This is a genomic window from uncultured Thiohalocapsa sp. (assembly GCF_913063425.1).
Classification (GTDB): Bacteria; Pseudomonadota; Gammaproteobacteria; order Chromatiales; family Chromatiaceae; genus Thiohalocapsa.
Genome location: NZ_CAJXYK010000011.1, coordinates 57,672 through 113,374 on the forward strand (window position 1 = coordinate 57,672; position 55,703 = coordinate 113,374).

The 55,703-nt window shown below is 68.2% G+C and carries 54 protein-coding genes (2 of these 54 cut by a window edge); 28 read left to right on the forward strand and 26 right to left on the reverse strand.

The window, feature by feature from the left end; all coding sequences use genetic code 11:
* Together QZ607_RS08255 and QZ607_RS08260 are read left to right on the forward strand one after the other, a co-directional pair.
* A protein-coding gene (locus QZ607_RS08255; RefSeq protein ID WP_295881754.1) for a transcriptional antiterminator, Rof crosses the window boundary here: on the forward strand, positions 1–171 show its 3' portion. 93 nt of this gene lie to the left of the window's left edge; the window shows 171 of its 264 coding nt (coding positions 94–264); its start codon lies beyond the left edge, outside the window; the stop codon is at positions 169–171.
* 20 nt (positions 172–191) lie between these two features.
* Positions 192–710, forward strand: a complete 519-nt coding sequence (locus QZ607_RS08260; protein WP_295881757.1) for an inorganic diphosphatase — start codon at positions 192–194, stop codon at positions 708–710.
* 19 nt (positions 711–729) lie between these two features.
* Here the strand turns inward: QZ607_RS08260 and QZ607_RS08265 are convergent, their stop codons facing one another.
* The 5 genes from QZ607_RS08265 to QZ607_RS08285 form a co-directional block, all read right to left on the reverse strand.
* Entirely contained in the window at positions 730–948 is a 219-nt protein-coding gene (locus QZ607_RS08265; protein WP_295881760.1) for a hypothetical protein, read from the reverse strand.
* Between the two features lie 93 nt (positions 949–1,041).
* Positions 1,042–1,926 (reverse strand): hypothetical protein, encoded by an 885-nt coding sequence (locus QZ607_RS08270; protein WP_295881763.1) that lies wholly within the window; start codon positions 1,924–1,926, stop codon positions 1,042–1,044.
* Positions 1,927–2,029: 103 nt separating this feature from the next.
* Positions 2,030–3,616: an MBOAT family protein gene (locus QZ607_RS08275; RefSeq protein WP_295881766.1), complete on the reverse strand. Its 1,587-nt coding sequence runs from the start codon at positions 3,614–3,616 to the stop codon at positions 2,030–2,032.
* Between the two features lie 97 nt (positions 3,617–3,713).
* Entirely contained in the window at positions 3,714–4,205 is a 492-nt protein-coding gene (locus QZ607_RS08280; protein ID WP_295881767.1) for a hypothetical protein, read from the reverse strand.
* 179 nt (positions 4,206–4,384) lie between these two features.
* The gene (locus tag QZ607_RS08285) at positions 4,385–5,431 is read right to left on the reverse strand and encodes a cyclopropane-fatty-acyl-phospholipid synthase family protein (RefSeq protein WP_295881768.1); all 1,047 of its coding nucleotides are present in this window, start codon (positions 5,429–5,431) and stop codon (positions 4,385–4,387) included.
* A 304-nt stretch (positions 5,432–5,735) separates the two neighbouring features.
* On the opposite strand from QZ607_RS08285, the gene tsaE reads away from it, so the two are divergent.
* The 4 genes from tsaE (at position 5,736) to tsaD (ending at position 8,619) form a co-directional block, all read left to right on the forward strand.
* Positions 5,736–6,266, forward strand: a complete 531-nt coding sequence (tsaE, locus tag QZ607_RS08290) for a tRNA (adenosine(37)-N6)-threonylcarbamoyltransferase complex ATPase subunit type 1 TsaE (protein WP_295881771.1) — start codon at positions 5,736–5,738, stop codon at positions 6,264–6,266.
* Positions 6,244–6,915 (forward strand): tRNA (adenosine(37)-N6)-threonylcarbamoyltransferase complex dimerization subunit type 1 TsaB, encoded by a 672-nt coding sequence (tsaB, locus tag QZ607_RS08295; RefSeq protein ID WP_295881774.1) that lies wholly within the window; start codon positions 6,244–6,246, stop codon positions 6,913–6,915. Before tsaE ends, tsaB begins: the two co-directional genes overlap by 23 nt.
* Positions 6,916–7,024: 109 nt before the next feature.
* Positions 7,025–7,621, forward strand: a complete 597-nt coding sequence (locus QZ607_RS08300) for an L-threonylcarbamoyladenylate synthase (RefSeq protein WP_295881777.1) — start codon at positions 7,025–7,027, stop codon at positions 7,619–7,621.
* A gap of 5 nt (positions 7,622–7,626) precedes the next feature.
* The gene (gene tsaD / locus QZ607_RS08305) at positions 7,627–8,619 is read left to right on the forward strand and encodes a tRNA (adenosine(37)-N6)-threonylcarbamoyltransferase complex transferase subunit TsaD (RefSeq protein ID WP_295881779.1); all 993 of its coding nucleotides are present in this window, start codon (positions 7,627–7,629) and stop codon (positions 8,617–8,619) included.
* A 93-nt stretch (positions 8,620–8,712) separates the two neighbouring features.
* Here tsaD and topA read toward each other — a convergent pair whose 3' ends face one another.
* From topA to QZ607_RS08325, 4 genes are all read right to left on the reverse strand, one after another.
* Positions 8,713–11,040: a type I DNA topoisomerase gene (topA, locus tag QZ607_RS08310; RefSeq protein ID WP_295881782.1), complete on the reverse strand. Its 2,328-nt coding sequence runs from the start codon at positions 11,038–11,040 to the stop codon at positions 8,713–8,715.
* A 244-nt stretch (positions 11,041–11,284) separates the two neighbouring features.
* On the reverse strand, positions 11,285–11,761 hold the full coding sequence (locus QZ607_RS08315; protein ID WP_295881784.1) for a DUF494 family protein: 477 nt from the start codon (positions 11,759–11,761) through the stop codon (positions 11,285–11,287).
* A gap of 88 nt (positions 11,762–11,849) precedes the next feature.
* A complete protein-coding gene (gene dprA / locus QZ607_RS08320) occupies positions 11,850–13,001 on the reverse strand; it encodes a DNA-processing protein DprA (protein ID WP_295881787.1) in 1,152 nt (383 codons plus the stop codon).
* A 306-nt stretch (positions 13,002–13,307) separates the two neighbouring features.
* A complete protein-coding gene (locus tag QZ607_RS08325; protein WP_295881789.1) occupies positions 13,308–14,555 on the reverse strand; it encodes a LysM peptidoglycan-binding domain-containing protein in 1,248 nt (415 codons plus the stop codon).
* Between the two features lie 430 nt (positions 14,556–14,985).
* Here QZ607_RS08325 and def point away from each other — a divergent pair, with 430 nt between their 5' ends.
* The 10 genes from def (at position 14,986) to QZ607_RS08375 (ending at position 25,750) form a co-directional block, all read left to right on the forward strand.
* A complete protein-coding gene (def, locus tag QZ607_RS08330) occupies positions 14,986–15,522 on the forward strand; it encodes a peptide deformylase (RefSeq protein ID WP_295881792.1) in 537 nt (178 codons plus the stop codon).
* 100 nt (positions 15,523–15,622) lie between these two features.
* Positions 15,623–16,564: a methionyl-tRNA formyltransferase gene (gene fmt, locus QZ607_RS08335; RefSeq protein WP_295881794.1), complete on the forward strand. Its 942-nt coding sequence runs from the start codon at positions 15,623–15,625 to the stop codon at positions 16,562–16,564.
* Positions 16,557–17,939: a 16S rRNA (cytosine(967)-C(5))-methyltransferase RsmB gene (rsmB, locus tag QZ607_RS08340; protein ID WP_295881798.1), complete on the forward strand. Its 1,383-nt coding sequence runs from the start codon at positions 16,557–16,559 to the stop codon at positions 17,937–17,939. Before fmt ends, rsmB begins: the two co-directional genes overlap by 8 nt.
* Positions 17,936–18,502, forward strand: a complete 567-nt coding sequence (locus QZ607_RS08345) for a DUF4390 domain-containing protein (RefSeq protein ID WP_295881799.1) — start codon at positions 17,936–17,938, stop codon at positions 18,500–18,502. Before rsmB ends, QZ607_RS08345 begins: the two co-directional genes overlap by 4 nt.
* Positions 18,484–20,730 carry an ATP-binding protein gene (locus tag QZ607_RS08350; RefSeq protein ID WP_295881802.1) on the forward strand — a complete coding sequence of 749 codons (2,247 nt, stop codon included), beginning with the start codon at positions 18,484–18,486 and terminating at the stop codon, positions 20,728–20,730. The genes QZ607_RS08345 and QZ607_RS08350 overlap by 19 nt, the downstream gene beginning before the upstream one ends.
* Positions 20,727–22,094: a sigma-54 dependent transcriptional regulator gene (locus QZ607_RS08355; protein ID WP_295881804.1), complete on the forward strand. Its 1,368-nt coding sequence runs from the start codon at positions 20,727–20,729 to the stop codon at positions 22,092–22,094. The genes QZ607_RS08350 and QZ607_RS08355 overlap by 4 nt, the downstream gene beginning before the upstream one ends.
* A gap of 119 nt (positions 22,095–22,213) precedes the next feature.
* The gene (gene trkA / locus QZ607_RS08360) at positions 22,214–23,587 is read left to right on the forward strand and encodes a Trk system potassium transporter TrkA (RefSeq protein WP_295881808.1); all 1,374 of its coding nucleotides are present in this window, start codon (positions 22,214–22,216) and stop codon (positions 23,585–23,587) included.
* Positions 23,588–23,708: 121 nt separating this feature from the next.
* Positions 23,709–25,163, forward strand: coding sequence for a TrkH family potassium uptake protein (locus QZ607_RS08365; protein WP_295881810.1), 1,455 nt, complete (start codon positions 23,709–23,711; stop codon positions 25,161–25,163).
* 41 nt (positions 25,164–25,204) lie between these two features.
* On the forward strand, positions 25,205–25,447 hold the full coding sequence (locus QZ607_RS08370; protein ID WP_295881812.1) for a neutral zinc metallopeptidase: 243 nt from the start codon (positions 25,205–25,207) through the stop codon (positions 25,445–25,447).
* Positions 25,448–25,588: 141 nt separating this feature from the next.
* A complete protein-coding gene (locus QZ607_RS08375; protein ID WP_295881815.1) occupies positions 25,589–25,750 on the forward strand; it encodes a hypothetical protein in 162 nt (53 codons plus the stop codon).
* 386 nt (positions 25,751–26,136) lie between these two features.
* On the opposite strand, the gene QZ607_RS08380 is transcribed toward QZ607_RS08375, so the two are convergent.
* From QZ607_RS08380 to QZ607_RS08400, 5 genes are read right to left on the reverse strand one after another with little or no spacing between them, the layout of a single operon-like run.
* A complete protein-coding gene (locus QZ607_RS08380) occupies positions 26,137–26,823 on the reverse strand; it encodes an aspartyl/asparaginyl beta-hydroxylase domain-containing protein (protein ID WP_295881817.1) in 687 nt (228 codons plus the stop codon).
* On the reverse strand, positions 26,790–28,679 hold the full coding sequence (locus QZ607_RS08385) for a 7TM domain-containing protein (RefSeq protein WP_295881819.1): 1,890 nt from the start codon (positions 28,677–28,679) through the stop codon (positions 26,790–26,792). Before QZ607_RS08385 ends, QZ607_RS08380 begins: the two co-directional genes overlap by 34 nt.
* On the reverse strand, positions 28,679–29,860 hold the full coding sequence (locus QZ607_RS08390) for an efflux RND transporter periplasmic adaptor subunit (RefSeq protein WP_295881820.1): 1,182 nt from the start codon (positions 29,858–29,860) through the stop codon (positions 28,679–28,681). The genes QZ607_RS08385 and QZ607_RS08390 overlap by 1 nt, the downstream gene beginning before the upstream one ends.
* A complete protein-coding gene (locus QZ607_RS08395; protein WP_295881821.1) occupies positions 29,850–30,695 on the reverse strand; it encodes a hypothetical protein in 846 nt (281 codons plus the stop codon). The genes QZ607_RS08390 and QZ607_RS08395 overlap by 11 nt, the downstream gene beginning before the upstream one ends.
* A complete protein-coding gene (locus QZ607_RS08400; protein WP_295881823.1) occupies positions 30,692–31,864 on the reverse strand; it encodes a molybdopterin-guanine dinucleotide biosynthesis protein MobB in 1,173 nt (390 codons plus the stop codon). The genes QZ607_RS08395 and QZ607_RS08400 overlap by 4 nt, the downstream gene beginning before the upstream one ends.
* A 946-nt stretch (positions 31,865–32,810) precedes the next feature.
* Between QZ607_RS08400 and QZ607_RS08405 the strand changes: the two genes are divergently transcribed.
* Positions 32,811–33,011, forward strand: a complete 201-nt coding sequence (locus QZ607_RS08405) for a hypothetical protein (protein WP_295881825.1) — start codon at positions 32,811–32,813, stop codon at positions 33,009–33,011.
* Positions 33,012–33,329: 318 nt separating this feature from the next.
* Here the strand turns inward: QZ607_RS08405 and QZ607_RS08410 are convergent, their stop codons facing one another.
* Entirely contained in the window at positions 33,330–33,611 is a 282-nt protein-coding gene (locus tag QZ607_RS08410) for a hypothetical protein (protein WP_295881826.1), read from the reverse strand.
* 770 nt (positions 33,612–34,381) lie between these two features.
* Here QZ607_RS08410 and QZ607_RS08415 point away from each other — a divergent pair.
* Positions 34,382–34,552 (forward strand): hypothetical protein, encoded by a 171-nt coding sequence (locus QZ607_RS08415; protein ID WP_295881827.1) that lies wholly within the window; start codon positions 34,382–34,384, stop codon positions 34,550–34,552.
* A gap of 353 nt (positions 34,553–34,905) precedes the next feature.
* Here the strand turns inward: QZ607_RS08415 and QZ607_RS08420 are convergent, their stop codons facing one another.
* Together QZ607_RS08420 and QZ607_RS08425 are read right to left on the reverse strand one after the other, a co-directional pair.
* Positions 34,906–35,715, reverse strand: a complete 810-nt coding sequence (locus QZ607_RS08420; protein ID WP_295881829.1) for a hypothetical protein — start codon at positions 35,713–35,715, stop codon at positions 34,906–34,908.
* Positions 35,716–37,293: 1,578 nt separating this feature from the next.
* The gene (locus tag QZ607_RS08425) at positions 37,294–38,091 is read right to left on the reverse strand and encodes a TIGR01458 family HAD-type hydrolase (RefSeq protein ID WP_295881830.1); all 798 of its coding nucleotides are present in this window, start codon (positions 38,089–38,091) and stop codon (positions 37,294–37,296) included.
* A 260-nt stretch (positions 38,092–38,351) separates the two neighbouring features.
* Here QZ607_RS08425 and QZ607_RS08430 point away from each other — a divergent pair, with 260 nt between their 5' ends.
* Positions 38,352–38,507, forward strand: coding sequence for a hypothetical protein (locus QZ607_RS08430; RefSeq protein WP_295881832.1), 156 nt, complete (start codon positions 38,352–38,354; stop codon positions 38,505–38,507).
* 92 nt (positions 38,508–38,599) lie between these two features.
* On the opposite strand, the gene QZ607_RS08435 is transcribed toward QZ607_RS08430, so the two are convergent.
* Complete coding sequence (locus tag QZ607_RS08435; RefSeq protein WP_295881834.1) at positions 38,600–38,863, reverse strand: hypothetical protein; 264 nt, start codon at positions 38,861–38,863, stop codon at positions 38,600–38,602.
* The gene (locus QZ607_RS08440; protein ID WP_295881836.1) at positions 38,844–39,095 is read right to left on the reverse strand and encodes a hypothetical protein; all 252 of its coding nucleotides are present in this window, start codon (positions 39,093–39,095) and stop codon (positions 38,844–38,846) included. The genes QZ607_RS08435 and QZ607_RS08440 overlap by 20 nt, the downstream gene beginning before the upstream one ends.
* 112 nt (positions 39,096–39,207) lie before the next feature.
* Here QZ607_RS08440 and QZ607_RS08445 point away from each other — a divergent pair, with 112 nt between their 5' ends.
* Entirely contained in the window at positions 39,208–39,657 is a 450-nt protein-coding gene (locus QZ607_RS08445) for a ligand-binding protein SH3 (protein ID WP_295881837.1), read from the forward strand.
* Between the two features lie 599 nt (positions 39,658–40,256).
* The gene (locus QZ607_RS08450) at positions 40,257–40,586 is read left to right on the forward strand and encodes a tetratricopeptide repeat protein (RefSeq protein WP_295881838.1); all 330 of its coding nucleotides are present in this window, start codon (positions 40,257–40,259) and stop codon (positions 40,584–40,586) included.
* Between the two features lie 340 nt (positions 40,587–40,926).
* Here the strand turns inward: QZ607_RS08450 and QZ607_RS08455 are convergent, their stop codons facing one another.
* Positions 40,927–42,294, reverse strand: a complete 1,368-nt coding sequence (locus tag QZ607_RS08455) for a sigma-54 dependent transcriptional regulator (protein WP_295881839.1) — start codon at positions 42,292–42,294, stop codon at positions 40,927–40,929.
* A gap of 234 nt (positions 42,295–42,528) precedes the next feature.
* Between QZ607_RS08455 and QZ607_RS08460 the strand changes: the two genes are divergently transcribed.
* A complete protein-coding gene (locus tag QZ607_RS08460) occupies positions 42,529–42,708 on the forward strand; it encodes a hypothetical protein (protein ID WP_295881841.1) in 180 nt (59 codons plus the stop codon).
* 129 nt (positions 42,709–42,837) lie between these two features.
* Here QZ607_RS08460 and QZ607_RS08465 read toward each other — a convergent pair whose 3' ends face one another.
* The 3 genes from QZ607_RS08465 to QZ607_RS08475 form a co-directional block, all read right to left on the reverse strand.
* Positions 42,838–43,749: a transglutaminase family protein gene (locus tag QZ607_RS08465; RefSeq protein WP_295881842.1), complete on the reverse strand. Its 912-nt coding sequence runs from the start codon at positions 43,747–43,749 to the stop codon at positions 42,838–42,840.
* A complete protein-coding gene (locus QZ607_RS08470; protein ID WP_295881844.1) occupies positions 43,746–44,762 on the reverse strand; it encodes an alpha-E domain-containing protein in 1,017 nt (338 codons plus the stop codon). Before QZ607_RS08470 ends, QZ607_RS08465 begins: the two co-directional genes overlap by 4 nt.
* Positions 44,763–44,857: 95 nt before the next feature.
* Positions 44,858–46,315 (reverse strand): circularly permuted type 2 ATP-grasp protein, encoded by a 1,458-nt coding sequence (locus tag QZ607_RS08475; RefSeq protein ID WP_295881879.1) that lies wholly within the window; start codon positions 46,313–46,315, stop codon positions 44,858–44,860.
* 741 nt (positions 46,316–47,056) lie between these two features.
* Here QZ607_RS08475 and QZ607_RS08480 point away from each other — a divergent pair.
* Together QZ607_RS08480 and QZ607_RS08485 are read left to right on the forward strand one after the other, a co-directional pair.
* Positions 47,057–48,457 carry an FAD-dependent oxidoreductase gene (locus QZ607_RS08480; RefSeq protein ID WP_295881845.1) on the forward strand — a complete coding sequence of 467 codons (1,401 nt, stop codon included), beginning with the start codon at positions 47,057–47,059 and terminating at the stop codon, positions 48,455–48,457.
* An 848-nt stretch (positions 48,458–49,305) separates the two neighbouring features.
* The gene (locus QZ607_RS08485) at positions 49,306–49,749 is read left to right on the forward strand and encodes a hypothetical protein (RefSeq protein WP_295881847.1); all 444 of its coding nucleotides are present in this window, start codon (positions 49,306–49,308) and stop codon (positions 49,747–49,749) included.
* A gap of 489 nt (positions 49,750–50,238) precedes the next feature.
* On the opposite strand, the gene QZ607_RS08490 is transcribed toward QZ607_RS08485, so the two are convergent.
* A complete protein-coding gene (locus QZ607_RS08490) occupies positions 50,239–50,898 on the reverse strand; it encodes a PEP-CTERM sorting domain-containing protein (protein WP_295881850.1) in 660 nt (219 codons plus the stop codon).
* A 1,046-nt stretch (positions 50,899–51,944) separates the two neighbouring features.
* Here QZ607_RS08490 and QZ607_RS08495 point away from each other — a divergent pair.
* Together QZ607_RS08495 and QZ607_RS08500 are read left to right on the forward strand one after the other, a co-directional pair.
* Positions 51,945–52,748: a transglutaminase family protein gene (locus QZ607_RS08495; protein WP_295881852.1), complete on the forward strand. Its 804-nt coding sequence runs from the start codon at positions 51,945–51,947 to the stop codon at positions 52,746–52,748.
* Entirely contained in the window at positions 52,745–53,587 is an 843-nt protein-coding gene (locus tag QZ607_RS08500) for an N-formylglutamate amidohydrolase (protein WP_295881854.1), read from the forward strand. The genes QZ607_RS08495 and QZ607_RS08500 overlap by 4 nt, the downstream gene beginning before the upstream one ends.
* Before the next feature lie 199 nt (positions 53,588–53,786).
* Here QZ607_RS08500 and QZ607_RS08505 read toward each other — a convergent pair whose 3' ends face one another.
* Entirely contained in the window at positions 53,787–53,966 is a 180-nt protein-coding gene (locus QZ607_RS08505; RefSeq protein ID WP_295881855.1) for a hypothetical protein, read from the reverse strand.
* Positions 53,967–53,981: 15 nt separating this feature from the next.
* Here QZ607_RS08505 and QZ607_RS08510 point away from each other — a divergent pair, with 15 nt between their 5' ends.
* Together QZ607_RS08510 and QZ607_RS08515 are read left to right on the forward strand one after the other, a co-directional pair.
* Entirely contained in the window at positions 53,982–54,284 is a 303-nt protein-coding gene (locus QZ607_RS08510) for a type II toxin-antitoxin system VapB family antitoxin (protein WP_295881857.1), read from the forward strand.
* Positions 54,284–54,682, forward strand: coding sequence for a type II toxin-antitoxin system VapC family toxin (locus QZ607_RS08515; RefSeq protein ID WP_295881858.1), 399 nt, complete (start codon positions 54,284–54,286; stop codon positions 54,680–54,682). Before QZ607_RS08510 ends, QZ607_RS08515 begins: the two co-directional genes overlap by 1 nt.
* 84 nt (positions 54,683–54,766) lie before the next feature.
* Here QZ607_RS08515 and QZ607_RS08520 read toward each other — a convergent pair whose 3' ends face one another.
* Positions 54,767–55,703, reverse strand: the 3' portion of a protein-coding gene (locus QZ607_RS08520; protein WP_295881859.1) for a RuBisCO large subunit C-terminal-like domain-containing protein. 356 nt of this gene lie beyond the right edge of the window; the window shows 937 of its 1,293 coding nt (coding positions 357–1,293); its start codon lies beyond the right edge, outside the window; it ends in the stop codon at positions 54,767–54,769.

A 55,703-nucleotide genomic window follows, 5' to 3' on the forward strand; every position in this document is an offset into this window, starting at 1 on the left:
GCGGGCGGCGGCGGCGTGCTCGTGGCGCTGCCCGTCGACATCCGTATCGCCGATGCCGCGGAGTGGCTGCTGGTGCGTGCGGCCGACGGCGGCGAGCGGCGGCTGCGACTGGACTGGATCCTGAGCGCGGAGCCCGCCGACGGCGTGGGTCCGGCCGGCGGCGGGCCCTGAAGCGGTTGGGAGCCAAGCCCGTGTCGATCCGCTCCCGATCGCTGGACTCGCGCCCGCCCGAGGCGCTGCCGGTGACCGTCACCATCGAGATCCCACGCGGCAGCTTCCGCAAGGTGGGCTCCACCGGGCGGCTCGATTTTCTTTCACCGCTGCCCTGTCCGTTCAACTACGGCAGCATCCGCGAGCGGGTGGGGCTCGAAGGCGACCTGCTCGACGCCGTGCTGCTCGGTCCGCGGCTGCCCGCCGGCAGCGTGGTGGCGGCCTTTGCCTGCGGGGCCGTGCGATTTCAGGATCGCGGGCTCTTCGACGACAAGCTCATCTGCACCAGCATCCCCTTGGATGCGCGCAGCGCCGAGGGTGCGAGATGGGTGGCCCTCGCCTGCTTTCGCGTCTACGGCTTCGCCAAAGGGCTCCTGAATCTGTGGCGCGGGCGACCGGGGCGCACCCGTGTGAGCGCCTGGGTCAGCGCAGAGCGCGCCTGGCGCTGCTCGCGACCCCGGTCATGTCTGGAATGGGACGGACCGCCGGTGCCGTTCTAGCCGATCAATCGGCGTTGCTCTAAAGCCCAAGGCTGCTGCAGATACCGTCCATGGAAGCCCGATCAATAAGGCAGCGAATGCGGGCGAGTGCCGCCCTATCGCGGGCGAGCTGAGCATCCAGGTTACTGCGCAGCGAGCGCAGGTGCGGCGCCACGGCGCCCTCGTCGAGTCTGATGCCCAACCGCTGCGGCGGCGCCAGGCTGGGTTCGCAATTTGCGCCGAGCATTGCCGACAGCATCAGGTCACCATACTCTGGACGATAGTGGGCGGGCTCCCAAAAGGCCTGAACGGTACGGCGGCGGTCACCTGGGTCCGGCGGGGCTTCCGTCGTCTAGGCGTTGATGACGTTGAAGTCCCAGAGGGGCACCCGTTGGCGGCGGGCGATCCGTGAGAGGGTCATCTTCCAGGCGTCCAGTTGCGGCCAGCGGTCCGTTTCCCTGATCGCGGTGAAGTAATCGACGTGATACGGGTTGATGAACAGGGTGACGTCGACGTTCTGCGCACGGGCACGGTCGAGAAACCGCTCAAGGGTGTCGAACACGCTCGACCACTGCACGCCGTCTTGGAAGATGGCATCGTCGCGGCGCCGGAGCCGCGTGACCAGCTCCCTGTTCTTTTGCCGAAACAACACCGCCTGGCCCTCGCGGCGGACGATCGCGACATAGTCACGTCCCGGATTGAAGCCGTCCGCGCGGCGGGTGGTGACATGATCCTCGCCCTGTCTCAGCACCGTCTGCACGGCGTCCGAGAGCGTCGCGAGCGAAGCCAGGGCCTGGAACCATTCGGCCGCACGCCGGCGAGCGTAGCCGGGATTGTCCATGCCGCTCGTGCCCACCCGGAGATTGACGTGGGAGAACTGGTGTGCAGCAGGCGCTTTCGGCGATGCCCTCGGCTCCACCAGGAAGTCCATAAAGTCCAGTCCCAAGAGGACCTGCGTCACTTCCCCAGTCGCCATTGCATGCTCGGCGTAGGCGATCTGCAATGCCAGCCTGGCGCCGGGCACCGCCGCGTTGAAGACAGGCTCCCGTGCCGCCGGCCAGCAGGCGCTCTGCGGATCGAGGCCGGCCTCCGGACGGGAGTTGCCGGCAATGACGGTAGTTGCCCGCAGGCGGTCTGCATAGTAGGGCTTGGCGTAGCGTATCCGTGCGCCGGCGGCGGGCTTGAGCGCGTTGAAGCCGTTGATGCGCGGCGTACCAAACATACCGTACGGGTCCACCAGCCAGTTCCAGACGAAGCTGAGCCCGAGCGTCAGAACAACGCCCAGCCCAGCCGCGACGAGGAATCGCGGGTAAACTGCGTGGGGCCGGTGCGCAGCGCACTCAGAACTGGAAATAGAGGAATTCCGAGACACGGCTCATGGCCAAGATGGCGAGGGCGGCGCAGACACCCGTCGCCATGCCGACAGGCGCTGTGGGGCGCCAGTGCAGAGACTGCATATGCATGGGCAGCAGGCGCAGTTCATGGCGATCGTCGCCGGAATAAAGCTTGAGCACAGGCTTGAAGCGGGCCATGATCTGCATGGAGTTGGGCATCATCAGCGCGATGGGGGCCAGCGCGAGCACCCAGGCCCAGGTGAGCGCGAAGTCCGTGCCGCCGCCCAGGTAGGTTCCCACGCCCCACGCGGACAGTACAGGCCAGAGGGCGCCTAGGCTCACGGCGATGGCGTTGGGTAGGGCCACGCCATGCATGCCGCACATGGCCGCAAGCATGCGCAGCGCTGCATCCATGTCCGCCGCACGAAAGAAGACCCAGCCGACCACCACCGCGAGGAAGGTGATGGACCAGGCCAGCAGCCGTGCGACCGCTCCGGGTACCAGCGGGCGAGGAGCGATGACAGCCCAGAGCCGCTGCCAGGCATGATTGACGACGAGATAGAGCCCATGCAGTGCGCCCCAGATGACGAAGGTCCATCCGGCTCCGTGCCAGAGTCCACCCAGCAGCATGGTAAGGAACAGGTTGCGATAGCGCTTGACTGGTCCATGCCGGTTCCCACCCAGCGGGATGTAAAGATAGTCGCGCAGAAAGCGTGACAGGGTCATGTGCCAGCGGCGCCAGAACTCGACAATGCTGGTGGCCTTGTAGGGGGAGTGGAAGTTCTGCGGCAGGCGGATACCAAACAGTCTTGCCGCACCAATCGCCATGTCGGAATAGCCTGAGAAGTCGAAGTAGAGTTGCCAGGTGTAGGCGAGCGCGCCGCCCCAGGCCTCGAAGAAGGTGAGTGTGTCGCCGGCGGCAGCGCGGTCGAACACGGGCGTTGCATAAACAGCGATGCCATCGGCAAGTACGGTCTTCTTGAAAAGACCCATAACGAAAATGGTGCCGCCGACAGCGATGTTGGCAACATGTGGCTGCAGCGCTTCCCGGCGTGGGAACTGGGGGAGCATCTCCTTATGGTGGACAATAGGACCGGCAATGAGCTGGGGAAAGAAAGTGACGAAAAGCAGATAGTGAGAGAAGCGGTACTCCCGCGTGATACCCTGGTAAGCATCCACCAGGTAAGCAATCTGCTGAAAGGTAAAAAAGGAGATGGCGAGAGGCAACAGCACCTGCTGCAGATGAAGGTCGGTTCCAAGTACGGTGTTCAGGGTGTCGACCCCGAAGTTTGCATACTTATACCAACCGAGCAGACCTAGATTGAAGGTGATGCCGAGCACGAGCAGCGCTCGGGCGCCGGCCCTGCGCGCGTGCTGATGGTCGCGGCCAATGCGCCGGCCGATCCCGAAGTTGACCAGCATCGAGGCGATGATCAGCGGGACATAGACCGGGTTCCACCAGCCATAAAAGAACAGTGAGGCAAGTATCAGCCAGGCAATGGCAGGCTCGTGCCCGAGTCGGCCTATCCAAAAGAAGCCGAGGAGCGTCAGCGGCAGAAAAGCAAACAGGAATGCAAAGGAATTGAACAGCATCGTGGGTGTCCTGCGGCGCGTGTCGCGCCCGTGGCGTCCTTTGGAGTCCTGCAGCTGATCCGGCGGCGACGACGAGGCTGAGGCTCACGACCCTGAGTTACAGGAAGTCGCCGCCGACAGCGCGATGCCCGAAGACGATCTGGGCGCGGCGGCCGTCGTCGAGGTCCAGCCGGCCGACCCCGTTGCGGCCGTCCACGTCCAGGATGATGTTGGCGAGGCCGCGGCTGCCGTCGTCGCAGCGCACATGGAAGTCCGCCCGGGTGTCGCCGGCGAAGGCATCGTAGCGTCCGCGGCAGATGTCGGCGCCGTTGCTCACCGTGAAGGCGGAAATGAAGGGGTTGGAGACATAGGCACCGCGGTACAGGTCATCGGCGAAGACGACGACGAAGGGTCCGCCCGTGACCTCGCTCGGGTCCGGCTCGTCCCAGCGCGTGTCGTGATAGTGCTGGAGCACCGAGGTCATGCAGGTGTGCTGGTCCTGCATCGGAATGCCGCGGCAGAGGATGCGTGCGTACTGGATGGGCTCGACGTTCGTGAACAGCAGGTCGTAGTCCCGCTCGGCCCGGTTGCCGCCGCAGCCGGCGGCCATCGCGACGGCTGCCGCCGACAGGGCTGATAAGGCGGTACGGGCTGCTCGGCCGGCGCGCATGGCTCCCCCAGGTCGTCATTGCTTCAGGCGGCGACGGCCACCGCCACCGCGCTGCAACTATAGCGCAGTCATCGGGGGTCGCTCGTGATACGGTTGGGGGAACGCCGGCGCTGGCCGATTCATGCCGGCCGCTCGAACAGGTAGTGCCCCACGTACCACTCCGAGCCGTCGCGGAAGCCGAAGAACTCCGCACAGCCCATGAAGAAGAGTCGCCAGCGCATCCACCACAGCCCTGCCTGCTCCTCGCCGTAGGTCTGCGCCAGGATCGGCATGATGCGCTCCCGCGCGGCGTCCTGCTTGGCGAGCCAGGCGTTCAGGGTGCGCTCGTAGTGGCGGCCGTTCCAGCGCCAGCGGTCCACGAGCTTGAGATCCTGCTGAAAGTGCAGCGGCAGATCGTCGCTCGGCATGATGCCGCCGGCGAAGAAATAGTGGCTCATCCAGTCCTCGGGCCCGGTGTCTTCGTAAGGATAAGGGTGCTCGCGATGGCAGAACACGTGCATGAAAAAACGCCCGCCGGGCTTGAGCCAGCCGTTGACCCGCCCGAACAGCACGCGCCAGTTGCGCATGTGCTCGAACATCTCCAGCGAGACGATGCGGTCGAAGCGACCATCGGTGTCGAAGGTGTTCATGTCGGCGGTGATCACGGACAGATTCGAGATGCCGCGGCGGGCGGCCTCGGCCTCGATGAATTCGCGCTGGGAGGCAGAGTTGGACACTGCCGTGAAGCGGCTGCCCGGGAAGCGCTCGGCGGCCCAGAGGCTGAAACTGCCCCAGCCGCAGCCGAGCTCCAGCACGTCCTGGCCCGCGGCGATGCCGGCGCGCTCGGCGGTGACCGCGAGCGAGGCCGCTTCGGCGGCGTCGAGGTCATCCACGCCCTCAGGCCAGAAGCAGCAGCTGTACTTGCGCCGCGGGCCGAGCACGATGTCGAAGAATGCCGCCGGGACCTCGTAGTGCTGCTCGTTGGCGCGATCCGGCACCGCCGCGACGGGAGCGGCGTCCATCAGCGCCAGGAAGTCCCGCTTGTGCGCCCAGGCGGCTTCCGGCTCGGCACCGGGCAGCTCGTCGACCATCTTCTTGAGCCGCTGGCGGATGCCGGCACGCACCACCGGGTCCGGCACCCGGCCGCGCTCCACCCAGTCGAGGATTCTGGCTTCGGAAATCGGCATGTCTGCTCCCGTGTCGTCGGTTATTTTGGCTGTTGTCCAAGTGTTGTCCAAGGCGAAAACTTGCAAGCCGTCCGGTCGCCGGTTGCACTCTGACAAGGGCGGTCTGGCGGCCACTGATCCGCGCCCGCAGCGCGCACCCTGTGCGACAGCACCAACGCTTGCACTGGCGCCGGACCGGGCCAATCTTACAAACCTTGGAGCAGCAGCCTGCGGCGGCGCCCAGCCATCAGCCCTCAGCCCCCAGCCCCCAGCCCGGAAACCTGCTGCCCCGAGATCTGCACGCGCGTCCCATTCTGAGTGATCGATGTCTGAGCCATTTTCCGTGCTGTCGCGCGAGGTTGCGGAGACGGAGCGCATCGCCGCCACCGTAGCCGCCCATCTGCGCGCCGGCGACATCCTGCTGCTGACAGGCGATCTCGCCTGCGGCAAAACGGCGTTCGTCAAGGGGCTGGCCGCGGCGCTCGGCTCAACGGACACCGTCACCAGTCCCACCTATGCGCTGGTGCACAACTATCGCACCGACCGGTGCGATGTCATGCACATCGACGCCTACCGCGTGGAGAGCGTCCGCGAGTTCACCGACCTGGGCCTCGACGAGTACTTCCCCGAGTGCATCGTCGCCATCGAGTGGGGCGACAAGGTGGCGGGGCTTTTCGATGACCATCTGCGCATCGCCTTTCACCTGGCGGATGCGCACGAGCAGCATCGTTTGCTCAGCTTCGACTGCTCGGGTGAGCGCTGGGGCGCCGAAATGACGCAACTGGAGGCCGAGCTGGGGGTGCAACGGGGAGCCGACTGCGGAGGTGTTGACGGTGAGTCTCCTGCTGGTCATTGATACATCGGCACGCCCCTTCGAAGTTGCGCTGGGACGGGTCGGTGCGTGCCTGTACAGCGCGCGGGCCGCGGCCATGACCCCCAACAAGCAGGATCTGGCGGCGATGGTGACGGAGGCCTTGCGCGCGTCCGGGCAGTCGCTGCGGGACCTTCAGGGTATTGCAGTGAACATCGGTCCGGGGGCCCTCGGCTCGGTGCGCTCGGGTGTGTCCTTTGCCAATGCCCTGGCCTACAGCCTGGGCGTGCCCGTTCACCCCGTGACCTCCTTCGAGCTCATGGGCTTCGCCGCGGCGGCTGCGCAGGATCGCCCGGTGCTGTGCACGGCGCGGGCGTCCGACGGCCAGGCATATCTGGGGGTGTTCGCGGCGGGCAGGCTGTCGTTCATGACCTTCGGAGCGCTCGATGCGCTCGCCCCGGCGACGGTCGCCGACCTCGACCGTGTTGCGATTGCCGGGGACCACAGGGCGGCGCTGTGTACGCTGCTCCGCAACAGGGAGGTCATCGACAGCGGCGTGGACAGGGGCACGGCGGCCACCTACCTGCAATGGGCAGCCACAGGCGCCGGCGAGGCCAGGGCCTTCCCCGAGGTGGCGACGCCCATCACGGAGGACTCGGCGCTGCTCCGGGATGCGGCGGAGCTGCTGCGCTGAGGGACTGGCGCCAGGGAAAGTCGGCGCCCCGGCTGGGCAGCAGCACGGTCCGCGTTGTGAATGAACAGGTTTTTCTGCCGGGCATGGACCCGGAAGGCAGTGGATTTTCATGAGCGCAGACATCCCAGAGGCCGTCGCCGCACTCCAAGCGGGCGGGCTTATCCTGGTTCCGACGGACACGGTCTATGGCCTGGCGGTGAGTCCGGCGTTCCCGGCGGCGGTCGAGCGGCTGGGGGTGCTGAAGGGGCGCCCGCGGGATCGGTTCTATCCGATCATGGTCGCATCGCCCGATGATCTGCTCGACCTCGGCGCCGAGATCAATCCTTGCGCCGAGCGGCTGCTCGCGTCCAGGTACGTTCCGGGGCCGCTGACGCTCGCCATCGGCTTCCGGGATGCGCCCACTGTGCCCTGGCTCAGCGGGCGGGAGGAGATCGGCATCCGCATCCCGGACGATGCGCGCATGCTGGACATCCTCCGGCAGGCAGGGCCGTTGTTCGTGACCAGTGCCAACAAGCACGGCGAGCCCACCCATGAGACGGTGCCGGAGATCCTGGCACAGCTCGGCGAGCGGCCCGATGTGGTCATCGACGGCGGCGTGCTGCACACGGTGCCCTCGACCCTGGTGAACTGCCGGTGCGAGCCGCCCGCCGTGGAGCGGGTGGGCGTCGTGCCGGAGGCAGACGTGAAACAGCTCCTCGGACTCTAGAGACCATGCGCAACCTCGTCCTCGGCATCGAATCCTCCTGTGACGACACGGCCGCTGCACTCGTCGACGCGGCGGGCGCTGTGGTCGCGTCGGTGAAGGTCGCGCAGACAGAGGTCCACCGCCCTTACGGCGGCGTCTATCCGGAGCTCGCGAGCAGGGCGCATGTGGCGGAGATCGTGCCGGCGCTGCACCAGACGCTGGCGGATGCCGGCGTCGGCGTCGAGCAGATCCGCGCCATCGGCGTCACGCGCGGGCCGGGCCTGATCGGCCCCCTGCTGGTGGGGCTCAACACCGCCGCCGGGCTTGGCCTGGGCTGGGAGCTGCCGGTGATCGGCATCAACCACCTGCGCGGGCACCTGCGCAGCGCCGATCTGGAGGAGGCGCGGGTCAAGTATCCGGCGACCATTCTGCTGGTCTCCGGCGGGCATACCATCCTCGCGTACATGGAAGACCCTGCCTCCATCCGCCTGCTCGGCACCACCCGGGACGACTCCGTGGGCGAGGCCTATGACAAGGTGGGCCGCATGTTGGGGCTCGGTTATCCGGGCGGCCCTGCGGTGGATCGGCTCGCGAAGACCGGTACCCCGAGCATCCGCTTTCCCCGCCCCATGATCCAGCAGGGGCTCGACTTCTCGCTGTCCGGGCTCAAGTCCGCGGTGTCGCGCCATCTGGAGCAGGCACCGGACCCGCGTCACGAGGACGTGGCCGCGTCCTTCGTCGAGGCGATTCTGGAGCTCTTGGTGACCAAGTGCCGGCGTGCCCTGGCGGAGCAGCCCTCGCAGTCCCTGGTCATCGTGGGCGGCGTGGCGGCGAGCCCGCAACTGCGCGCGGCGGCCGCCGAGCTGTGCGCGGAGCTTGACGTGGAGCTGTGCCTGCCGCCGCTGCGCTGGGCCACGGACAACGCGGCCATGATCGCGCTTGCGACCTGGGACTACATCGAGCAGGGCCAGCAGCCCCGCCCGGTGCCGGACGTACGCCTGTCCATCGTCGATTACTGAGCGCGTCGCCCGCGCCCCAGGGGCGGAGCTTGTTCGAAAACTTTCCGGGGGCGCCGGCCGCGTCGAGGCGCGTCGCCAGGCCATCCGGCGCGCTCAGGACGCCGCCTCCACCTCCGCCTCTTCCGCCGGCGCGGCATAGCCGCATTCCTTCTGCGGGCAGACCTTCTGCGCGCCCTTGGTCTTGGTGACCTTGAGTGTCAGGATGGGCCAGTTGCACTGGGGGCAGGGCTCGGCCAGCGGCTGGTTCCAGACCGCGTAGTCGCACTTCGGGTAGGTGGAGCAGGAGAAGAAGACCTTGCCGCGGCGGGATTTCTTCTTCTGCAGCGTGCCGGTCTCGCATTTCGGGCACTGGATGCCCGTGTCCACGGGCTTTTCCAGCGGCTCGATGTGACGGCACTTGGGGTAGCCGGTGCAGCCGATGAACTTGCCGTAGCGCCCGCGCTTGATGGCGAGCTCCGAGCCGCACTCGGGGCAGGTGCGGCCCTCCACGAGCTGGGGCTCTTCCTTCTCGCCCTTGCCCTCATCCAGGTCGCGGGTGTACTTGCACTCGGGATAGTTGGTGCAGCCGATGAAGAGCCCGTTGCGGCCCAGGCGCTTGGCGAGCTGCCCGCCGCACTCGGGGCATTGCTCGTCGATGGCCTCCTGCGTCACCTGGCTGCGGTCCACGTTCTCCTGCGTGTGCTCCAGGCGGTCCTTGAAGGGCTTCCAGAACTGCTCCAGCAGCGGAATCCAGTCCTCTTCGCCGCGGGAGACGGCGTCCAGCTCGTCCTCCAGCCGGGCCGTGAAGTCGTAGTCCACGTAGGACGTGAAGTGCTCGGTGAGGAACTTGTTGACGATGCGGCCCACGTCCGTCGGCAGGAAGCGCTTCTTCTCCAGCAGCACGTATTCACGCTCCTGCAGCGTGGAGATGATGGACGCATAGGTGGACGGCCGGCCGATGCCGAGCTCCTCCAGCGCCTTGACGAGGGACGCCTCGCTGTAGCGCGGCGGCGGCTCGGTAAAGTGCTGTTCCGGGCGGATGGCCTGAAGGTCCACCAGCTGCCCTTCGGTCATCTCGGGCAGCATGCGCTCCTCGTCATCGTCGGCGCTGGTGGCGTCGTCGCGCCCTTCCAGGTAGACGCGCATGAAGCCGGGCTCGGCCACCGTGGAGCCGGTGGCGCGGAACAGGTTGCCCGCGCCGGCGGAGAGATCCACGGCCACCTGGTTGATGAGCGCATGGGCCATCTGGCAGGCGATGGTGCGCTTCCAGATGAGCTCGTAGAGCTTCGCCTGGTCCGCCGTCAGATGCTGCTTGATGTCCTTCGGCAGGTTGCGGATGGACGTGGGCCGGATGGCCTCGTGCGCCTCCTGGGCGTTCTTGGACTTGGTCTTGAAGGCGCGCGGCGCATCGGGCACGTACTTCTGGCCGTAGCGCTCGCCGATGTACTCGCGCAGCTCGGTGATGGCCTCCTGGGCCAGGTTCACCGAGTCCGTGCGCATGTAGGTGATCAGCCCGACGGCACCCTGGCCGATGTCCACGCCCTCATAGAGCTGCTGGGCGGTGCGCATGGTGCGCTGGGCGGTGAAGCCGAGCTTGCGCGCGGCCTCCTGCTGCAGCGTGGAGGTGATGAAGGGCGGCGCGGGATTGCGCTTGCGCTGCTTGCGCTCGACCTTCTCCACCTTGAGCTGCCCGCCCGGGGCGCCGCCCGTGGCCTGAAGCAGTGCGGCTTCCACCTCCCGGGCGCGGGTTTCATCGGTGATGCTGAACTGCTCCACCTTCTCGCCGCCGAACTGGGTCAGCTTGGCGGCGAAGGGCTTGGTGCCGAGCTTGTCGTCCGGGGCGCTGGCGTCGGCCTCCACGGTCCAGTACTCCTGGCTCTGGAAGGCCTCGATCTCCTGCTCGCGCTCGACAATGAGCCGCAGCGCCGGGCTCTGTACGCGCCCGGCGGAGAGCCCGCGCCGCACCTTCTTCCACAGCAGCGGCGACAGGTTGAAGCCGACGAGATAATCCAGCGCGCGCCGGGCCTGCTGGGCATTGACCAGGTCCGTGGAGAGCTCGCGCGGATGGGCCACGGCGTCGTTCACGGCGCGCTTGGTGATCTCGTTGAAGACCACGCGGTAGACCGGTCGCTCGCCGATCAGCTTGCGGTCGTGCAGCAGCTCGTACAGGTGCCAGGAGATGGCCTCGCCCTCGCGATCCGGGTCCGTTGCCAGGTAGAGGGCGTCGGCCTTCTTGAGCAGCTTGGCGATGGCGGCGACGTGCTTCTCGTTGCGGTCGATGACCTGGTACTTCATCTGGAAGTTGTGCTCCGGGTCCACCGCACCCTCCTTGGGCACCAGGTCGCGCACGTGGCCGTAGGAGGCCACCACCTCGAACTCGGGGCCGAGGTATTTCTTGATGGTCTTGGCCTTGGCGGGGGATTCGACGACGACGAGTTGCATGACGGTTCCGGCAGCGGGGCGAAGGGCGGCCTAGGAAATACGAAAGCCCCCGGTCGCGTCAAGGTGGGGCCGCTGCCCGGCGGGCGTCAACCCATGCTCGCCCGCGCTGGCTGGGCGAAATCACCGGCAGGTCCCGGAGCCTGGGCCGGAGAACGCCTGAGGTCAGGCGAGAATTTGCCGCAGGCGGACTGAAGCTCGCCTTCCGCGGGGGCCGACTGAAGTTTGCCTACCCGGCGGTGCCTCCCTAGTGCAGCTGCGCCGGTGCGTCGCTGTAGATCAGCTCTTCCATCTGGCTGTGCGCGGACTCGCGGCCGGGGCGGTTCATCAGCACCAGCAGCACCACCCACTTGAGCTCATCGACGCTGACGGCGGTCTGCTGGATGGCCATGGCGCGGTCGATGACCAGCTCCCGGCTCAGCGGGTCCAGGATGGCGCTCTGCTCCAGGAACAGCAGCAGCCCGCGGGCCTCGATGTCGAGCTTGGCGCATTCGGCGGGCGTGTAGACGCGCACGGCGCCGGCGCTGCGCGGCGGATACTCGGTGGTGTCCATGCGGCTCGCCAGCTCGTCGAGCCAGGTCAGTGCCTGCGCAATCTCGCTGTTGGAGAAGCCCGCGCGGGAGAGCTCCGCCTCCAGCTCGTCCTGGTCCACCGGCGGCCGTGACTGGCCGTCCAGGTAGTTCTCGTAGAGGTAGATCAGGACGTCGACCATGCTCTCGTTCATGCTGACTCCTCGTGGTGTTACGTCTGTCATGTCGGCGGGGCGTGGATGGGGTGGGACAGGTCCAGGGTGCGGCGGGTCGGCGGTGGGCTCAGGCATCGCGCGGGGCCGGGGGCGGCTCTGCGCGCAGGCTGTAGCGACCGCCGGGGTGGGAGACCACGTGGCCCTGCAGCTCCAGCAGCAGCAGCATCGAGGCGATCTCGAAGGCCGGCATGCCCGTGCGCGCAATGAGGTCATCGGGTGCCACGGGATCATACCCCAAGCAGTCGAGCAGCCGGCGGTGGTCGTCGTCGAGATCCGCGTCCTGCTGCTGCGCCGGCGCCACCTCGGGGTTATCGTCCAATGCATCGCTCAGGTATTCACCCAGCTGCGGTCCGAGCTCTTCCAGGATCTGGTTGGCGCTGTCCACGAGCTTGGCGCCCTGGCGGATGAGGGCGTGGCAGCCGCGCGCGAGGGGGTTGTGGATGGAGCCCGGCACGGCGAAGACCTCGCGCCCCTGCTCGCTCGCCAGCCGCGCGGTGATGAGCGAGCCCGAGCCCACCGCCGCCTCCACCACCAGGGTGCCCAGACTCAGGCCCGAGATGATGCGGTTGCGCTGCGGAAAATGGCTGGCGTGGGGGCCGGTGCCCGGCAGAAACTCGCTCACCAGGGCGCCGGCGCTGGCGATGCGCCTGGCGAGCTCCCGGTGCGCGGCGGGGTAGACCCGGTCCGGACCCGTGCCGAGCACGGCGATGGTGCGCCCGGCGCCGAGGGCGCCGTCGTGGGCCGCGGCGTCGATGCCGAGCGCAAGACCACTGGTGATCACGAGCCCGAGACCGGCCAGGTAAGCGGCGAAGTCGCGGGCCGTTTCGGTGCCGCCGGCGGTGGGGTTGCGGCTGCCGACGATGGCGATCTGCGGCTCGTTCAGGAGTGCCGTCTCGCCGCGCACGAAGAGCAGCGGCGGCGGGGCCGCCAGCGCGCGCAGGCGCTTGGGATAACCCGGCATGTCGGGCGTCAGCAGGTGGGCGCCGTCGTGCGCGGCCCAGGCAAAGGCCGCTTCGACCCGGCTTCGGTCCGGCGCCCCGATGGCGGTGATGGCGGCGTTGGACAGCCCAGCGTCGGCCAGCGCGCCCCGGCCCGCGGCACGCACGCCGGCGGCACTGCCGAAGCGCTCGATCAGCTGTGCGATGCGCCGCGGGCCCACCCCGGGCGCCAGAGTCAGTGCGAGCCAGTCGGTGATCTGCTCGCGGCTTGCGGTGCTCATGGCCGCAGGACCGAGCCGCGGGTCCCGGCCTGCCGGTGGGGTCGATGGGGCCTGGTCATGTCTGTGCTCCGTGCAGCCTGCGCGCCGCGCGCGGACAGGCTGCCTGCCCGCCCGGGCCGATGACGCCTCGGCAGGGCCGGCGCATTCCTCGTTGCGGTATTGGTCAATGGTCGCTGCTGTGGTCCACGGAAGCTGTGCGCTGTTGACCAGCGCGGCGCATTCGTGCGCATGGGCAGTGCTTTGGTGAGGATCATGGGGTGAGGATCATGGGGTGAGGATCATGGGGTGCGGGTCATGGGGCGCGCGTCATGGCGATCGTGGCGCGGAGACGATCTCACCCACATGCATCGGCTTGTTGGCGTACATCACCAGCGCGAAGCTCACCTTCGGAAAGACGCGGAAGACCATCAGCACGCCGGAGCGGGAGTCGGGGACGATGTACTTGTCGGACCCGCGCGACGCACGTCGATGCAGGGGCAGTGGGGCATTCGGGTCCGGCTTGTCGCGTACCCAGCCGTCGAGCTCCCAGTCCCCGAGCCAGAACGACGCGTCCGCGGGGGACTCGTTGCGCCAGTTCCAGTCGGTGCGGCGTGCCTGCACCGGATCGCGGCGCAGCTCGCCGCCGCGATAGGCCTCGAAGACCTGGCCCACCTCCACGGCGTCGCGGGCGCCGCGGTTGAGCACCACGACGTCGTACTGACCGATCTGCGAGACGCCGTTCAGCACCGAGATGACCGATCCGCGCATGCCCGCCGGTCCCGGCCGGGGGAAGAAGCTGCGGATGGGCTCCTCGTCCCGGGCCGGGCGCAGCCGATCGCCCACTTCCACCTCCTTGCGGGAGCGGGTCACGACCAGGGTCGCCGGGTCGCCCAGGCGCTCCAGCCGCGCCGTGGCCACGGAGGATGCCTCGTAGCCCAGCACCTCGCCGGTGTCCGGGTCGCGGTAGGCCTGGCCCGGGCGCAGCACCTCCCAGCGGTCGTTGCCGGCGCGGGTGATGCTGCGCACATACAGGGTGTCGCCGAGGCCGCCGATGATCTTCTCGTCGGGGAAGCCGACGACATAGGGGGCGCGGTCGATTTCCTCAGCCTCCGTCACCAACGGCCGTGACAGGAACGGCGCGACGGCGTTCACCGGAATTGCCGGGATCTCCCGGTCCAGGTCCGTCACCCGCACCCGCGGTGAGAGCTTGACCGTGCGCAGACCGCCGCCACCCTGGAGCGTCCGGATGCGCGGGCTGCCGCTGGTGTAGTCCACCACCAGCACGTCGCCGGGATAAATGCGGTTCGGGTTGGCGATATCCGGGTTGGCCTGCCACACCTCGCGCCAGCGCCAGGGCTCGTGCAGGAAGCGCCCGGCGATGTCCCACAGCGTATCGCCCGGTCGGACGACATAGCGCTCCGGTGCGTCGGCGCGCAGCGGACCCTGCGCCAGGGCGGTGTGCGCGGTGAGCAGCAGGGCGAGCATGGCCAGCAGCGCGCCGAGACCCGGCAGGACGGCCGGCGCGGGTCGGGAATGCCGGGGTTGAATGCCGGGCGCGGGGGGCTGGATGCGCATGCTGCCTCCTCTGGGGCCGGGTCTTCCGGGCCGCGTCTGGGCTGGATCGGGACTGAACCTGGACGGGATCTCGGCTGAATCTGGACCGAATCCGATCCGAAATCCGGAGCCGGACCCGGGTCTGTTCCGGCGGGCGGTGCACGCGCCGCGCCGGCGGCCGCCGACGGCTGCCCATTGTGCCTCCCTGCGCCGGCGGCGTGCTCGGCGGCCCAGCGTCGTCGCGGCGGGGACTTCTCGCCACGCCGCCCGGATTGCCGGGAGGACACGCGGGGAGGACACGCCGGTCCGCCATGGCTGTCGCAAGCGCTTGGCGCGGCAACGTTTTCCGATCCGCCCGCGGTGCCGGACAGACCGTCCGATGGTGTATCATGCGCATAGTAGCCCAATCTGAAGCTCCTGTATCTGCGAATCAGCAGTTTTCGGTAACGTTATGGCAAAACTGGAAATACTGACCTTCCCCGACGAGCGCCTGCGGCGCCGTGCGGAGCCCATCCAGCAGGTGGACGACGGCGTGCGCCGGCTCGTGGACGACATGCTGGAGACCATGTACGACGCGCCCGGGATCGGTCTCGCCGCCGTGCAGGTGAACGTGCCCAAGCGGGTCATCGTCATCGACATCTCCGACGACAAAGACCAGCCCCTCTGTCTCATCAACCCGGAGATCCTGGAGCGCACCGGCGAGGAGCAGATGGACGAGGGTTGTCTCTCCGTGCCCGGCTTCTTCGAAAGCGTGACCCGCGCCGACCGGGTCCGTGTGCGGGCGCTCGACCGCACCGGCGAGCCCTTCGAGCTTGAGACCGACGGCCTGCTCGCGGTCTGCATCCAGCACGAGATCGACCACCTGGACGGCAAGCTCTTCGTCGACCACATCTCGGCCTTGAAGCGCCAGCGCATCCGCAAGAAGCTGGAAAAGGAGCGCCGTCAGAGCGCGCCGGTGCCCGCCGGCAAGCGCCGCCAGGCCATCTGACCCCGCCGAGGGGTCGCGGCCGGGGCGCCCGCACGCCGCAGCGGCGACCCCGCCCGCCGCCGCCGAGACGACCACGGACGAGCCAGCCACCAACGCCATCATGCCCCCGGCCCGCATCCTCTACGCCGGCACACCCGAGTTCGCGGTGCCGGCCCTCTCCGCGCTTATCGACAGCCCCCACGCCGTGGTTGCCGTCTATACCCAGCCCGATCGGCCCGCCGGCCGTGGCCGGCGGCTGGAGCCCTCGCCGGTGAAGCGCCGGGCGCTGGCGGCGGCGCTGCCGGTGTGCCAGCCCGCGTCCCTGAAGGACGCCGCAGCCCAGGCCGAGCTCGCCGCCTGGGACGCGGATCTGCTGGTGGTGGCCGCCTACGGACTGATCCTGCCGCAGCCGGTGCTGGACACCCCGCGCTGCGGCTGTGTGAACATCCACGCTTCGCTGCTGCCGCGCTGGCGCGGGGCGGCGCCCATCCAGCGGGCGCTGCTCGCCGGCGATGCCGAGACCGGCATCAGCATCATGCGCATGGAGGCAGGACTGGACACGGGGCCCGTCTATCGCGTTGCGCCGCTCGCCATCGACCCCGCGGATACGGCGGGCAGCCTCACGGCACGCCTGGCGGACCTCGGCGCCGAGGCTCTGATGGCGGCGCTCCCGGGCATTCTGGACGGCAGCGCCGCCGCCGCGCCCCAGGACGACGCCGCCGCCACCTACGCCCGCAAGGTGACCAAGGACGAGGCGGCCATCGACTGGCGCCTGAGCGCCGCGGCCATCGCCCGCGCCGTGCGCGCCTTCGACCCCTGGCCCGTGGCGCAGACCCGGCTCGGTGACGAGGTGCTGCGCATCTGGGCAGCTGAGGCCCTGTCGCCCGCCGAAGACCAGCCGGGCGCGCCGGGGTGCGTGCTGGCCACCGGCCCCGCCGGCATCGATGTCGCCACGGGCGCCGGCGTGCTGCGCATCACGGAGCTGCAGGCCCCCGGCAAGCGCCGCATGGCCGCCCGCGATTTCCTGAACGCCCGCCGCGTGGACGGCGCCCTGCTTGGCTGAGCCGCGTCGCCCGGGCGCGGCAGCGCGGCACTCCCACAAGGGCGCCGCGCGCAAGGCGGAGGGTGCAGACCTGCGCGCCGCCGCCGCGCGCGTGGTGCATGCCGTGCGGGCCGAGGGACGCTCGCTCACCGCGGCGCTCGCGGCGGCGGCGGGTACGGTGCCGGCGCGCGATCAGGCCCTGCTGACGGAGCTCTGCTACGGCACGCTGCGGCTGCTGCCGCGGCTTGAAGCCCTCATCGCTATACTGCTGTCGCGGCCGCTTCGCCGCGCCGACAGGATCTTGAATGCGCTCATGGCGGTGGGCCTCTACCAGCTCGTCTCCACCCGGATTCCGGCCCATGCCGCGGTGGCGGCCACGGTGGACGCCGCCCGCGTACTGGGCCGGCCGCGCGCCGCCGGCCTGGTGAATGCCGCGCTGCGCCGCTTCCAGCGCGAGCAGGACAGCTTGCTGGCGCAGGTCGGCACCGACCCGGATGACCCCGCCCTGTTCCCGGACTGGCTGTTGCGCCGCCTGAAGGCCGCCTGGCCCGCGCACTGGCGGCGCATCGTCGCCGTCAGCAACCAGCGCCCGCCCATGGCGGTGCGGGTGAACCGCATGCGCGTGGACCCGGCCGGCTATGCCGCGCAGCTGGCGGCCGCCGGTATCGTCGCGCGGCCCCTGCCCGGGCTCGACAGCGCGCTGATGCTGGAGCAGCCCCTGCCGGCGGAGCGCCTGCCGGGCTTCGCCGCCGGCTTGGTGTCCGTGCAGGACGCCGCCGCCCAGTGTGCAGCGCTGCTGCTGGACCCGCGGCCCGGCGAGCGGGTGCTGGACGCCTGCGCCGCCCCCGGCAACAAGACCGCCCACCTGCTGGAGCACGCGGGGGGCGACCTGGCCCTGACTGCGGTGGACCTGTATGTGGACCGGCTCGCGCCGCTGCGCCAAAACCTGGCGCGGCTCGGGCTGCGTGCGCAGGTGTTGGCGGCGGATGCCCGGGATGCCGCCGCCCAGTGGCCGGGTGCCCCCTACGACGCCATCCTGCTGGACGCCCCCTGCTCGGCCACAGGCGTGATCCGCCGGCATCCGGACATCAAGTACCTGCGCCGGGACACGGACATCGCCGCGCTCACCGCGACACAGGATGCCCTGCTTGCGGCACTCTGGCCGCAGCTGCGCCCCGGCGGGCGGCTCCTCTACGCCACCTGCTCCGTGCTCCCGGACGAGAATCAGGACCGGGTGGCCGCCTTCCTGGCTGCCCATGACGATGCCCGGGAGCGGGCGCTGACAGTGCCCGCAGGTGCTGGCGACGCGCTGCCCTGTGCGCCCGGCGTGCAGGTGCTGCCGACCGCCGACGGTGGCGACGGCTTCTATTTTGCGCTGCTGGAGCGGGTGGGGTGAGGACGCTCAGGCGACTCGGCGTCGCGGCGCTGCTGCCGATGCTGCTGCTGTTGACCGGGGCCGCGGCCGCGGCCCCGGACTTCGACGTCGAGCAGGTGGAGACGCGGCTCGAGGAAGGCACTTATTTCATGGACGCGAACGTCCGCTACGACTTCAGCGACCGCGCCCTGGAGGCGTTGGAGAACGGCGTGCCGCTCACCGTGGAGGTGCACATCCAGGTGCGCCCCGCGGAGGCCTGGATCTGGCAGGACAGCCTGCTGGATCAGCGCCTGCGCTACCGCATCCGCTACAAGCCGCTGTCCGAGCGCTTTCTGGTCTCGCAGCTCCCGGGCGAGCGCGGTCGGACCTATGTCACACGCGATGCCGCCCTCGCCGCCCTCGGCGAGCTGCGCGACCTGCCGCTCTTGAGTCCGGACCGGCTGGCGCCGGACACCGACTACGAGGTCCAGATCCGGGTCTCCCTGGACATCGAGGAGCTGCCCCTGCCGCTGCGGCCCATGGCCTACCTCTATCCGTCCTGGAAGCAGTCCAGCAAGTGGACGAAATGGCCGCTGACGCCGTAAGCCGGCCCGGCAGGAACCCGCGCGGCAGAGCGCCGCGCCGGGTCTGGCAGCACCCCGGGGCCTTCTTCGTCGGCCTGCTGCTGCTCGCCCTGCTGGTGGCGCTGCACCTGATGAGCAGCGCGGTTCAGAACTCCGATGCCCTGAGCCGCGCCTTCGTGCCCCTGCTGCTGGTGGTGCTGCTGGGGCTCTTCGCGCTGGTGGTGATGGTGGGCTTCAACGTCGCGCGCCTGGTGACCCAGCGCCGGCGCGGGGCGCCCGGCTCGCGGCTCACCGCGCGCATCGTGGTGCTGTTCGCGCTCATCTCACTGCTGCCGGTGGGGGTGGTGTACTACTACTCCCTGGGCTTCCTGCTGCGCGGCATCGACAGCTGGTTCGACGTGGAGATCGACAGCGCCATGGCGGATGCCCTGGCGCTGAACCAGGCCTCGCTGGACCTGAACCAGCGGGTGCTGCTCAAGTACAGCCAGCAGATCCTCGCCGGCATCGAAGACCGCTCCGCCACCGCGCTCACACTCACTCTGGACGACCTGCGCCGCCAGGCGGGCGCGCTGGAGCTCACGGTGTTCGAGCCGAACGGTCAGGTCATGGGCACCGCCATCGACGACCCCACCCAGCTGGTGCCGAATCACCCCGGGCGCGAGGTCATGCAGGGCGTGCGCATGGGGGTGGACTATGTGGCGCTGGAGCCCGCCGAGGACGACCAGCTGGTGGTGCGCGTGGTGGTGAACGACCCGCGCGCCCGGCGCATGATGATGCAGGCCATCTTCCCGACCTCGGCGCGCATCGACGAGCTGGCGTCGCGCCTGGAGAACGCTTACAACCGCTACACGGAGCTCGCCTATCTGCGCCGCTCGCTGAAGCTCAGCTTCTCGCTGACCCTGTCGCTGGTGCTGGTGTTCGGCCTGCTGGCGGCGCTGCTCGCGGCCTTCGGCACGGCACAGCGGCTGGTGCGGCCGGTGGCGGACATTGCCCGCGGCACCCGCGCCGTCGCCGACGGCGACTACGAGCAGCGCCTGCCCCTGCCGGCCCAGGACGACGAGCTGGCCTTCCTGGTGGCCTCCTTCAACGCCATGACGCGGCGCATCGCCCAGGCCCGCGACCAGGCCGCCCGCAGCCAGCGCGCCGTGGAGGAGCAGCGGGCGTATCTCGAGACCGTGCTCGGGCGCCTGTCCAGCGGCGTCATCGCTCTGGACGGACAACTGCGGCTCATGACCATGAACCCCGCCGCCCGGCACATCCTGCGGCTGCCGGATTACCAGGACACGGCGCTCGCACTCGGCGAGCTGGAGCGGGGCTATCCGCGGCTTGCACCCTGGGCCGATGCCGTGCGCCGGCACGTCGGCATCGGCAGCGAGTGGCGCGAAGAGGTGACGCTGCTCGGCGGCGACGGCCGTCAGGTGCTCATGTGCCGCGGCAGTCCTCTGCCCGGGGTGGTGGATGCGGGCGCCGGCAGTGGGCATGTCGTGGTGTTCGACGACATCACCACCCTGATCCGCGCCCAGCGCGATGCCGCCTGGGGCGAGGTGGCGCGGCGCCTGGCGCACGAGATCAAGAACCCGCTGACCCCCATCCAGCTCTCCGCCGAGCGCCTGCGGCACAAGCTGCTCGCCAAGCTGCCGGAGGCGGAGGCGCGGGTGGTGGACCGCGCCACCCACACCATCGGCCAGCAGGTGGAAGCCATGAAGGCGATGGTGAACGACTTCGCCAACTATGCCCGCACGCCCGAGATGCAGGACGAGCCGTTCGCGGTGGACGCCCTCATCACCGAGGTGCTGGATCTCTACCATGGCGCCCGGGCGCGCATCGATGCCGACCTGGGCGCCCCGGAGGCGAAGATCCGCGGCGACTCCAAGCGCCTGCGGCAGGTGATCCACAACCTGCTCAAGAATGCCATGGAAGCGCTGGAGGGCCGGCAGGACGGCCGCATCCGGGTGACTACCCAGTACGCCTTCAGCGACGAGACGCCGTCCATCGAGATCGCCATCGAAGACAATGGCGGTGGCATCGACCCGGCGCTGCTGGACCGGCTGTTCGAGCCCTATGTCACGTCAAAGGCAAAGGGCACGGGCTTGGGCCTCGCCATCGTCAAGAAGATAATTGAAGAGCACGGCGGTATCATCACGGCGGAGAACGCGGCACAGGGCGCGAGCTTCACGGCCAGGCTGCCGATCTGGCGTGAGTCGCCCGCCGCGTCACCGGGACCGCTGCGGCGGGTAGGAGAGACATGAGCGCCACCCACATCCTCGTCGTGGACGACGAGCCGGACATCCGCGAAACGGTGCAGGACATCCTCGAAGACGAGGGCTACACCGTCACCAGCGCCGAGAACGGCGAGGCCGCGCGGCACGCCCTGCGCGACCGCCGACCCGACCTGATGCTGCTCGACATCTGGATGCCGGACCTGGACGGCATCAGCCTGCTCAAGGAGTGGGACGAAGACGAGGGCCTGCCCTGTCCGGTGATCATGATGTCCGGCCACGGCAACGTGGAGACCGCGGTGGAGGCGACCCGCCTCGGCGCCTACGATTTTTTGGAGAAGCCGCTGTCCATGGCCAAGCTCCTGCTCACGGTGGAGCGGGCGCTGGAGGCGGACAAGCTCGCGCGCGAGAACGTCGGCCTGCGCCGGCGTGCGCCCCTGGTGCAGGAGCCGGCCGGGCGCTCGGCGGCCATGCAGCGCCTGCGTGAGCAGGTGAAGCGCATCGCCCAGCACGACACCTGGGTGCTCATCACGGGCGAGCCCGGCAGCGGGCGCGAGACCTTCGCGCGCTTCCTGCATTCCCAGAGCGCGCGCCGCGAGCGGCCCTTCGTGGACCTGGGCGTGTCCGCCATCACCCGCGGCAACGCCGCCCGCGAGCTGTTCGGCAGCGAGGACCAGGACCACGTGCATTACGGCAGCCTGGAGCAGGCCGCCGGCGGTACCCTGCTGCTGGACGAGGTGGCAGACATGGACCTGGAGGCCCAGGGCCAGCTCCTCGGCGCCCTGGACACGGGCTCCTTCATGCGGGTCGGCGGCAGCGAGCCCGTCACCATCGACGTGCGCATCATCGCCGCCACCTCCCGGGACCTTAAAGAAGAAGTCCGGGCCGGCGGCTTCCGCGAGGACCTGTTCTATCACCTCAACGTGGTGCCGCTGCAGGTGCCGGCGCTGCGCGAGCATGCCGAGGACATCCCGGATCTGCTGAATTACTACGTGGACTACTTCGCCACCCACGAGAAGCTGCCGTACCGGCGCTTCAGCGTCGGCGCGCAGAACTTTCTGCGCAACTACAGCTGGCCCGGCAATGTCCGGGAGCTGAAGAACCTGGTGCAGCGGGTGCTGATCCTGGGCGCCGGCGACGAGATCACCCAGACCGAAGTGGAGGCGGCGCTCGGCTCCGCGCCGCCGGTGCCGACCCAGCCCCTGGAGGGCATGGTCTCCTTCGACCAGCCGCTGCGCTCCGCCCGGGAGCAGTTCGAAAAGGCCTATCTGGAGTACCAGCTGGAGAAGCACGCCGGCAACGTCTCCAAGATGGCGAAAGAGGCGGGCATGGAGCGCACGCACCTCTATCGCAAGCTGCGCTCTTTAGGCATTGAGATCAAGGAGCGCAGATGACTTCGCGTCGCGCCCCATCGGCCAAGGGGCAAGGGCTGAGGGCTGAGGGCAGGGCGCTTGCCTGTGTGCTGCCTATCCGCCCCCCTCAGCCCTCAGCCCTCAGCCCTCAGCCCTGATCCATGAAAATACTGATTCTTGGCGCCGGCCAGGTGGGCACCTCCGTGGCTGCCAACCTGGTGAGCGAGGCCAACGACATCACCGTGGTGGACACGGACGCCGGACGCCTGCGCGAGCTGGCCGACCGCTTCGACCTGCGCACGCTGCAGGGCCATGGCGCGCATCCGGACGTGCTCGCCCGCGCCGGCGCCGAGGACGCGGAGATGATCATCGCCGTCACCAACAGTGACGAGACCAACATGGTCGCCTGCCAGGTGGCCTACACGCTGTTCCACACACCCACCAAGATCGCCCGGGTGCGCGCCCCCGGCTTCATGGAGCAGGACAAGCTGTTCGGCCCCGGCGCCCTGCCCATCGATGTGCGCATCAGCCCCGAGCAGCTGGTGACGGACTACATCCTGCGGCTCATCGAGAACCCGGGCGCGCTGCAGGTGACGGACTTCGCCGGCGGGCGGGTGCAGCTGGTGGCGGTGCGCGCCTACTACGGTGGGCCACTGGTGGGCCATGAGCTGCGCACCCTGTACGACCACATGCCGCACGTGGACGCGCGGGTGGCGGCCATCTACCGCCACGACCGCGCCATCCAGCCGGAGGGGGACAGCGTCATCGACGCCGACGACGAGGTCTTCTTCGTTGCCGCGCCACGGCACATCCGCTCCGTGATGAGTGAGCTGCGCCGGCTGGAGAAGCCCTATAAGCGGCTCATCTTCGCCGGCGGCGGCAATATCGGCACACGGCTCGCCCGCGCCACCGAGAAGCGCTACCGCGTCAAGGTCATCGAGCGCGACCTCGACCGCTGCAAGCACATCGCCGAGGCCCTGGAGCGCACCATCGTGCTGCACGGGGACGCCGCGGACGAAGAATTGCTGCTGGAGGAGAACGTCGAGGACACGGACGTCTTCTGCGCCGTCACCAACGACGACGAGGCCAACATCCTCTCGGCCATGCTCGCCAAGCGCCTGGGTGCGCGCAAGGTCATGGCGCTCATCAACCGCACCGCCTATGTGGACCTGGTGCAGGCGGGGCCCATCGACATCGCCATCTCCCCACAGCAGGCCACCATCGGCAGCCTCCTGAAGCACGTGCGCCGGGGCGACGTGGTGATGGTGCACTCCCTGCGCCGCGGCGCCGCCGAGGCCATCGAGGCCATCGCCCACGGCGACGAGGGCTCCAGCAAGGTGGTGGGCCGGCCCATCGAGGCCATCAAGCTCCCCAAGGGCACAACCATCGGTGCCATCGTCCGTGGCGATGAGGTCATCATCGCCCACCACGACACGGTCGTCGAATCCGAGGACCACGTCATCCTGTTCCTTCAGGACAAGCTGCGGGTGCCCGAGGTCGAAAAACTGTTCCAAGTGGGCGTCACCTTCTTCTGATCCCTTTTGATCGGCGGATGCTCTTCTCTGTAAAGCGCCAAGGGCCAGGTGCGAAGGGCGGACGCCGGGGTCGAAGCCTTTTCGCCGTTGCCCTCGGCCCTCAGCCCTCAGCCCTTCTGCAATGAAACACTTCTCCACCGTCCAGAAGGTGCTCGGGCTGCTGCTCATGGTGTTCAGCGTCACCATGCTGCCGCCGGTGGCCGTGGCGCTGCTCTACGGCGACGGCGGCGGCATGCCCTTCGTTTACGCCTTTCTGGTGCTGCTCGGTGCCGGGCTCGTCATCTGGCTGCCCGTGGCCCGGGTCCGCGAGGACTTGCGGCTGCGGGATGGGTTCCTGGTGGTGGTGTTGTTCTGGGTGGCCCTGGGCTTCGCCGGGGCCGTGCCCTTCCTGTTGTCGCCGGAGCCGGATCTGTCGGCGACGGACGCGGTGTTCGAGTCCCTGTCCGGGCTCACCACCACGGGCGCCACGGTCATTCTTGGCATCGACGAGCTGCCGCACTCGGTGCTCTGGTATCGCCAGCAGCTGCAGTGGCTGGGCGGCATGGGCATCATCGTGCTGGCGGTGGCGGTGCTGCCCATGCTCGGCGTCGGCGGCATGCAGCTCTATCGTGCCGAGACGCCGGGGCCCATGAAGGACGCCAAGCTGACGCCACGCATCACCGAAACGGCCAAGGCGCTCTGGTTCATCTATCTGTGGCTCACGGTGGCCTGCGCGCTCGCCTACTGGGCTGCCGGTATGTCGCCCTTCGACGCCGTCGGCCATGCCTTCAGCACCGTCGCCATCGGCGGCTTTTCCACCCATGATGCGAGCATCGGCTACTACGACAGCACCCTCATCGAGATGGTGGCGGTGGTGTTCATGCTGCTCTCGGGCGTCAACTTCGCGCTGCACTTCGTGGCGCTGCGGCGGTTCAACCTTCGCGCCTATGCCCAGGACAGCGAATTCCGCTTCTACCTCTTTCTGCTGGCGGTGACCACGGTCATCGTCAGCGTCGCGCTGTACTACACCAACACCTATATCTTCTGGGACGATGCCATCACCCAGGGGCTCTTCCAGGTGGTCTCCATCGGTACCACCACCGGCTTCACGACGGCGCAGTTCTACACCTGGCCGCCGTTCATCGAAATCATGCTGCTGTTCCTCGCCTTCGTCGGCGGCTGCGCCGGCTCCACCGGCGGCGGCATCAAGGTGATCCGCGTCCTGCTGCTCATCAAGCAGGGCATGCGCGAGATCGGCCGGCTCATCCACCCCAACGCCCAGCTGCCGGTGCGCATCGGCGACAAGGTCATCAACCACCGCATCATCGACGCCGTCTGGGGGTTCTTTTCGCTGTACGTGGCCACCTTCGTGATCATGTACCTGGCCCTGGCGGCCACCGGGCTCGATCTCATCACCGCCTTCTCCGCCGTGGCCGCCTGCATGAACAACCTGGGGCCGGGCCTGGCCACCGTCGGTGCGCATTATTTCGACATGCACGACCCGGGCATCTGGATCCTGTGCTTCGCGATGCTCCTCGGGCGGCTCGAGATCTTCACCCTGCTGGTGCTGCTGACGCCGGCGTTTTGGCGGCGTTGAGGGGGCGGCGCCGTCATCGCAGGTGCCGAGGGCGAACAGGGTTGCGACGGTCGCTGCAATCCGTTGGCCATCCCCACCGACAGTTCGACATTCTCGAAGAGGGCGATCTTGAGGAAGCCCTCGTCGCCGCGGCGGCCATCGGCGATGATCGATTGCAGAAGCAGGCACGCGGCTTTGCCATTCCGCACACCTTCACTCACGGCAGCTCGCAGCAACGTGGCGAATGGTTCGCAAGAGGGGTCAGGGACGGCACTCTCAGTTCCTGCGACAGCTTCCAGAACTGATGCGGACCTGGCGCAGCCCGGGCGTTTGCGTGCCCGGCATCGGTCTGGGTGATCGAGTGCTGCGGCGGACACTGGCGGCACTACTTTTGCAATAGGTTTCCCAGTGGTTCAGGAGACAGAGCCAACCTACCTGGAGTCTTTATGACCATTGATCTTGAAGCGGCCTACGAGGCTGAGCCCGAGTCCCAGCTGTATGTGGGCATCACCAAGGTGTTGGTGGAGAACGACCCGAATCTGATGCGGATGATGCGGGAGGCCAGCTCGAAGATGTGCTGGGCCACTTGTCGCGGTATCTACTTCTGAAGCGCGGGCGCTTTCAGCGGCGGAATCAGCGTGAGATCGATGGGGTCGTATATGTTGTACGTCGGCGGATGCATCTCTTTAATAATTGCGGCGGTATGGAGGACATCGTGCCGCATTCTGGGACGGGCTTCTTCTGTACATAAGCAATCGGAGTAGGTCCGCAATGGGGCGGGAATTGTCGGTCAGGGGTCTGCAGCTGAGCGTCCGCTATGTGCACTCGATTGGACGCGCGTTTGTGGGGTCAGCAGTGGCCGCAACCCGTCTTAAGTGACCATGTCCCCGGACTTTGCCGTCAGGTCCCGGTCCGACGACCGGCCGGCCCCAGCTCCTGCCGGCATTGACAGGGCGGCTTGGAGTTCCGATCCGTTGCTCGTCGGTCTCGGCCTTCAGGTTGGAACTTCGGGCATCGGCGACGTGCTGCGCAATGCCCTCGTCGCTGGCTGCCGGAGCGCAGCCCTCGTCACCTCACGCTGGGTCGCCACTGAGAGGTGCTGCGGGGCCACCGGTGCCTCGCCGAAGGCCTGCTGCCGATGGCTGTTCGGCATTAAATCGAAGATCAGGTGCACCCGGTGGTCGTCGCCGTCGTTCCAGGCCTCGTGTATCTGCTTGTTGTCGAACCACCAGAGCTCGCCGGGCTGCATGCGCTGGAGTTCGTCGCCGGCGCGCAGCAGCGAGCCGGCGGGTGAATGCAGGACCAGATGGAAGCGCGCATGCAGGCGGTAGTAGTCGCCGCGATCGATGTGCGGATAGACGCGCTTTCCCGGCGGCAGGCTCACGATCTTGGCCCGCCCGGGCTGGCAGTCCAGGGCAGCGGCGGTGCTGGTGATAAAGCGGCGGGCCGTGGGGAAGGCGGCGGAACCGCTGGTCCAGCGGCTCTCATGGACATCGCGACGAGGGCGGCCGCGCAGGGCGGATTTGCGCAGGCCGCGCAGGGGGATGCCCAGGGCCTCGCGCTGGACACGGATCTTTTCCTGGCGCCCGGTGGCGAGCTCCCAGGCATCGCTGACGGCGGCGATCTCCGCCAGGAAGGGGTCGACGTCTACGCCGTCACGAATGAGGCTGAAGTAGCGCACTCTGTGGTCTCCTTGGTGGGGTGGGGGCTTGTGCTTCTGGGGGTGGCATCAGCGGCAGCGGCTAGGCCAGCGCCGGCGACAGCCCGGGATACGACATGCAGGGCGAGGTCGCCCATGGACAGGCCGGCGGCAGCGGCGGCGCAGGTCAGGGCACCGCGGGGTCGCGGCAGCTCGATGGCGGCCACCTGGAGGACGGTGACGGTGCCCTTGCCGTCCAGGTGCAGGTCGACGCGAGCGAGGTCGCGGCAGCCCAGCGCCTGCGCGGCGCGGTGCGCGGCGTCTTCCGCCGTCGCGCGGGCTGCGGGAGGGAGGGTGCGGCTGGCGCGGTAGGCGCCGCTGCGACCTTCAACAAGGGGAAGGACCTCGGGCGCGGTCGCGCCATGGCGCCACAGCAGCACGGCGGACACCAGACGTCCTTCGCCCTGCGCCTCGAGGAGTGTTTCGCCGAAGCGCTCCTGCTCGACGAGCGCGCGTTGCAGATCGCGCCGGCTGCGCACCGTGCGCCCGCGGTGATCTGCCTGCAGGCGAGGGCGCACGGTGACCGCGGCACCAGGCGTATCGAGGAAGGCCTCGGCCTGCGCCGGGGTGAGGCGCTGCGGCACTGTGAGGCCGGCCGCGGCGAGCGTCGTGCGATGTGCCTCGCGATCGTCGAGCAGCGCGGGGGCCTGGGGCGCCGGGCCCGTATAGGGCACGCCGAGCATCTCGCAGAGCACGGGCACCTGGGCCAGGCGTGCTGCGCCGTGCGTACCGCCGGCCAGGTTCAGCACGACCAGCGGCGTCCCGCCGCGGGCCTGGCAGCGCCGATGCTCCTCGCGCAGGCACTGGGGCAGGCGATCATCGCCCTCGGCCACGCGCACGCGGAAGCCGTGATCGCGCAGGCTGTCGACGACGTGCTGGAGGCCGGCGCGCCGATAGCGCTTCGGCGCCGCGGGGGTGCGCCGCGCGAGAGGCGGCTCGCCGAAGCGGTTTCGTGCGATGACCACCGTGCCCCGCGTGGTGGACCCCGCAGGGCCCTCGGTGAGCCTTGTCTGCATCGGCTCCAGGAGCCGCAGGTCGAGAAACTCCGATACGAGAACGATGAGGGCGAGCTGCGTGAGCACCAGCTCCGGGCAGGCGAGGACCAGCTCCCGCAACGGCGTCAGCTGGCCGAGCAACGCGATGACGGCGGCGAGGAGGATGGTACTGCCCGTGCGCCAGGCCGCGACGGCGAGGTTTTCCCGGGCCACGGTGTCCGCCACGCTTTCGGCGAGCATCGCCAGGATGACCACGGGGAAAAAGGCCGTGCTCCAGAGCGTTGCCGACCCCAGCCAGCTGCCGCCGAGGAGACCGGCGACCATGGTCAGCGCGACGATGCACAGGATGACGGCCACACGGGCGTAGAGTGGCATGCCCAAGCGCCGCATCACGGGGCGGACGGTCACGACGGTGCCGGCGATGACGAGGATCAGCAGCAGGCTCGGCAGCAGGCCGATTTCCTGGAAGCCGAACGCGATCAGAATGGCGCGGAACCCCAGCACCCGGATGCCGAGGGTCAGGCGCGTCAGGGCGGTCAGCAGCGCCGCGAGCGGCAGCAGGAGAATGTACAGCACCACGTCGCGGTCACCGGCCTGCACCCAGCTCAGGGTGAGTGTGCGGTTGAGCCAGTCGCCGATGAGGATGGCGCCCGGGGGCGCCGGATCGGCGAGCGCGAGGATGCGCAGCGTGACCAGCAACAGGGGCAGCAGGGCGCAGGCGAGCAGGGCACCGAGCATCGGCGCACTGATGCGCTCGCGATCCCGGAACAGGGGTGGGCCGGGCCGGGCGCTCGCGTCGGTGTCGGCGGCGGCCGGGGGCCAGCCATGGATTGGACGGGACACTAGCGATCACTCCGCGGGATGCGTACGGTGGCCGACACGCCGGGACGCAGCTGCGGCGGCAGATCCTCGATGCGGATCTCGACGCCGACCTGCGGTGTGGGGCGCATGCGTGTTTCCCGCGTCTGCGGGAGATAGTCGGCGGGCATCTCGAAATCCGTGGCGAGGCCGACACGGTGGATGGTGCCCTCGAAGCGCTCGCCGGGGATGGCCGCAAAGCTCACCTGCACCGGTGCATCGGTGCCGACACCGCCGAGGGACGCCTCGGGTATCCAGGCTTCCACCCAGGTATCCTCGGTGAGCCACAGGCTGAGGATCGGCATGCCCGTATCCACGGCCATACCCGGCTGCATGAGCCGGCGGATCACGGCGCCGTCGGCCGGTGCCACGACGCGCATGGCGTCGAGATTGGCATCGACCTCGGCGAGCCGAGCCTCCGCCTCACGTCGCCTGGCCTTCAGTACGCGCAGCTGCGCCTCCACAAGGGCGACGCGCTTGACGCCCAGCGTGGCGGTGCGCAGCGCGGCCCGGGCCTCCGCTGCCGCCGCATCGGCCGCGGCGGCGAGGGCCTCCGCCGTCGCGGCGCGGGCGCGGGCGTCGCGCAGGGTCTCGGCGGAGATCGCCCCGCCGTCACCAAGAGACTGCCGCGCGGCGAGAGACGCGCGGGCATCGTCCGCCTGCAGCATGGCCGCGCGGTGCTCCGCCTCCAGGCGGCGCACGTTGGCCTCGGCGCGCGCCAGGGCCGCGTCGGCGTCCTCGCGGCCCAGTGCCAGCGACGTCTCCTGCAGGGCAATTTCCTCTTCCAGGGTGGCGACCTGTGCCGCCGCCTGGCTGCGCACCGCCTGCAGGTGGCTGTCGTCGAGGTGGGCGAGGAGCTGTCCCTTGCGCACACGGTCTCCGGCGCGGACATAAATGTCGCGTACGACGCCCTGACCGCGTACGCCGAGATCGGTGAGGTGGGAGCGTACGAGGGCATTGCCGGTCACGATGTGCGTGGCGCGCCCGTGCAGCCACAGCCCCAGGGGCAACGCTGCACCGACGAGCAGCAGCAGGGCTGTCGCCTGCGCGAGCCGGCGCCGGCGCCGACGAGCGCCGGACGCGGGCACAGGCTGTGGCGCTGCCGCAGGCGTGTCGGTGTCCTCGACGGGCAGCGCCGGCGGGCTGTAGGTCGCCTCACGCAGCACGACTGTTCACCCCCGCGCTGCCGCCGTCCTGTAACCGCGGCGTTTCCTGTATGGCGGCCAGCACGAGCTCGAGAAGGTGTCCGTGCGCGACGAAGTTGTCGAAGTCGTGGTCGATCCCCGGCACTTCCTGGTAGGCGATGTTCGCATCGACACGGTACAGGCGGGCAGCCATTCGCATGGCGAGCACCCAGCGGCGCGCCCGCTCCACGCGCGTGTCGCCTTGCTGCGCATCGATGCGCGGGCTGCGGCGCAGGTTGACGCTGTCGCGATCCTCAGCGCCCACGAGCACCGTTGTGGGAACGGTGAGGAAGCTTGCCGGATCCAGGCTCACGCGGCGAAGCCGGCCCGCCGTGGCGAGGCCGTAGGGGAAGGCGAGGTCGGGGTTCGGGAATGTGTACCAGCCTGCGGCGACGGCGATGAGGTGCTCGACGCGCTCGGGGCGCGTCATCGCCCAGCGGTGGCAGAATTGCGCGCCGCCGCTGTAGCCGAGCAGCATCACGCGCTTGGTGGAGACACCGAGGCATTGCCCTGCAGCGGCGAGGCAGGCGTCGAAATAGTGATCCGCACGCTGCCCGTCGCTCCCCTTGCCGAGGCGCTGGTAGCGCGGGTGCAGTTCCCTCGTGAAGTGGGGTGCGATGAGGGCGCGACGCGTCGCGTCGGCAAGGCGGTGCAGCACCTCGACCTGCTCGTGCACCCGGCGACTGTAGCCGTGCACGAAGACAATCGGAGCGAGGCCGCGATCGACGTTGCGGGGCAGATAGCTGAGGTAATCCGTCCTAGCCTGCGAGACGCGTTGCAGCGCGTGCGGCGGCATCGGGCTGGCGATGCTGTTCATGCGCCCACCGCCCGCTGCATACCTGCAGCCAGGGCCTGGTCCCGCAGCGCCGCGGCAACGGCGGCCGTCGCCAGCTCTTCGCGGTTGGCGCTGCTGAGGCCGGTGGCCTGCTGCGCCTCACGACGCTGCAGGGGAGAGGCGGACAGCAGGCCCGACAGTGCCAGTACCGGTATCGTCGTGGCTGCCAGCGACGTGACGGCGGCGCTGGCCCCCATGGCGTCGCGGGCCGCGATCACGATGCCGCGTACCCGCGCAGCAAAGCGTGCGCTCGCGATCAGCTCGCGCGTTTCGCGCTGGTAGACGCCGTCAGCCACCTCCATGACCACGGTGTCGATGCCGTGATCGGCCATGTCCTGCAGCAGCGTGTCCATCGCCGCCTCGATGCGCTCGAGCGGAGCGAGATAGGTCGAGGCCATGCCGGCGTCGGTGAAATCGAGGACGCGGTCCGCGCCGGCGTCGTGCAGCAGCCAGGTGTCGCCGCCGGCGCCGGTGCCAGTGATCTTCAAATACCCGGTGCGATAACCGGCCGCGCGCAGGCCGCGCACGAGGTAAGCGGCGGTCTGCGTCTTGCCGGCGTCCATCGCCGTGCCGACGATCGCGATCACCGGCGGCAAAGCCGCGCCGTGGCCCCTCGGCTCGAGGGCGAAGTCGCCGAGATTCAGGGGGCGACCCGCAGGCCCAGTCAACAGGCCGAGGGGTGATATGCGCGTCGGGCCGCGGGAGATCCGGTCGTGCCAGGACAGGGCCAGGGCAGCGATGCCGCCGCCGGCGACGAGGTGACAGGGACCGAGATGCTGGGGCACGCGCGCCTCGAATTGCTCACAGGCGTAGCGATTGCCGTAGGCGATGACGATATGGTCGTCGACGAACAGCCGCCGCCGACGACCGTCGGCAAGCTGTAGATTGGCGTGATGGCCGAGGGCATCGACGCGGGCGAGTACAAGATCGCCGGCGCGCGGTGCACTGGACTTGTCGAGCCCCGTCACGGCGCTGCGGTCGACGCGCCGGGTGCTGAAAGCCCAGGGCGCGGCAGCGGCAACGGCTGCGCCGTCGGCGATCCTGCGCGCCTCCGGCGCAGGGTCCTGGGGTGGCGCGACCTCCGCCAGGATCTTTTCACTATCTTCGACGACGCGGCTGCGCCATGCGTCGATACTCTGAATGTCGCCCATGTTTTCGCTCCTGTGTGTATGGATCGGCGGCGTGTTGCGCTTGAGGTCAATTAGGACTGCGGAGAATGGATTACAAGTTGACGCAGCCCTAAGGCCCGACGTTGGGGCTGAGACGGGAAGGTAATGAGCGTCAGCTTGACGCGCATCGACAAGTCCCAATTGCCTTGTCGCGTCGATGAGATGATTCTGCTCGGGTCAGCTTAACCGGCAGCTGAATGGCGTGGCGAAGAGGGGCCTGCTTTTGCGGCGGGCGTGTGGTGACAACTCTCTCAGAGACAATGCAGTGACTATGTCACCAGGCGCTCGCCGTGACCGGCCTATAGATACGGGTCCTCGCCTCGGCCCAACCGCGAAATTGAGTCCCGAAAGGCAATCTTCGACAAAGTTTTTACTGCTCATTGTTCGGAAAAGGCGAGCAACGGCCCGGCTCGCGGGCCTTTACGTCCCCGCGCGTACTCAAGTTCCGCAGACGTGCATAGAAGTGATAGAACGCATATAGCAATAAGGAGAGCCCTGAGTGCAGACTCAGGTATATACTTTGCTGTTGGCCCGGCAATTTCACAAGATCTTAGAAGTCGGAGAACGGCGCTCTCCGGCCCCGCCCGATTCCTGGGCAGGATGCCCAATGAATCGGCATCTCCGGAGCGGGTCGAGCACAGCATGGGCGAGGCTCTCGCAATGGCTGATCGCCCTGGTGCCCGGCGACGACGACCTCAACGACCAAGATCGCCTGCGCCCTGTTCACCATCAGGGGCCTGTTACTGGCGGTGGCGGCGGGCAAGGAAGACCGTACGGGCAGGCAGGGGCGCCGCCGGCGGGATGGAGGAAGGACGCTGGCCAGCGCCGGTATGCTGAACCCCGCTCGGAGCTCACACCGGCGGATACTGACCGCGATGCGAGTTATAAGAGAATCGTCGCCGACCAGGTGGGCCGGGATTGCCTACGGGTGCAGCACGTCATCGAGTGCCAGCTCCACGCACTGTGGGCGCTGCGGCTCGACCTCGACGCCACCGACGGCCCCCGAGGTGTCAACTGCATTGCCGATGCGTCTGTCGCTCTCGTCGCTGGCTCGGCAAACGCGGGCGAAAAGCTTTCAGAAAAAGAGAGCGCCTTGAAGCTCAGCGCGACTTGTCGCGCCGCTGCTTGAGGTAACCGCCAACATAGCCACCAATACCCATAGCGATGAGGCTCAGCCACCAAGGCGTTTCTATCGGCTGGCTAATCGCGGCGGACAGCGCTGGACCGAGGCTGCCCGCGAAGAGGCCAATGAGCCCATAGCGAACGGGTGTACTGAGATTGCTCGATCGCATCACTCCCAGCAGAAAACCCGGAAGCCCAGTTCTCGGACTGACCTGGGCAGACCGTGGCGGGCCGAGAGCAGACCTCTGCGGCGCGACTGCTGATCACCGAGTCGAGCAGGCAATCGTCGGGCCCTTAACAGGTTCGTTCCGCCCGGACTCGAGGATCAACCGCCGAAGATCACGGCGTCAAATATCACGTAACGCGCCTCACCGTCTCGTACTTCGAAGAGGTCGCCCTGTTTGGTCGCGGCGGTATCGTGGTAGCCATCGGCCTGGCTCGTGTCGGCGCCAAGGAACGCCCCGTTCTCGAAGAAGCGGGTACGGCTGCGTCCATCGGGTCTGGTCACGACGACCGTCGCCGTGCCACCGTCGTCGCGGGCAACGCCGAAGCCGCATCCGGCGTGCAGCAGGGCAACCGCAGCGGGGAAGCGCAAAGTGTCGAACATCGGGCACGCCTCATTACCGAAAGGCGAGAAAGACCGTGCCCCCACCGCATCGCCCGGAGCACCTGTGCGGCCGCCGTGGCGGTGCTTCGACTTGGGTTTCGACATGGTCCAAGTCGCATCGATTGACGATTAAATGACGCCCCGGCGTTGCACTGTGCGCGCCCGGCATGGCCTGCGGGCCGACAGCCTGGGCTGCATCAACTGCAACTCCGCAATGCAACCATCGTTGGATGCAAGGCATCGCCATCGCGTGCCTTGTTTGCTTCCGCCGATGACCAGGGTGTTGGGCTCCGAGGGCTCGCAGCGGGCCACTTAAGCGCTGCGGGAATCCGATTCCGAGACTTAGGAGACGGTGCCGCCGATCAAGGAGACATCGTGGGTTGCACCGACATTGACAGGTTCCGGCGCCGGTCAGCATCTGTTCGCCAATGTCTCCGGCGCGCTTGCGGACCGCCAGTCCTTGCCAAGGCCCCATACGAAGGCCGAACGCGTTGGAGCAGCATCGCGCAGGCGGCGCGCATGACCGGACTCGCACAGGGCGCGATTGTCGTCACCAATCGGCTCCGCACGGGGACGGGCCGCTGCTGCCGCTCGACGCCGGGCGCTCCAGGTACAACTGCCGGCTCGAAGATGACGGCACCGTCACCGTTTTCGGTGAGTACGCGAACTGCGTCCACGCGCTCCAGCCCGAGCAGGGTGGTCGAGAGGTGGCAGGGGAGCTTGGCCTACTGTTGCTCGCAGTGTTGGTCTAGGTGCTCATCGGGTGGGCGATGAGCTGCGTCCTCAACGCGGGCCTCGAGGCCACGGGCAGCGCGTCGGTGCTCCTGCGGCGCTTTCTGCGGGTCTGCATCCGGGGCATCGCCATGGTCGTCGGCGAGCGGATAGGCCTCGCCGCTTTGAACCTGGACAACACGCCGCTGTTATCCTGCGACTGCATTTGACCCTACAGAGGGCCCGGAGGCGGCGGGAACCCATCGACGTTGCTGAAGCTCCCGAACGCGCCCGCGGTGATATTACGCAAATCGCCGCGGGGGACGAGCTGAGGCTCGAGGAAGGTGAGCCGCGGCTCTTCGAAGGCCGATCTGGCGCTGCACGGCGTTGCAGTTCCATCGGTTGGTACATTGGCGGTTGGTACATTGGCGGTTGATACATTGGTGCCGGTCGGATGGTTCGTGCGCATGGTTGTCATCCTCCGAAATGGACACTTGGTTGAATCCCCGCGCCCAGGCTGTGCGAAGACATCAAGCCCGAGCAGCGGGAGGACACATTGGCAATCCGCACCTGGCAGCCTGGTTTAGGGGCAGGTGCAGTCATAATAGATGGTGAGAGCCTCGGGCATCGCGTCTACGTCATACTGCGCGTATGCCGTGTTCGAGGTTTCGCCGCAGCCTACGGGCGGCGCAGACGTGCGTGGCGGGCTGATGATGGGCGGGGGCGCGTAGGTATTGGAGATGGGCTCCGGCTCAATCGCCGTGATACGCACGGTCGGCGTCGCTTCCGGGCTCACGGTGATGGCGTAGGTGTCAGTGGTAAACGGCGCTCTGTACACGTCGAGCTCGCCCCTTCCCCCACACACATCCACTACACCCTGCTGCGCGACCAGGGTGGCAGGCACCGTGGCCTGCCCGAGCGGGTCGCGCCAGAAGTCGACAAAAAAGTAGAAGTTACGGGCCGTATCCAGTCCGATCACGTAAGCGACGTCCACACACTCGCCGACCGCAAGGGACAGGTCCGCGTAAGACCCCCGTCCAGGGAAATCGACAATTGAGCCCGCCCCAGCCGGATCCCCGGGGGCGCCGCCGGGAATACGGTTGAGCACGACATTGTTGCCGGTCAGCTGCACCGTGCGCGACTCCAGTCCCACGCCCTGGTCTCCGGCATCCAGGTTATTCCCATTGCAAACCTCGGCGGTGAAGTAGAAACGCCCGGCGGGAAAGCCCGCATCCGCCCTTGGGTCGTAGAACTGGTCCTTGACGACGGGTACCGGCGGTATGAGGTCATCATTGACGAGAACGCCCTGCGCGAGGGCCGTTGGAGCAGCAATACAGGCCACCGCCAGCAGTAAGGCCCGGCTCATTTCCGAATCCAGCGAGACTGAATACATGTCGTAACGATCTCCATACGTATGGCGAAGTTGAGACGCGGAATCGGGCCGGGCCGGCGAGCGTTCTTGTGCATGTCATGGCGGCTGCGCGCCTGGGCAGCGATCCGGTGCGAAGAGCGAACAGTGCAACACGCCGGCCCAGTGGTGTTGATCGGGGTCGACGCGATCAAATCCCCCAGCGTTTCCCTGTAATGCGCTGGAGCATGACCTCGGCGGAGCAGCGCGGCGCAGTGCGGCTCGCAACGGGCTGTGGTCGCCGGCCGCACCGCAGCGATGCGCCGGAGACGTACTGCGGAGTAAGGAGAGCGATGGTCGGGCTGTTGCTGAAGCCAGGCGCACGCCGGCACTGTTTTGGGATCGGGAAGGCCGCGGCGGGAAGCTGACTGCCTACAATAGTGCCGCAAGCTTCGCTCGCGCCGCTGTCGGGGGGCGCCGGAGCCAAGCGCTGGGGGACGCCCAATGTCTCCCTATGGGTCGGTAACTGCTGCTCGGGGCGGCTCTGGCGAGCGTCCGCCAGCTGCGGGTGAGCGGACGTCCGGTCGTGAAAGCAACAGTGCCACTCCAGAGCGTTGCACGGCGGGCGAAGGGAGAACGGCAGTGCTCCGGCGCCAAGCGAGACCAATCCTGCAGCAAAAGCAGCTGATATTAATGATTCACGGGTCCGTGGAACCACTCATATGCGTGATGCATTGCGTCGCAGGGACGTGCGGAAAGGGGGGCGCCAGCGCGCGCAACCAGTGCGGCACATGTCTGTTTGGCGCTATGGTTGAACATTGCCGGAGCGTGGTTGGTGCGTAGTGACCACGATGGTTTTTCGTCGTCGAAGCTCGCCGCTGTCGCTGCCGGTCAGTGGATGTCGGCTGCTGCGCGTCCGCGGCTTGCCGAGGTCGTGCACAGGCGGTGGGGCGCGGCGGTGCAGTGAGCTGAAACGACAGCTCGAACCGTTGGCTGGAGTCAGCCGAGACAATGCTGAGTGTCTGTGTTGCTGCGCAAAGGGCAGGTCGTGGGGATCGGCGCGAATCACCGGATCCGATGCGGAGCGGCCGCCCGAGCTAGCCCCGTACTTCGGCTCGGGTCAGGAGCTCGTGACACCCTTATATAAGCGACCTGTCGAGGACTGCTTGGAATGGTGATGGATAGTCGGGAGCTATGCGTGACGACCCTTCCTGCGGCTGCACCTAAGGGTCGGGAGCCGCCTCTCAGGGGTCTTACGGTAAGCGTGCGCTATCTGTGCCTAAGCTGTCGCCCGTTTTTTGTGTCGGGAGCGGCCGTAATCGGCCACTGTGTGTAGTTGCCGACTATGTGAAGTGGCCATGTCGCCCCCAACGCTGACCTGCGTTGGGGCTGGACGTTGCTTCGCATAGCGTCAAGCGGTCGCGGAACGCTCGCATCGCGGTCCGCCGGTGCGGCCAAGAGCGGACATCGCGTCTACCGCCCAGTCTGGCTCGGGTTCTCGCGCGCGTTCAGCAACTAACAGGGGCATACCCTCAGGGGCATACCCTGCGCTTGCGCTGGTACCGCCAGCCTGGGCGCGGATGGCGGCAGCAGGCCGCGGCTGTCCCCAGTGGCGGCGGTGGCCTACCTGGATGGCAAGCGCCCATGCTTCTGCCACCACCCCGGCAGGTCACCCACCGACTCCAGCACCGCGTCCGGGCGGATGTCGCCGTGCAGGTCGGCGGGGCGGAATTTGCCGGTGCGCACCAGCGCCGCCTTGATGCCGGCCCGTTGCGCGCCGGCCACGTCGCCGCGGATGTCGTCGCCGATCATGAGCGTGCGCGCCGGCGTGCTGCAGACGGCGGCCACGGCGGTGTCGAAGAAGGCCGCCGCGGGCTTGCCGAGGACCACGGGCTCGATGCCGGTGGCGTACTGGAGGGCCGCGACGAAGGGGCCCGCGTCCAGCTGCAGGCCGCCGCCGGCATGCCAGTAGCGGGTCATGCCGAGCGCCAGCAGCCGCGGCGCCGGCTTGGCCGCCAGCAGGCGGAAGGCACGGTTCAGGGTGCGGAAGTCCCAGCCCTCGGCGAGATCCCCCACCACCACGGCACCGGCGCCGCGCTCGGCATCTGCCGGCAAGAGGTTGAGCCCGGCGAAGTCCGCGGCCGTGGCCTGCGGCGCGAACAGTGCGATGTCTTCGATGCCCTCCGCCCTGAGCCAGGCGCAGGCGGCCGCCGGCGGTGCCAGGATGTGCTCCTCCGCCACCTCGATGCCGAGCCGCCCGAGCTTGTGGGCGATGGCCGCCCGGGGCCGCGAGCTGGTGTTGGTCAGGAACAGGTGTGGAATGTTCTCGCCGCGCACCCAGGCGACGGCCTCGGCCGCACCGGGGAGCAGCGTATCGCCCTGGTAGAGCACGCCGTCGAGATCGAACAGGATCGCCTGCATCGCTGGGTCTCCCCGAATGGTTCTAGGCGGCTGTCCGACCGGTCAGGGCATCGGCCCGGTACAAAAGGGCCGGGTTGTCGCAGACGAGCGTGGTCGCCATGGCGGTGGCCTGCGTGACGGTGGATCGGGAGACGCCGGACCTGTTTCCGGCGAGTGTGCAGGAGTATTTGCCCGAACGCCATCTTACGCGGCTTCTTGGTCGAGCTCGTCGACCAGCTCGGTCTGCGCCATCTGGTCCGGTCGTCGAGCAGCACCTGAGCATGAACCTCGTGGGGACCGGCCTTGCCACCGTCGCCGCGCACTGGCTCGACATGCGCGACCCGGGCACCCGGCTCTGCTGCGTCGCGATGCTGCTCGGACGCCTTCAGAGCTTCACCATCCTGGTGCTGCTGACGCCGGCGCTCCGGCGGCGGTGAGGGAGGCGCAGCGTCGGGATGCGCTGTCGCCGGCCCGCCGCGCGCAGCTGCTCCGCCTCCGCCGGCCGGCCCGGCTCGCAGGCCCTATTGCATCATCGGGACGCCCGCCGCGCTGCGCCGCGGGGCGTCCGCGCCCGCGCGGCGCGCCAGGCGAACAGCCCAAGCCAGATCAGCGCCCAAGTGCCCGGCAACGGCGTCGTGTACAGCACCACGCCCTCGGCGGTGTATTCCAGATACATCCGCCGGCGGCTGTCGAAGGCGAATACCAGATCGCCGTCGGCGTAGTTGCCGAAGGTGCCGGTGGGCGTGCCGTTGGCGCCGATGAGCGTCAGACGGTCAAGCGCGGATAAAGGCAAAGCCCGGCTCCAGGTCCAGCAGCAGCTCGCCGCCGAGCACCAGAGCACGGTTGACCAGCAACGGCACGCCGGTGTACGCGCCGAAGCTCAGCAGCGTGACGGCAAGGGTGCCCGTGCCGGTCTGGGTGAAGTCGCGGCTGATGACGGACGCGCCCGGCACCGCGCCTGCGCGCCCGACCGGCACCGCGCCGCCCGCCCACGCCGGGATTCCATCCAAAACGATTGGAAACAAAAGGTTATAGCATGGTGCGCGGCCGCGGAGACGTTGAAAGTGCGCCCGGTGCCCCCAAGGTTGGCCTTATCAGCGTCAGCATATGACGAAATACTTATAGAGGTACCAACCGATGAACAACTTCATCCCGAACTTCCCGAGCGACGGCGTCATCACCGTGAACCGGGTGGTCCTGAAGCCCGAGTACGACGTGGACGACCTGCAGGAGCGGGTGGCCATGCTGTGCGAGAACGTCAAGACCTATCATTCGGACACAGGCTTCATCGGCGGCTTCGTCGCCATGAACAGCGGCGCCATCTCCAACGAGGGCTCCACCACCGGCCAGGCCGTGGACAGCCCGATGAAGGACCGCGAGGCGCTCATCGTGACCTTCTGGGACAGCTTCGAGCATCACGAGGCCTCGCACCGCAGCGAGACCTTCCAGCCGCTGTTCCAGGAGGTGCTGGAGCTGTGCGAGAACGGCAACGAGGAGATCGCCTACGAGATGCTCTGGTCCGGCCGCGCCTACGACGCGGAGCAGGCCCAGGCGGCGCAGGCTGCGAAGGCGCGCTACGCCGCCTGAACGGCTTGAGCGCAACCGCCGGGGCCCGGGAGCCGGGCCCCGGCGCCCCCGGCCCATTGCTGCGGTCCGTTGCTCTGACCCGTTGCGCCGGCCCGTTGCGCCGACCCGTGTCAGGGCGCCCTCGGCCGGCGTCCCGTCTCCGGCATCTGCCTGTCCGCTTTCTGTCTTGCCGATACCTGCTCGCACTTGCGCCGGGCGGGCTGTCTGCTGTTTGTCCGGCATGCGGGCTTCCGGTGTCGTCGCTCCGGTGCCGACACAGGGCCGCCCAGTGCCCTGCAAAGACTTCCACTCCTCACCGCTGATCCCCAGGTATCCCGGCGAGCGGGCGGCCGGAGCCGTGGTCGGTCGAGCGCGGATGGTACCCCGGGCATGCGGTCTGCCATGGCATTCGACGGCCGACTTGGCCCATCATGCACGGTTACGCGCCTGTCCAGCACCGGCGCGTCCTGCACCGGCGCGGCGCCGTCCGGCGGGATCGACGGGACAGCGGCTGCACGCGGATATCTCGCCGCGTCGGCCTTGCCCGGAGCCGCCCGCCCGCGCCAGGATAAGCGCCCGGGTCCGACACCATACAAGGACACCAAAGGGGTGAAGCCAGCATGAGCATCATCGACAATCTGGAAACCATGCGCGCCCGCGGGCAGGACTCTGCGCTGCTGCGCTACAGCCTCGGTAACGAGTATCTGAAGCAGGAGCGGCTCGACGCCGCCCTGGAGCACCTCGCCGAAGCCGTACGCATGGACGCGGGCTACTCGGCGGCCTGGAAGCTCTACGGCAAGACGCTCGCCGCCGCCGGCCGCCACGAGGAGGCCATGAAGGCCTTCGATCACGGCATCGCCACCGCCGAATCCAAGGGCGATGTGCAGGCCGCGAAGGAGATGCGGGTGTTCCGCACCCGCTCCCAGCGCGCCCTGGAAGCGGAATCCTAGCGGCCATGCGCCCAGGCCCACGGGCCGGCCCTGCTGGCTCTGCCGTTACTCTCCGTTGCTGTCGTAGGCTGGATTGCGCCTGCGCAATCCAGCAGCAGCGCAGACGGTCCGACCTGGGGCCGCCGAGTTTCACTCGGCAACAAAACGCCGAGCGGAGCTTGCCGCCTGCTCCAAGACGCCTGTGGACCCAGCCTTAGCACTTAAGTAAGCACCAGCAGGTTCTCGGCAGACATGCTCAGCCGGGGCCCTCGATGTCGGCAAGGGCGGCGTCGCGGCTGCCCTGGCAGATGGCGCGCAGCGGGGGCTGCGGACATGCTGAACCCTGTGCAACCGCGCAGGCTCAGCGCTCCGCTTTGCCGACGCTGAGACCGTACTTGGCGATCTTCCGGTCCAGGGCGGGGCGTGAGATGCCGAGGATCTCGCAGCTGCGCGCCTTGTGACCGCCGGTGTGGTGCAGCACCCGCTGCACATGCTCCGCCTCCACCTCGTCCAGGGTGCGCAGCACGCCTGCGCCATCGGCCGCGCCTGCCCCGGGCGCCGCTGGGCCGGCGGACGCCGCGGGCAGATCCAGCAGTTGCTCCGTCACCACGCCGGTGCGCGCGGCGAGCGCCGCCCGCGTCAAGAGGTTTTCGAGCTCGCGCACGTTGCCTGGCCAGTCATGGGTTCCGAGGGCGGCAAGTGCGGCGTCGGTGAGCCGCGGGCGGGCGATTGCCAGCCGCTCGGCGATGCGGCCCAGGAGCCCCTCGGCGAGCAGCGGGATGTCCTCTGGGCGCTCGCGCAGGGGCGGCATGTGGATTTCCACCACTCGCAGGCGGTAGGCCAGATCTTCGCGGAAGCGCCCGGCGGCGGCTTCAGTCATGAGGTCGCGGTTGGTGGCGGCGACGATGCGGGCGTTGCTGGTGAGGGTCTCGGTGCCGCCGACGCGCTCGAAGGTCTTCTCCTGGATGGCCCGCAGCAGCTTGGCCTGGAGCGGGCCCGCGAGCTCGCCCACCTCGTCCAGGAATAGGGTCCCGTTGCGGGCCTGCTCCAGCTTGCCTGGCTTGCGGGCGTGGGCGCCGGTGAAGGCGCCGCGCTCGTGCCCGAACAGCTCGCTCTCCAGCAGGGTGTCCACCAGCGCGGCGCAGTTGACGGCGACGAAGGGCCCGGCCGCCCCGCTGTGCTGGTGGATGAGGCGGGCGACCACCTCTTTGCCGGTGCCGGACTCGCCGGTCACGAGCACCGTCGCCGCCCCGCGCGCGGCGACGGCGATGCCCTTGCTCACGGTCAGCATGGCGGCACTGCGGCCGATGAGGTCGCGCTCGGGTGCCATGGGGGCGGTATCGGGTGCCTGTGCGGCGGCGCTGCGCTCGGCCCTCAGGCGTGCGATGGTCGCCTCCAGCTGCGGGGTCTGCACCGGCTTGTGCACGAAGTCCGCGGCGCCCAGGCGCATGGCCTCGATGGCGAGCTCCAGGTCGTGCTGGCCGGTCATCATGACGACGGCAAGGTCCGGCGTGCCCGCCAGCAGCTGCGGCAGCAGGTCGATGCCGCGGCCGTCCGGCAGGTGCTGGTCCAGCAGCGCGACCTCGCATCGGCGCGATGCGGCGGCCGCCAGGCCCGCGGCGCAGTCGCGGGCGACCTCCACCTGCGCGCCCTGGTCTTCGAAGTGCAGGGCCAGCATCTCGGCGAGCGCCGCGTCGTCTTCGATGATGAGAAGGCGCGTCTGCTGCATGTTTCGGTCGCTTGAGGGGAGGACCGGCGCGGGTCGGGGCTCTCGCGCGCAAAGCTTAGCATTCTGTGGGTGGGGCACTCCGAGCGCCGGGGACGCCAGCCCTGCGCTGCCGGGAGCCGAATCCAGGAAGCGGTGGATTCTGTTAGGTGTTGTTACGATTTGTTACTTTAAAAATTAGAATCTACTTATATACTCATGCCCATCGTCAATACCGACTTGAACCGGAGTTACAACATGCTCGAAACACTCGCCATCGCAGCACTCGTCATGGGCGGCGTCTCCACGGCCACCATCGTCACCGATGATCAGGCCGTGGCCGACGCGGACCGCCAGACCAACAGCGTCGAGGTGCAGAAGCAGGATCAGCGCGAGACCCGGCAGGCCAACGCCGCCGAGAATCCCTTCCTCGACTGATCCAACGGAGCGCGGCCGGCCCGCTTGGCCGGGCCGGCGGCTCTAAGCCGGCCCCGGGTCCTGGACCCGGGGCCGTTTTTTTGTGCCTTTTGCCTGTGCGAACCGGCTGCGCGGTGGCGTCGGATGGGCTCAGCCCCCAGCCTCGATACGGATCAGCTCCGGCTGCGGCGCAGCGTCGGCTTCGCCCTGCCAGCTCTGCCGCAGGGGCCTCAGATCCTGACAGGTCCGGCCCACGGCGAGGCGCACATAGGCGGCGTCCGCCACCCGCCCGGCGCTCGGGTCGAGGCCGCGCCAGCCGGCACCCGGCACCAGCACCTCCGCCCAGTGGTGCAGGCCCGCTCCGTCGGCGGCAGGCGGCTCGGAGTGGTAGCCGCTCACCAGGCGCGCCGGCAGCCCCCAGCTGCGGGCGAGGGCCGCGAGGGTCATCGCCAGCTCCGCCGGTGTGCCGCGGGCCTCGCGCAGCGGGCGGTCCGCACTGGCGTCCTCGGCTGTGGCGCCGGCCGTGACGTCGAGTCGGAGGCTGGCGCAGGTCCCGGTGAGCCAGGTGTTGGCATCCTGGAGCTGGGCGAAGAGCGCGACCCCGGGGCGCAGCACCGGCAGCGCATCCGCCATCCGGGCATCGACGCCGAGCTCCGTGGCGTCGGCGCCGTCCACCAGTGCCTGGAGCAGCGGGGATGCCGCGTCGCGATGCAGCACCAGATCCCACAGCCGCGGGGCCTCGCGCAGGCTCGCGCTGATCCACTCCCGCTCCCGGGCGGGCTCGATGCGCTCGCAGGCGAAGGGATCATCCAGCAGCGTTTCCACGTCGGCGTCCATCGCCAACAGGAGGCCGTCATGGGCGCCGAGCAGCGCGGTGCGGTGCACCTGGTTGCCGAAACAGTCCCGGTGCGAGGCCATGTCCACTTGCGGCGTGCAGGTCACCGCGAGCCGGTGCAGGCGCTGGCCCGCGTCGTCCCAGGGGGCGCAGCGCCACTCCAGGTGATGCTCCCGCACCGGGGCGGGGCAGCGGATGGCCACGCTGCGGTGGATGCGAAACCTCATGCGGCACCCCCGGCGGCTTGGCCCGGCCGGGTGGCCGGCAGGTCCGGCGAGTCTTCCGCCGCCGCCATGTGCGCCTGGAAGTAGTCCGCCTGCAAGGCCGTGGTCAGCGCCGCGAGCAGATCCAGGAAGCGCTCCAGATACTCGTGCAGCCCCTGCTCCAGAATCCCGCGCGAGGACACGTCGGTGAGGTGGGCGCGCAGGGCGGCCATGTGCGCCGGCACGTCACCACCGGGCACCTGCCCGATGCGCCCCAGCGCCCGCTCCATGCCGTCCATGCAACAGCGCAGGGAGCGCGGGAAGTCGGGGTCCAGCAGCACGAACTCCACCACGTCGATGGGCCGGATGCCGCTCTGGTACTTGCGCCGGTATGCCTCGAAGCCCGACAAGGACTTGAGCAGTGCACCCCACTGGTAGTAGTCGAGCGGCGAGCCCACCAGGGTCAGGTCCGGCAGCAGCAGGTGGTAGCGCACGTCGAGGATGCGGGCGGTCATGTCGGCGCGCTCCTGGAGGCTGCCGAGCGCCGTGAAGCCGTACGCCTCGCCGCGCATCATGGTGCTCTGGGTGAGGCCGAAGAAGAGCGCCACCTCGCGGTGCACATAGGCGTAGAGGTCCGCCGCACGCCAGGGTTGGAGCTTGGTCTTGAGATGGCTGTCGGTGGTGAGCCAGAACTGGTTGATGGCCTCCCACATCTCCTGGGAGATGCGGTCGCGCACCACCCGGGCGTTCTCGCGGGCGATGCGCAGGCTGTTGTAGAGCGAGCCCGGGTTGTCCTTGTCCTGTGTGAGAAAGCGGATGACGCGCTGTACCGTCACCTGGCCGTCCGGGTGGCGCGCCAGATAGCGCTCGTCGGCCTCGACGATGGTGAGCAGCGGCGTCCACTGCATCGCCTCCGTGGCGCCCTCGTCGGCCTCCAGCATGTAGCGCACGTTGATGTCCAGGATGCGCGCGGTGTCGTCCGCGCGCTCCAGGTTGCGGGACATCCAGTACAGGCTCTCGGCGATGCGGCTCAGCATGTTGAGAAGGACGGAGCACGAAGTACGAGGTACGGAGTACGGTGGCGGAGTCCGGCTGCTCGCCGGGCGACTGATTCTGGAGTACTCGCCCTCCTTCACTCCGCCAACACCCAAGTATCCTTACTCCCCCCACCCTGCGACGAGTTCACCACCAGCGACCCCTTGGTCATGGCCACGCGCGTGAGGCCGCCCGGCACCACGTCGATGCCGTCGCCATAGACGATGAAGGGGCGCAGGTCAAGGTGGCGGGATTCCAGCTCCCCGTCGAGGTAACAGATGTGGCGGGAGAGCTGGACCACGGGCTGGGCGATGTAGTTGCGCGGGTCCGCCTGCACGCGGCGGGCGAAGTCGGCGCGCTGGGCCGTGGTGGAGCTCGGCCCCATCAGCATGCCGTAGCCGCCGGACTCAGCGACGGCTTTGACCACCATGCGCTCCAGGTTGTCCAGCACATAGGCGCGGTCGTCGGGGTCGGTCATCTGGTAGGTGGGCACCTGCCGCAGGATCGGCTCCTCGCCCAGGTAGTAGCGCACGAGCGCCGGCACATGGCTGTAGACGGCCTTGTCGTCGGCGATGCCGGCGCCGGGCGCATTCACCAGGGCCACGTTGCCCGCGCGCCAGGCGTTGATCAGGCCGGCGACGCCGAGCACGGAGTCGGCGCGGAACACCAGCGGGTCCAGAAAGGCGTCGTCCACCCGGCGGTAGATGACATCCACCTGTTGCAGGCCATGGGTGGTCTTGAGAAAGACACGGTCGTTGCGGCAGACCAGGTCGCGCCCCTCGGCGAGCTCCACGCCCATTTCCTTGGCCAGAAAGGTGTGCTCGAAGTAGGCGGAGTTGTAGATCCCGGGCGTCAGCACGACGATGCTCGCCCGGTCCTTGCCCCTGGGCGAGAGGTGCCTCAGCGCCTGCAGCAGCAGGGCCGGGTAGTGCTCCACGCGCCGCACCCGGTACTTGCTGAAGAACTCGGGCAGGATGCGCCGCTCGACGATGCGGTTCTCGATCATGTACGACACGCCGGACGGTGTGCGCAGGTTGTCCTCCAGCACCAGATAGCGGCCGTCCTCGTCGCGGATCAGGTCCACGCCGCCGATGTGGGTGTAGATGTCGTGCGGGGCGTCGATGTCCATGATCTCGCGGCAGAAGTCTTTGCCGCGAAAGATCAGCGCCGGCGCAATGACGCCGTCCTTGAGGCAGCGCTGGCCGTGGTAGAGGTCCTTCAGAAAGAGGTTCAGCGCGCGGATGCGCTGCTTGAGGCCCGCTTCGATGTGCGCCCACTCGGCGGCGGTGATGATGCGTGGCAGGATGTCGAATGGCCAGACCCGCTCGATGCCCTCATCGGACTCCGAGTACACCGTGAAGGTCACGCCCTCGGTGTGCAGTGTCAGGTGCGCTTCACGCGCCTTGTCGCCGAGCAGGTGCTGCCCCGTGCGCTGGATGTGCTCCCACATGGGCAGGTAATGCTCGCGCGGGCGGAAGTCCTCCTGGTAGAACTCGTGATAGGCGCGGGCGGCACTCGTGTCGGCGCCCGGCGGGCGGGCAGCGAAGCTCGGCAAAGACTGGCTCTGGAAAGCGGCTGACACGTCTGTGGCTCAGTGAATGGCGGGCACCGGCTGCAAACCTCTCTAGCGATTAAGCAAGACGCGTACCCGAGCTTCGCAAAACGCGTACGCGATGCAGGGCGTGGGCCATCCGGCGTGGTCGTCCGCGGCAAGCCCCTAGCCAAGGACCTTGAGCGGTGGCGCCCTCATGACGGTCGAGCGACAGCGACGTCCGGTGCCGATGGTCGGCCTGCCCGCACGGTGAGCGCCGCCGGCTGCGAGCAGGCTGCCCCGCATCGGGGCAACCCGGGACAGGCGACATCGGAATAACGCCCAGGCCCGCGTCAGGCATCCAGGCGGTGAGCGCGCTGTCATGGGGCGCCGCGCAATGTTCTGGTGCAGGCGACGACCCGATGCGCCCGACACCGGCGCGTCCCGGGCACGCTCGCCGAGCTTTTTTGGCCCGCCGAAGGTAGGTTTCAGGGCGTGTGGCCCGAAAGTTGCAGGCTCGACGCTCTGTCAGCTTGCATTCCGCCAGGTGCTCGCGGCTGATGGAGCCCGTCGTCTCCGCGGCCATCCGCTCGCAGTGACCGCACCACCCGCTGCCGACCACAACGGGTGCCAACGAGAAAACCAATACTTTGAAGAGAACCTATTGGCTGGTTCCGGGGCTTCCCCTCCAATACCCTAGCGCGTCGCTGTGGTGCAGCCTGTGCTGTGCCCCCCTTGTGCCTGCATGTCGAGGAGCACAGACCCATGACAGCCTCCACACACTATGATTGCATCGTCGTCGGCGGCGGTGTCACCGGCACCGCGCTGCTCTACGAGCTGGCCAGGTTCACGGACTTGAAGCGCCTGCTGCTGGTGGAGCGCCGCGAGCGCCCGGCGCAGGTGAATTCCCACGCCCACAACAACAGCCAGACCATCCACTGCGGCGACATCGAGACCAACTACTCGCTGGAGAAGGCGGCGGCGGTGAAGCGCACGGCGTCGATGATCGTCAACTACGCCACCAAGCTGCCGGCGGCGGAGCGCGACCGCATCATCCACCGCATGCCGAAGATGGTGCTCGGCGTCGGCGCACGCGAATGCGGCTACCTGCGCGGGCGCTACCAGGCCTTCCGCAACCTGTACCCGCGCATGCAGCTGCTGGAGCGCGACGACATCGCAGACCTGGAGCCCAATGTCGCGCTGGTGAACGGCGCCCATCGAAACGAGGAAATCGTCGCCACCGGCACCCCGGACGATTACTGCGCCGTGGACTTCCAGGCCCTGTCGGAGTCCTTCTCCGCCCAGTGCGAGCGCCTGGACCGGGCGCCGGACCGCCACGTGAGCCAGCTCTACAACACCGAAGTCTCCGAGATCGCCAAGGACGGCGACGACTATCTGCTCCAGACCAGCCGCGGCCCCATGCTTGCGCGCTCCGTGGTGGTCTGCGCCGGCGGGCACTCGCTGCTGATGGCACAGCGCATGGGCTTCGGCCTGGAGTACTCCTGCCTGCCCATGGCCGGGTCCTTCTACTTCGCCCCCGAGGCCCTCAACGGCAAGGTCTACACGGTGCAGAATCCGGCGCTGCCCTTCGCCGCCGTGCACGGCGACCGCGACATCGCCACCGACGGCAAGACCCGGTTCGGCCCCACGGCGCTGATGCTGCCCATGCTGGAGCGCTACAACCCGGCCACCATCCGCGACTTCTTCCGCGTGCTGAACCTGGACCAGGACGTGGTGGCCACCCTCTGGAACCTGCTCAAGGTGGCCGACATCCGCAACTATGTGCTGCGGAACTTCCTCTACGAGGTGCCCTGGCTCAACCGCCGTCTGTTCCTGCGCGAGATCCGCAAGATCGTCCCGCAGCTGACGGTGCAGGACATCGAGTACGCCCATGGCTACGGCGGCGTGCGCCCGCAGCTCATCGACCGCCGCTCCCGTGAGCTCAAGATGGGCGAGGTCAAGATCATCGACGGCCACGGCATCGTCTTCAACATGACGCCGTCCCCCGGCGGCACCAGCTGCCTCGGGAATGCCGAGCAGGACCTGCGTCTGGTGGCCGAGCACCTGGGCGCCCGGGTCGACTGGGCCGCCTTCGAGCGCGAGCTGCTCACCGGCCACGAGGACACCCGCGACGTGCCGGCTCCCGTCCTCGCTGCCGCCGGATGATGCACTTGGATCGGCCTTTGAGAGCCGACCTGCCCCAAGTCGACTGAAGTCGGCGCACCCCAGGGCTGGCGCCCCCGGGCACGCTGGCCTCATCCGGCCCCGTCGACAGGCGGACCTTCAGTCCGCCGGGCACGCGGGGCGGTCCACCGCCTCGGTCGGCGTCGCGGACAAAGCCGGCCCAGGGCGCCCGGCGCCCAAGGGCCGCGCAATCATCGCTCCCAACCAGCCCTTCGCGGCCTGCCAGGGCCTGCAACGGCTTGATGGTCGTCTTCACCTCCACGTCACTGCCTGCCGCGCGCCCACAGGGTACCCGCGCGCCGAGCCGGCGGCGCGAGCCACGCGGCGTCCTCCCGCTGTGCAGCGCTTCAGCCATAGCCGCAGCCGCAGCGACCTGGGCCTGTGCGCGCTGCCCGCGCTGCTCGCCACCGATCGATAACCCGCTCCTGCGGTTTCGCCATTCAACGCGCCGGTGCACACCTGCGTCTGCGTGCTGCGTGACCGCGGCGTCAATCCAGAGAAGGCGTCGTTCGGTGGGTCTGCGCTTTGCGCCGGTCAGCGTCGCAGCAGGAGCCTTCACTGGCATTGCGGCGCCTTGCGTTTACAACGGGAACTGCTGAAAAACGCGATGTGTATTCAACAAACAAGCTCGCCCGCGAGTCTACGGGAGAAATGAGATGCGCGCACCTCAGAATGAAATCGACGGTTGTGCCGGCATGCGCTTTGCGAATGGCAGAGTGTTGGCTGGAGACCTTACTCCCAGAGAAAGACTTGTAACAAAAATGTAAAGATGCTTAAGTATGATGCCCGCGCGACGATGAGTCGTTTGTTAACCTGGAGGAAAGAGTGTGATGACAAAGTACGCAGTCGCAGTGACGGCAGCCATTCTGTGTAATGCCGCGTTCGCCGATGCACGTATTGAGATCGACCAGAACGGGATCGACACCTTCCATGCACCGTTCGACGCCGACAACACGGATAATGAAACCAAGTCAATGCCGCAGGCAGCGTCTTCGGTGCAGAACGATGATGCCGGTGTCTACTATGGTGATGCGATGACGACCGTGCGCCTGCAGCGCGCTGCGCTTCGCACGATTGGCCTCGTTTTAGGTGTGGAAGAGGTGACGATCACGTCGGATGACACCTATCAGAACGGGACTCTGCGGGTTGACGGCACGAATTACAGTTGCCGCGACTGGCGTGCGACGCACAAGCTCGTCGGCGGCGCTGCGGATCAAGCCGTACTCGAGTCCGCCGAAGTCGAGATCTCTGTGACGCTGACGAACTGCAGCTGACATTGGTCATGTCGGGAGCCCCTGGAACCTTGTAGAGGGAACATGGGCGATCGGTGCCAGGGACGGCTTATGCGATGTCCGCTCCTTGGCGGCGGCGCAAAGGCCACCGCTTTGGTTTTGCAAAAAGCCGTCGCGCTGTCTTCGTGTCAAGCGCGTTTGCGCAGGGCATCTGAACCAGCAATGGCGTGGCACGCGCCAAGCGGTGTTCAGGCGCCTGCTGAATCTTCGTTGGATGAGCGCGGCCTGAAACGCACGAGAGCGGGGGTAGCGAAGGCGCCGCGGTCATGCTCACGTCATACCGCGCTTCGGCTGCACTCAGGCCGCTGAGGTTATGGCAATACTTGCCGAACCTCATTGCGCGCGATGACATGCCAACCAGACCTTCTTGTCAGCCGGCGACAGACACTCGTCGCGCCACGCGAGGAAACACCGGCGATCAGACAGCTTGGCCTGGACCATGGCCGGTGCCTTGTTGCGATTAATCCCAGGTCAACGCCGCTCTTGTCCATGCAGCTTCGAGCGCCGGCGCAAGGCCAAGGCACCGAGGCCGGCGAGCAGGAGGATGGCGCTTGCCGGCGCCGGAATAACCTTGAAATTGGAGATTTCGGTCGTCGCACCCCCGAAGAGATCATCCACTGTCGCCTGGCGGAAGCCGAAGATGTCGCCTTCTTCGACGTAGAACTTGCCGTGACCGCTCTGGCTGTCTGGCCCTGTGTTATCGGTGAGCCGGGTGAAGACGCCGTTGACCACGTAGCCGAAGGGATCGAACACCGGGCCGTCGAGGTCCTGCGTGATGTAGCTCCAGTCGAACTCGATGGCGGCGTTTCTGATCGCGGTGATCACGAAGTCGACGTTCAGGGGGTTGCCGGTACCGGAGTTACTGCCGATCAGTGTGACCAGGTCGGGCGCGCCGCTGGTATCCACGGAACCGTTGCCCTCGGCGAGGATCGTCCAGTTCGCGACGTCATAGGGGCCGGTGAAGTCGTGGATGTACCACTCCGTTGACGCCGCGTCCATATCGGTCGTGGCTTGCAGATCCACGACGACAGGGCTGGCTACCGGGGGGATTGGATCATAGCTGCGGACAGCCGCTGTGGCGGGCAGTGCGACCGTGAGGGTCAGCAGCGCTGCCACTGTTTGCTTATTCATCATGCTTCTCCGAAAAGGACTGCCCAGGATCTGTGAACGGGCGTTCATCAAGCGGTTTTATTAAGAAATCGAGGTCACTGGTTGCGCCGGCGCGCCTTCAGGTGCAGACGGGCACTGGTTGCCTGCTGCATTCAAGCGCTGCAGCGAGCGTTATTCGCGAGTGTCTCCCGGCGGACTGCTGCGCGAACAGCTTCCTCTGTTGCGGCTGTCGGCGGTGCCGACGACCCGCTCGAGAGCTTGACGCGTTTCGGCGCTCATCGCCTGTGGGCAGCAAGTCCCGTGCCTTGGCCGCCGTCGGACAGCGAACAATGATCGGCATGGGGTATATGCCGATGAACGGTCGCTCGAATGCAAAATGCCCGTTCAAGGCCGCGCTGCGCCGAACTGGGCGTCATCCTAATGTATGCATGCCTTTACAAAGAGCTGACAGGCCCTGATGGCAAAGCCGGTGGGCATCCAATAGCACCTATCGGGGGAAGCGCCTGGTGAGTGCGTCAGAGAGGCACCTAAGGGTGTGGGAAAGGCGCTATGGATCAGGACCCTATGGAATGGATGCGATGGCGGGGGCTCGATCTGGAAGTGTAAAGCCGGCAAAACAGCGGTAGCGGGAAGATCGTCGGTCGCGCGCCGATTCGGGCGAAGGACGCAGGGATCGGACAGTGACGCGCGCGGCGATGGGCTGTCGAGAGAGGTCGCTGGATGCCTGAACATCTTTGCTGTGCCCTTGGCCCGGGCATCTCGTCGGGCGACCCGGCTTGCAGGGGTGCCCGCCGCTGACTTCGCGCATTCGCGCTGGCCTGGATGGCAAAGGTGATCGGGCGCGGCATTGCACCCCATCGGGAATGGGTGGTGTCGCCCCTTATGCAGGTGTAGGGAGAGGCAGACCTGATGGCCGTGCCGGTATGACCGGATCAGTGCGGGTGTGGGTGAAGCCTGGTACGGTCCAGATCTTGGGCCGTAATCCGAGCGCGCGCAGCTGCGCGTCCCCAGCTCCAGTGGCCCTGCCCAGACTCCTTGGCCACAGACGCGGCGGCAGCGAGACCACTATGCGCATCCGGATCGGCTATGACCTCAGCTACCAGTGCCCGCAGCCGACCCCGATGATTCTGACGCTGCGGGTGCATTGGAGCCGCGCCGCGGACCTCATCACCCCGGACCACATCAGCACGAGCCCGGTGGTCCCGATCTCAGGATATCGGGATGGGTTCGGCAACTGGTGCAGCAGACTGATCGCGCCGCCGGGCGACTTCCGCGTCTTTGCGGACGCGCTCATCAGCGACAGCGGTCTGCCCGACGCTGTCAGCCCCGGCGCCCTGCAGCATGCGGTGGAGAATCTGCCGGAGGAGACGCTGGTGTTCCTGCTCGGCAGCCGCTACTGCGAGACCGATCGGCTTTCCGAGACGGCCTGGGGGCTGTTCGGGCATACGCCGCCGGGCTGGCCGCGGGTGCAGGCGATCTGTGACTTCGTCCACGGCCATCTCACCTTCGGCTATCAACACGCCCGCGCGACCCGGACGGCGCTGGAGGCCTTCCACGAGCGCGTGGGCGTGTGCCGGGACTACACGCACCTCGCGATCACCTTCTGCCGCTGCATGAACATTCCTGCGCGTTACTGCACCGGATACCTGGGGGACATCGGCATTCCGGCCTCGCCGGACCCGATGGACTTCTCCGCCTGGCTCGAGGTGTATCTGGGCGGGCGTTGGCATACCTTCGATCCACGCAACAACGTGCCGCGGGTCGGCCGCGTCCTGATCGCCCAGGGGCGTGATGCGGCCGATGTGCCGCTGAGTAATGCGTTTGGACCGAACCTGTTGAAGGGCTTCGGTGTGTGGACGTATCAGGTATGAACGGCCGGTGTGGCGGTGAGCCGGAGCTGGGTCCGCGCACTCTACTCAGGCCCGATGAGCCGCCCGCGCTCGAGCGCGTCAACCCAGCGGGCGGCACCCACGCGGTGCTGGTCTGCGATCATGCGTCGAATCGCATCCCGGCACGGCTCGGCGCCCTTGGCCTCGAGCCCGGCAGGCTGCAAGAGCACATCGCCTGGGACCCCGGTGCGGCCGAGGTGGCGCGCCATCTCGCGGCCGAGCTGGATGCGCCGTTGCTGCTCAGCGGCTACTCCCGGCTGGTCATCGACTGCAACCGTCCGCTTGGACATGCGGACTCCATGGCCGAGCGCAGTGCCGGCGTGGCCATTCCCGGCAACCGGCGGCTGTCGCCGGCGGCGCGCGCGCGCCGCGTCGAGGCGCTGTTCCGCCCGTATCACGCCGCCATTGCCGAGCTGCTGGACGCGCGCTCACGGCAACCGACTGCGCTGATCAGCGTCCACAGCTTCTCGTCAGTGCTGAACGGCCGGCAGCGCCCCTGGCAGATCGGCATCTCGCATTGGCGCGACCGGCGGCTCGCGGACCTGCTGCTGGGCGCCCTGGGCCGGCTCGGGACCTTTGCGCTCGGTGACAATGCGCCCTATCCCATCGAGGCCGACATCGACTACACCATCCCCGCCCACGGCGGCGCGCGTGGCTTGCCGGCGGTGATGATCGAGATCCGCCAGGACGAGCTCCGGACGCCGGCGGGTGCCGCCGCCTGGGCAGCACGCCTCGCGGCTGCCTATCGTCTCATCGAGGGCGAGATCCCGCAGCTGTGCGGGCATCCGTTGGGTGACGAGCCCGCGGGTCGCCCCTGCTGACCCGCTGCGGAAGGCCGCCAGCCCGGCCAATGGCAACGCACCAAGGCGGCAGCTCGCGCGCTGGGGGCGAGCATCATCCAGCGTCCAGTGTCGCGCTGCCGGAAACGCTGATTGCTCGGCGTTTCCCGTGCGGGCCAGGACGGCCCACCATTTTCTGCGGCGTAAGCCGCCGACAGGGCAGCTTCTTCGCTGGCTGCGGTCAGCCGATGCACCGGGGGCGGAGCTGCGGCTCCGCCAGGACCGGGCTGGCGGAGGCAAGGGTGTAGTCGCCCGCAATGTCCTTCTCGGGAGTCACCGCCACGAAGCACGCCGTGACGCGGCGGCGGATGTCCTGGGTGATCCGCTGGCGGAAATACTGGTCGAGGGCGCCGATCGCCATGGCGTTGCACCGATCATGCGTGATGCCTACACTGCCATCAACACGGCTACACGGATCGCCCCGATGGCCTTGAACATTCGCAATCCCGAGACGGATCGACTCGCCGAGCAGTTGGCTGAGCTCACCGGTGAGACCAAGACCGCGGCCGTGACGCAGGCGCTGCGTGAGCGATTGCAACGCGTTCAGCGGGAGCGCTCCGGCACCCGCCTGGCGGATCGTCTGGACGCCATCGCGGTCCGCGTCGCCGCGCTGCCGGTCCGGGATGGGCGTTCCGCGGAGGCGATTCTGGACTACGACGACGACGGCCTGCCGAACTGATGGTCATCGATACGTCGGCACTCGTGGCCATCCTGCAGGATGAGCCGGAGCGGCACCGGTTCAACGAGGCCATCGAGCAGGCGCCGAACCGTCTGTTGTCGGCGGCGAATCTCGTCGAGATCTCCATCGTGGTCGAGAGTCGCTATGGCGCAGAGGGCATCCGCGAGCTCGACCTCTTCCTGCGGACCGCGCAGGTCGAGACGGTGAGCGTCGATCCGGCGCAAGCCCTCGCCGCGTGCGAAGCCTTCCGGCGCTTCGGCAAGGGTCGCCACGCGGCGGGGCTCAACTTCGGCGACTGCTTTGCCTATGCCCTCGCAGTCGTGCGAGAGGAGCCCCTCCTGTTCAAGGGCGAAGACTTCCCGCTGACTGACGTCATCGCCGCGGTGCCGGTGCATTGAGTCGGCGCAGAAGCCGAACTGGCCAGACCCGCTGTTTCGGACACCTGCGGACCGCGGTCAGCAGGCATCCAAGTGCGCCAGCCGTCAGCCGAACGCCTCCAACGCCGCGGCCAGCTCAGGATGCTGCCTGGCGTGCTCCGCCACCGGCACCCCGGCGGCGATGGCCTCCCAAGCCTGCCGCAGGCTCGCTGCCCCGCCGGTGGGTCCGCGCGGATGGCTGAACACGCCGCGGCCCGGGACAAAGCCGAAGTCCGGGCTGCCGATCTGCTCGTGCACGCCGGTGAGCGTCGCCGCGGAGTCGCTGCCGCCCGGCACCGGCAGTGCGGGCTTGATCGGCCCCATGGGCTCGGTGCAGGCGGCGATGCACTCCAGCACCTCGTCCTCGGCGGTCATCATGCGCGGGCCGAAGCCGGGCATGATGATGACGTCGAACCCCGCGAGCCGCTGCAGCTTGGTGAGCACCCGCGTGTGCACGCCGAAGTACGGCAGCCGGCTCATGGCGGCGATGACCGGGAAGTGCGCCACCAGCGGGACCCGGGCATGCCGGCGCAGCATGCGCACACCGCTCAGGCCCACCGGCAGGGCGTTGACCATGACGGCGTTGGCGCCGTTGGCCACCACGGTGTCGTGCAGCGCCACCAGCCGTTCGACCTCGTCGGTGATGTTGGCGAGATAGACCTTGGGTACGCCCGTCTCCTGCTCGGCCTGCTGCCGCGCGGCGCCGAGCAGCCGCGAGCGCTCGGCGATGGGGGACCAGTCCGGGTCCGCCAACATCTCGTCGTCCTTGGCGATGTCGAGCCCGCCGCGCCAGGCGGCGAGGCCGAGCTCGGCGAAGGGCGCCGGCGCCAGTCCGATGTTCGGCTTGATGACACCGAAGAAGAAGGGCCGGTCATGGATCTGCCAGCGCTCGCGCAGGCCATGGAGCCCATACTGCGGCCCGTCGAAGTGGGCGAGGAAGGCGTCCGGAAACTCGATGTCCAGGAGCTTCACCACCGGGATGCCGGGCGCGAAGAAGGCGCCC

Coding starts and splice junctions, on each gene's coding strand:
- QZ607_RS08265 (WP_295881760.1), bottom strand. CDS start 948: ATGCTGTCGGCAATGCTCGGCGCAAATTGCGAACCCAGCCTGGCGCCG.
- QZ607_RS08275 (WP_295881766.1), bottom strand. CDS start 3,616: ATGCTGTTCAATTCCTTTGCATTCCTGTTTGCTTTTCTGCCGCTGACG.
- QZ607_RS08280 (WP_295881767.1), bottom strand. CDS start 4,205: ATGGCCGCCGGCTGCGGCGGCAACCGGGCCGAGCGGGACTACGACCTG.
- QZ607_RS08285 (WP_295881768.1), bottom strand. CDS start 5,431: ATGCCGATTTCCGAAGCCAGAATCCTCGACTGGGTGGAGCGCGGCCGG.
- tsaE (WP_295881771.1), top strand. CDS start 5,736: ATGTCTGAGCCATTTTCCGTGCTGTCGCGCGAGGTTGCGGAGACGGAG.
- QZ607_RS08300 (WP_295881777.1), top strand. CDS start 7,025: ATGAGCGCAGACATCCCAGAGGCCGTCGCCGCACTCCAAGCGGGCGGG.
- tsaD (WP_295881779.1), top strand. CDS start 7,627: ATGCGCAACCTCGTCCTCGGCATCGAATCCTCCTGTGACGACACGGCC.
- topA (WP_295881782.1), bottom strand. CDS start 11,040: ATGCAACTCGTCGTCGTCGAATCCCCCGCCAAGGCCAAGACCATCAAG.
- QZ607_RS08315 (WP_295881784.1), bottom strand. CDS start 11,761: ATGAACGAGAGCATGGTCGACGTCCTGATCTACCTCTACGAGAACTAC.
- dprA (WP_295881787.1), bottom strand. CDS start 13,001: ATGAGCACCGCAAGCCGCGAGCAGATCACCGACTGGCTCGCACTGACT.
- QZ607_RS08325 (WP_295881789.1), bottom strand. CDS start 14,555: ATGCGCATCCAGCCCCCCGCGCCCGGCATTCAACCCCGGCATTCCCGA.
- def (WP_295881792.1), top strand. CDS start 14,986: ATGGCAAAACTGGAAATACTGACCTTCCCCGACGAGCGCCTGCGGCGC.
- fmt (WP_295881794.1), top strand. CDS start 15,623: ATGCCCCCGGCCCGCATCCTCTACGCCGGCACACCCGAGTTCGCGGTG.
- QZ607_RS08350 (WP_295881802.1), top strand. CDS start 18,484: ATGGCCGCTGACGCCGTAAGCCGGCCCGGCAGGAACCCGCGCGGCAGA.
- QZ607_RS08355 (WP_295881804.1), top strand. CDS start 20,727: ATGAGCGCCACCCACATCCTCGTCGTGGACGACGAGCCGGACATCCGC.
- trkA (WP_295881808.1), top strand. CDS start 22,214: ATGAAAATACTGATTCTTGGCGCCGGCCAGGTGGGCACCTCCGTGGCT.
- QZ607_RS08365 (WP_295881810.1), top strand. CDS start 23,709: ATGAAACACTTCTCCACCGTCCAGAAGGTGCTCGGGCTGCTGCTCATG.
- QZ607_RS08375 (WP_295881815.1), top strand. CDS start 25,589: ATGACCATTGATCTTGAAGCGGCCTACGAGGCTGAGCCCGAGTCCCAG.
- QZ607_RS08395 (WP_295881821.1), bottom strand. CDS start 30,695: ATGAACAGCATCGCCAGCCCGATGCCGCCGCACGCGCTGCAACGCGTC.
- QZ607_RS08400 (WP_295881823.1), bottom strand. CDS start 31,864: ATGGGCGACATTCAGAGTATCGACGCATGGCGCAGCCGCGTCGTCGAA.
- QZ607_RS08410 (WP_295881826.1), bottom strand. CDS start 33,611: ATGTTCGACACTTTGCGCTTCCCCGCTGCGGTTGCCCTGCTGCACGCC.
- QZ607_RS08415 (WP_295881827.1), top strand. CDS start 34,382: ATGAGCTGCGTCCTCAACGCGGGCCTCGAGGCCACGGGCAGCGCGTCG.
- QZ607_RS08420 (WP_295881829.1), bottom strand. CDS start 35,715: ATGTATTCAGTCTCGCTGGATTCGGAAATGAGCCGGGCCTTACTGCTG.
- QZ607_RS08425 (WP_295881830.1), bottom strand. CDS start 38,091: ATGCAGGCGATCCTGTTCGATCTCGACGGCGTGCTCTACCAGGGCGAT.
- QZ607_RS08430 (WP_295881832.1), top strand. CDS start 38,352: ATGAACCTCGTGGGGACCGGCCTTGCCACCGTCGCCGCGCACTGGCTC.
- QZ607_RS08445 (WP_295881837.1), top strand. CDS start 39,208: ATGAACAACTTCATCCCGAACTTCCCGAGCGACGGCGTCATCACCGTG.
- QZ607_RS08450 (WP_295881838.1), top strand. CDS start 40,257: ATGAGCATCATCGACAATCTGGAAACCATGCGCGCCCGCGGGCAGGAC.
- QZ607_RS08455 (WP_295881839.1), bottom strand. CDS start 42,294: ATGCAGCAGACGCGCCTTCTCATCATCGAAGACGACGCGGCGCTCGCC.
- QZ607_RS08460 (WP_295881841.1), top strand. CDS start 42,529: ATGCTCGAAACACTCGCCATCGCAGCACTCGTCATGGGCGGCGTCTCC.
- QZ607_RS08465 (WP_295881842.1), bottom strand. CDS start 43,749: ATGAGGTTTCGCATCCACCGCAGCGTGGCCATCCGCTGCCCCGCCCCG.
- QZ607_RS08470 (WP_295881844.1), bottom strand. CDS start 44,762: ATGCTGAGCCGCATCGCCGAGAGCCTGTACTGGATGTCCCGCAACCTG.
- QZ607_RS08480 (WP_295881845.1), top strand. CDS start 47,057: ATGACAGCCTCCACACACTATGATTGCATCGTCGTCGGCGGCGGTGTC.
- QZ607_RS08485 (WP_295881847.1), top strand. CDS start 49,306: ATGACAAAGTACGCAGTCGCAGTGACGGCAGCCATTCTGTGTAATGCC.
- QZ607_RS08490 (WP_295881850.1), bottom strand. CDS start 50,898: ATGAATAAGCAAACAGTGGCAGCGCTGCTGACCCTCACGGTCGCACTG.
- QZ607_RS08495 (WP_295881852.1), top strand. CDS start 51,945: ATGCGCATCCGGATCGGCTATGACCTCAGCTACCAGTGCCCGCAGCCG.
- QZ607_RS08500 (WP_295881854.1), top strand. CDS start 52,745: ATGAACGGCCGGTGTGGCGGTGAGCCGGAGCTGGGTCCGCGCACTCTA.
- QZ607_RS08505 (WP_295881855.1), bottom strand. CDS start 53,966: ATGGCGATCGGCGCCCTCGACCAGTATTTCCGCCAGCGGATCACCCAG.
- QZ607_RS08510 (WP_295881857.1), top strand. CDS start 53,982: ATGCGTGATGCCTACACTGCCATCAACACGGCTACACGGATCGCCCCG.
- QZ607_RS08515 (WP_295881858.1), top strand. CDS start 54,284: ATGGTCATCGATACGTCGGCACTCGTGGCCATCCTGCAGGATGAGCCG.